Origin of the sequence: Streptomyces xanthochromogenes, from assembly GCF_014650455.1 — a bacterium.
Taxonomy (GTDB): Bacteria; Actinomycetota; Actinomycetes; order Streptomycetales; family Streptomycetaceae; genus Streptomyces; species Streptomyces xanthochromogenes.
The window spans coordinates 682248-728533 of record NZ_BMUZ01000003.1 but is presented as its reverse complement, the minus strand read 5'-3'; the positions used below and the strand labels follow the sequence as shown (position 1 = coordinate 728533).

Below are 46286 nucleotides of genomic sequence, written 5' to 3'. Positions count from 1 at the left end.
GACGTGCCGGACGAACTGCCGGTTGGTGTCGAAATCGGTGATGTTGCCGAAGGCGACGAGTGCCATGTACAGCGCGACGGTCGCGGTGAGCAACCCCGCCGCGAGCGGAAGGGCCGGAAGTCGCGCCCGGCTCCCCGGGCGGGCACCCCCTGCCGTTCGTGCCGTGAACCTGAACCTGGAGGTCATCGCGCTCCCTTGTCGGATGTGCTGAGCCATTCCCCTGGCCTGTGCCGAGCCGTCTCCTTCGCCGGACGCGCGGGCTCCGCGCTCGCGCCCGACGTCCAGCCCGCCCACCATCCTGCATTCCCTTGCACAACCCCAAGTCCCTTGTGCAACAACGACGTTGACGGCCGACGAGGCCTGGAGTTGACTCGGGACCGAAACAGCGCACCAGGGAAGGGAGCTTGACCATGATTCCCGAGCAGCCTGTTCCTCCCATGGCCCCACCGGGCCTGCTGTACTCGACCGTCCGCCCGGCGACCGCCCCGCCATCACGCGCGGCCAACTGCTCATGCGGCCCGAGCTGCCAGTGCGGCTGCCAGAGCGGTGGTCCCTGCCAGTGCGGGGGCGCGTTCCCCTGCTGATTCGTACAGCCGACCTCTGACAGCAGTGCGGCCCCGCCGAAATCGGCGGGGCCGCACTGGGGTCGAGTGGCTGCGGATGGCTGCCTTCCGGTCAGCCGATCCGGGTCAGCCTCGCGCCGAACGACGGCTCCGCCAAGTCGCCCTTGAGCGCGACGGGAACCTTCACCTCACCGATGCCGGTGCCCACGGTCAGGGTGCCGATCCGGGTGCCTGCCTTCGCCGTGTGGGGCAGCGTCCTGCCGCCATCGGTGAGGCTGATCCCGACCGAGGCCCCGGACCAGACGGGCACGCTCAGGTCCTTCGTCGCCACGACCGGGACCGTACCCCCGAGGCCGTCGTCCACATGACCGACCACATCGCCCTTCTTCACCACCGTCTCGCTCCGAAGTGCCTTGTCCGCGGCCAGTATCAGGCTCTTGCTCGCCGCAGTCGCGGTGTCGATGATGGGCGCCCGGTGCTGTCCGAACACGGCACCGATGACGAGCTGCTTGCTGTCGCCCACCGTGGTCTCGGCGGCGAACAGGAGGTTGCCGCCCGCCTTGGTCGTCGACCCCGTCTTGATGCCGACGACGCCGTTCAGCGGGACGAGCTTGTTGAAGTTGTTCTGCGTCCTGGCCGTGTCGATCGTGCCACCGCCGGACGTCGTCGTCGACGTGTACGACGGCGATTTGGCGATGGCCCGGAAGACCGGGTCCGCCATGGCCCGCTTGGCCAGCTTCACCTGGTCCTCGGCCGTGCTGACCGTGGACTCCATGAGGCCGCTCGCGTCGGTGTACGTCGTGTTGGTCATCCCGAGTTCCTTGGCGGTGTCGTTCATCTTCTTGATGAACGCCTCCTCCGTGGACGCGTCCCAACGGGCAAGCAGACGTGCCACGTTGTTCGCCGAGGGAAGCATGACCGCCTGCAGGGCCTCCAGTTCGGACACCTGCTGACCCGCCTTCACCTCGACGACGGACTCCTTCTCCTTGACGCCGTTGGTGTAGTCGTCCTGCGCCTTCTGGTCGACCGGGATCGAGGGCCCCTTGTCACCGGCCTTGAGCGGGTGGTCGCGCAGGACGAGATACGTGGTCATCACCTTGGCCACGCTGCCGATGGGGAGCGGCTTCATCTCCCCGTACGTGCCCATCCGGCCGAGGCCGTTGATGTCCACCACGGCCTGGCCCTCGCTCGGCCACGGCAACGACAGGGCTCCGCCGGCCGCGGTGTGGGTCGACTCGGCGGTGAGTTTGAGGGTGGGCGTGGGGAGCGGGCGCAACGCCTGAACCACGACCAGCACGACGGCGAGCAACGCGACGAGCGTGCCCCAGATCTTGATCCGGCGCCCGACCGTGCGGGCCACTGTCTCGGGCTTCGGCGGGGTGTTGGTGAGCTGCGCGAGCAGGTCGAGCGGGGGTGGCGGGCCGCCCGCGTCGCCGCCGCCTGCCGCGGTGGCCGGTGTCGGTGCCGGTGCGGCTGAGGGCGGTGCGGGGGAGGAGGCGGGCGGCCGGGTCAGCGCCATGGTGCGGTCATCGGTGCGCGGCGGCGCGCCGAACTCACGGGTGACGTCGGCCTCAGGGGACCCCTGGCCGGGCCCGTCGCCCACCGCCGGGGGAGCCGGGGTGGGCGCCACGCGACGGGGCGGGGCCGGATGCGGCAGGTCCGGCTTGAGCGCGACGAACTCACTGGTCCGCTCCGACTCCGACTCCGACTCCGCGCGGGCGGCCCAGGAGGGTTTCCTCGCCCATGCGGATGCCGATGCCGATGCCGAGGCGGAGGCAGACTCCGACGCGGGGTCGGGCTCCGACTTGGGTTCGGACTCGGGCTTGGACGCCGCGTCGCGCATGGGCACTGCGCGGTGGTCCGATACGGGCGGCGAGGTGGGCGGCGTGGGGGAGACGGAAGCCGACGCGGCCCCGGGGTCACTCTTGGCCGCCGCCACGCGGGCTTCAGCAGCCTTGGACACCTGGGGCTCCTCGGGCGCGCTTCCCTCTTCCTCGGAGGGCTGCGGGCCTGCGGCCTCTGCCGTTGCCTTCGGCTCGGGGGCCGATGTCTCGGGGGCCGCGGACCTCGGCAGGGAGGCTTCCGCCACGGGTGCACCCGTGGCCGGCGGCATCCCGGTGGACCGCCCGGGACTCCCTGCCTCGGGACTCCCTGCCTCGGGACTCGGCGTCCCGGGCTTCGGGGGCTTCCCGTCACGCCGCGGAGACTCGGAGGCGGGCGCGGCAGAGCCGGAGTTGGCGCCTGCCGCGGCGTCGACGGCGCTGCCCGTGCCGTCCGCAGCGCCCTCGTGGCCCTCGCTGCCCGCGTGGCCCTCGCCCGCCGTGGGGGGCGTGTCCTCGGCGCGGCGCGGCGAATTCCCTCGCGACGCCGGGGACGCGAAGACGAGGGTCTTGTCGCCGAGGTCGCCGAGGTCGCCGAGGTCGCCGAGGTCGCTGCGGTCGGCCGAATCGGCCGGGTCGGTTCGATCAGGACGTTCGGCCGATGGGGACGGGTCCTGAACCGGCTCGGCAGAACCGGAGTTGGAGCCCCCGGGGTCGGCCGGTGCCGGGTCCTTCCGGGGCGCGGTGTCCCGCTCCGCGCCGTCCCGCCGCTCAGCCGGTGTTTCGCCGGCCGCCTTCGCGGCGGCGGAGTCGTCCCCGCGCGCAGCCTCCGTGCCTGAAGGCCCGCCCGCTTTCGCGCTGTTCTTCTCGTTCATACGTGGTGCAGCCCGCCTTGCTGATCTCGCCCTGTGCTCTGCGCTGTCGGCCGCCTAGACGTCAGGAAGGCATGAAGCCGTTCCAGCCGGAAGTACTCATTTCCGAGCCGGTAGGTAACTGCCATGGCTCCGGAAGCCGATCAAGCACGACCACGATCGCATGCCCGTGTGACCAAATGATGACAAAGACGCCGCAGGATCTGTCATGGGCTCGGGCGGACCGTCGAGCCGGGCGCGTTGTCAGACCCCCTTCCTATGCTGGCAGGGCAAGATCGAACGGGGACCGTCGGGAGGCAGAGGTGCGGATCGAGCGCCATCGAATCGGTGAGCCGGCGTTGGCCGCGGCGGAGGCCGACTTCGCGGAGCGGATCGCCGCGGAGGTGCACCGCATGCAGGAGGATCCGCTCCCGGCCACGGGCTGGCGGCTGGTCGCCGACGACCTTCTGGACTACTTGGGTGCACGGTCCGTACGGGTGCCGGAGCTGAGCGGGAAGGACGCCGAGACGGCGCTCGGCTCCGCGGCCGCCGCCTTGGTGGGCGCCCTGGAGCTGGCCTCGTCACCCGGACGGCAGGCAGAGGTGTTCATCGATTACGCCGGGGCCGGGGTGTCGTACGGCGGAGAGTTCGAGTGCGGCGACGCCACCGCGACGCCGGGTGATCGGGTCCGGACCTGCGACTGGCTGGACGCCCTCCTGCTGGCCTTCCTCGCCGAGGTCTCGGACCGCAAGGCGGAGGTGTTCATCGAGGCCGCCCCGCCCTGGCGCGGCAACGAGGGGCGCGCGGACGTGGCCCTCGTCCACGCCCTGATGGCGTACGTCCTCGACCATGAGGAAGGGCCCGTCGACGTGCTGACGGCGGGGCCGGTTCAGGACGTCGAGAAGTGCGCCCTGATCGACATGGTGATCTCCACTCTGGGCGAGGGCGACGACCGGCCCGGCCATCGCGCGGCCCTCAGCACCCTGCGGGCCCTGGCCGCGGGGGACGAGGAGGGCTTCGCCCGCTGTCTGGCAACGCAGTTGGAGCAGTACCGGAGCCGTGCCGCGGGAGACAACGCCAGACCGCGCAGCCTGCTCCCGCTCGACGCCCTGGCCCTCATGGCGATGGCCCACCGGTGGCACGGCTGGGACATTCCGGTCGAGTCCGGTTACCTTCCCCGGGCCCTGGTGACCGGATTCGAAAAGGACGCGCCACGGGTGCGGGCCTACGGCCGGGACAAGCGTGCCGACGCCGTGGCCGCGCTCGCCGCCGGCCCCCTGGTGGTCGAGCGGCCGGGCCGTCCCTGCCCGGACCAGCCCCTGGATCCGTCCCTGTACGACGACGTTGCCGCGCAGGAGATGGCGCGCTTCCACGATCCGAAGACGGACCCGAAGGCGCTCGCGCGGGATCTGACATCGCTCATGGCGGACCAGCGCCAGCGTTTTCTGGTACGCGCCGCGATCGATCCCGACGGGACCGACCCGTGCCAGTACGAGGCCGCGCTGCTCGGTGCCGAGGCGGGGGCGGCCGCCCTTCGAGCGGCACGGGCCGAGCCGGGCACAGAGGTGCCGGTCACCATCGGGGGAACGACGAGGACGCTGCCTGCGTGGCGCGGCTCCTACCGCCCCAACCCGCACCAGTGGCAACAGGCCGTGGCGCTCGCACTGGTCGTCGGAGCACGCAAGCCGCTGGCCGACTGCGTGCTCATCGAGCCGGAGTTCTTCGCCGAGGGCGATCACCCGTCACCCGGCGGGGCCTACTGCGCGGCCCTGCACGACTATCTGCGCGGCGTCGACCCCGAGCCGGCGATGGACCATGCCCTGGCGACCGCCGACCGGATGGCCTCGGGCAGCTTCCTCATGCCGCCGCTCACCCTGCTGTCCCAGCTCGTCCAGTGCGATCAGGAGGGCTTCGCCCTCGCCCTGGCCGATGCCCTGGAAGAGCACCGCGAGCACTACACGGTGGGCGCCCGCGGCAAGGACATCGAAGCCGCCGTCAGCCTGGACGTGCTGGGCCTGGCCTGCCACGCCCGACGCATCGGCTGGCCCGTCCCCGTGAGGTCGCCCTACCTGCCCGAGGGCCTGCTGCACTAGCCCCGGCCGTCTCCACGGGCCGGGCGCCGTCTCCAGTAGCCCTGGTCGTCTCCGCCGGCCCCGCCCGTCAGCGCGGGCGTCCCCCGCCCGCCCCTGAGCCGCGCACGATGAGCCGGGTCAGGAGGACGACCGAGCGGGGAGCCGACCGGTCGCCGTCGATGCGCGAGAACAGGAGGTTCGCGGCCGTGGCGCCGAGCGCGACGGGGTCCTGGCTGACGACGCTGAGCGGGGGACTGAGCCGGTCGGCCAGCGGGAAGTCGTCGAACCCGACGAGGGCGATCGGGTCGGGGTGTCCGAGCCCGTCCATCACCCCGATGGTGATCAGGTCGTTGGTGGTGAACAGCGCCGTGGGGGGACAGGGCAGCGCCCGCAACTCGGCGAGGGCGGCGGCCGCATGGGGCTGGGACCGCAGTTCGTGGCGTACGAGAGCGGGGTCCTCGGGTATGCCGTGGGAGGCGAGCGCGTCCAGATAACCCGCGTGGCGTTCGCGCTGGGTCCAGATGTCGAACCGGTCGCCGAGATAGGCGATCCGGGTGTGCCCGTGGCCCAGCAGATGACTGACGGCCCGCTCGGCTCCCGCGCGATTGTCGACGGTGACGGTGTCCACGGCCAGGCCCTTCGCAGGCCGGTCGACGCAGACGACGCGTGTGCCGGCCTCCATCGGCTGCTTCAGGAAGCCGTGGCCGCCGTTGGTCGGGACGAGGATGAGGCCGTCCACCTGGCGCGCCGTGAAAGCGGCTATGACCTCACGTTCTCGGCGGGGTTCGTCGTTGGTGCTGCCGACCAGGACGAGGAAGCCGCGCCGGTGGGCCTCGTCCTCCACGGAGCGGGCCATCAGCGCGTAGAACGGGTTGGCCAGGTCGTCGACGACCAGGCCGATGGTCGACGTGCGCGGATCCTTCTGCCGCAGGCTGCGGGCGTTGTCGTTCCGCTGGTAGCCCAACTCCCGTACGGCCTGCTCCACCCGGGCCGCGGTGTCCGGCGAGACGCCGGGTTCGCCCGACACCGCCCGCGAGACGGTCATCGGGCTGACTCCCGCGGCGCGGGCCACGTCCTTCATCGTCGGGCGCTTCACGAGCCTCCTCATCGACCGGTCCGCGCCCGGATCCGGCACGGCGACGCGTCGATGATGGCAGACGGAGTCCCATGTCAGGGGCACGCACGGTGCTTGCGCCGATGGCCTCGGATCGTCTCCCGGATTGGTAACGTTCCCATGCGTGCCGAGCGTGGAATCCGTCAGGACTGACGAATCATCAAACTTGCTACGGTGAGAGGAAGTTGGTCCTCACGGCAGAGGCGTGGCGGAGATATGGCAGAGGCGTGGCGGAGGCGGGGCGGAGTGCCGCGGTGAACACGAGGCTGCAATTCGCCCCTCACCCTTGACGGGTAGTCAGGGACACCTCAACAATCCTGAGTTGATTGGTAACGTTCACATGCACATCGAGCATCCTCCGTCCCGAGGCCGCCCGCCGGACGGCGAGTGGTCCCTTGCGAGAAGGTGGTCCCCCCTCGTGCTCCGCTCCGTGCCCTCCTCCGGACCCGCGGTCCGGCCAAGACGTCCCTCCCGGGGCGTCAGCGCCTTCAGTGCGCTGGCGCTCTCCGCCCTCGGACTCGTCGGCCTCGCGGCCGCCGTGCCCGCCCACGCGGCGGCGCTTCCGCTGACCCAGTACGTCGACCCGTTCATCGGCACCGACGACAGCAACGCCCCCAACCCCGTGCCCGGCGGTGCCGGCGGCAGCACCTACCCCGGGGCCGTGGTGCCCTTCGGCGGCGTACAGGTCGGCCCGGACACGCCCACCGCCTCACCGTCCGGCTACCGCTACAAGGACACGTCCGTCGAGGACTTCAGCCTCACGCACTTCGACGGCGCCGGCTGCCCCAACAACGAGGACCTGCCGCTGCTGCCGGTCACCGGCGCGCTCGGCAGTTCACCCGGCACCAACTGGACGAGCTACGCCTCCGGTTACACCAAGGCGAACGAGGTGGCCAAGCCCGGCTATTACAAGACGCGCCTGGACCGCTACGCCACGGACGTAGAGCTGTCCGCCACCACCCGCACCGCCATGGGCAAGCTGACCTACCCCGCCTCGACCGCGTCCCGGTTGCTGATCAACACCGGCCGCAGCGCCACGGGCAACCGCGCCGGGTCGGTGCACATCAACGGCAATGAGCTGACCGGCAGCGTGACGGCCGGTGGATTCTGCGGCTCGTCCAAGACGTACCAGATCTACTTCGACGTGCGCTTCGACCGGACGCCGACCGGCTTCGGCACCTGGTCCGGCGGCAGCGTCAGCGACGGCTCGGCCACGGCCTCCGGCACCAACACCGGCGCCTACGTCACCTTCGACACGAGCACCAACGCGACGGTCCAGTTCAAGGTCGGCCTGTCGTACGTGAGCATCGCGGGCGCACAGGCCAACGTGGCTGCCGAGAACGCAGGTTGGGACTTCGGCGCGATCCGCACCGCGGCCGACACCGCCTGGAACCAGATGCTCAATCGGCTCCAGGTCACCGGCGGCAGCGCCACGGAGCGGCAGAAGTTCTACACCGCGCTGTACCACGTGCTGCAGAGCCCCAACATCTCCAGCGATGTCAACGGCGACTACCGGGGCTTCGACAGCGCCGTGCACAATGCGTCGCGCCCGGTGTACCAGAACTACTCGGGCTGGGACATCTACCGCTCGTGGGCCTCGCTCATCGCGCTCATGGCCCCCACCGAGGCGAGTGACATCGCCAAGTCGATGGTCCTGGACGGACAGCAGGGCGGTCTGCTGCCCAAGTGGTCGCAGCAGACCAACGAGGACTTCGTCATGACGGGCGACCCCGGCCCGATCATCGTCAGCAGTCTGTACGCCTTCGGGGCCCGCGACTTCGACACCTCGGCCGCGCTCTCCCTGATGGAGAAGGCTTCCAACGGCGGTACGGCGCAAGGCAGCGCGATCCGGGGCCGCCAGTCCACCTACACGAGCCTGCACTACCTCGACGACCCCTCCGACTCACTTGAGTACTCGGCGTCCGACTTCGCCGTCGCCCAGTTCGCCAAGGCACTTGGCAACACATCGAGCTACAACACTCATATGGGACGCGCCCAGTGGTGGCGCAACACCTTCAACTCCGAGTCGTCCTACGTGCAGCAGCACCAGAGCGACGGCTCCTGGAGCTGGCCGCTCGACCCGGCGAGCCAGTCCACGTTCACCGAGGGCAATGCCTCCCAGTACACCTGGATGGTGCCGTACGACTTCTCCGACCTGATCAACTCCATGGGTGGGGCCGGGACCGCCGTGCAGCGTCTCGACCACCACTTCACCGAGGTCAACGCCGGTCAGAGCAGGCCGTATTACTACATAGGGAACGAGCCGGAGCACGGGGTTCCGTGGGCCTACAACTACGCACGCCACCCGGCGGGCGCCACCGACGCCGTGCGCAAGGTGATGGACGAGTCGTTCACCACCGGCGCGGGCGGGCTGCCCGGCAACGACGACCTCGGTGCGACGTCGGCCTGGTACGTGTGGGCCGCACTCGGCATGTACCCCGCGACTCCGGGGGCGGACACGCTGGCCGTGCACGGGCCCCAGTTCCCGTCCATCCTGATCCAGCGGGCGGCCGGGAACATCACCATCAACAGTTCCGGCAGCGGGCCCTATGTGCAGGCGCTCGCCGTCAACGGCACTTCCACCAGCCACAGTTACCTGCGCTACCCGGACGTCGCGGGCGGCGCGACCCTGAACTACACGATGGGCGCCGCGCCGAGCGGCACCTGGGGCACCGGCGCTTCCGACGTGCCGCCGTCGTTCCAGGACGGCGCCACCCCGGTGCCCGCCGCGCCGGAGCTCGGCACCGACCTCGCGCTCGGCAAGCCGGTCACCGGATCGGCGAGTTGTGCCGCGGCGGAGTCGGCCGACAAGGCGGTGGACGGGTCGCTCACCAACAACAGCAAGTGGTGCTCGTCCGCGGCGAACCCCTCGCTCCAGGTCGACCTCGGGTCCGTGCGCAACGTGTCCTCGTTCGTGATCAAGCATGCCGGTCTGGGAGGTGAGAACACCGGCTGGAACACCGGTGCCTTCCAGATCCAGACCAGCACCGACGGCACGGCCTGGACCGCCGCGGCCACCGTCACCGGCTCGCGCTCCAGCCGGACCTACCATCCCGTGTCGGCCCGGTCGGCCCGTTACGTGCGCCTGGTCGTCACCAGCCCCTCCAACACCAGTGGCGGGGGCAGCGACGCGGCCCGGGTCTACGAGCTGGAGGTCTACGGGCCGAGCGGCGGCAGCCGGGACCTCGCGATAGGGCAGCCGGCCACCGGCTCGGCGTCGTGCAACGCCACGGAGACCCCGGAGAAGGCGGTCAACGGCAGCTTCACCGGCGGCACGGGTGACAAGTGGTGTTCGAAGGCGTCCGGCACCAAGACCCTCCAGGTCGATCTGGGCGCGTCCCATCCGCTGAGCTCGATCACCGTGCGCCATGCGGGCGCGGGCGGCGAGAGTGCGGACTGGAACACCAAGGACTACGACCTGAGCGTCTCCGGAGACGGCGCCACCTGGACCACGGCGGCGCAGGTGCGAGGCAACACCGCCGATTCCACGACGAGCACGGTCACCGGATCGGCCCGGTACGTGCGCCTCGGGGTCCTCGTCCCGGCCCAGAACACCGATCCGGCCGCCCGCATATACGAGCTGGAGGTCAACGGAAGCTGATCCTCGTCACGGCGGCCCGCCCAGCACCCGCTGGGCGGGCCGCCGTTGGCATGTTCACGTCGGGCATATGGTGATTCGTCCATCGATTCGAATCACGCGCATAAAGCACCCGAAGCTTGGGAATTCAACCACCAGAACAGGGAACAACTGTACGACGCAGGTGTGAAGGTGGGGATGGGCACATGAAGGCCATACGGTTCGCAGGCGCGGGACGGCCGCTCAACTTGGAGATCGTTCCGGACCCGGAGCCCGGGCCGGAGTGGGTGGTGGTCGACATCGAGGCGGCCGGGCTCTGCCACTCCGACCTGCACATCATGAGCGGTATGGACCTCGGAGATCTCACCGTCAAGTCGCCGGTGACCCTGGGTCACGAGGGCGCCGGGGTGATCTCCTCGGTGGGCGACGGCGTCAGGGACTTCGAGGTGGGCGACCGGGTGGGCATCGCCCTGGTCTCGCATCCGATAGAGGAAGCCCTCTTCGCACCCGGCGTCGGACACGACGGCGCGTTCGCGGAGCAGGAGCTCGCCCATGTCTCCACGCTGGTCCACATCCCCGACAACGTGACCTTCGCGGAGGCGGCGGTGGCCACCGACTCCGTGGCCACCGCCTACCACGCGGTGCGCACGGCCGGTGCGGTCCGCCCGGGTCGCACGGTCGGCGTGATAGGGCTGGGCGGGCTCGGCCTCAACGGCGTGCGCATCGCCAAGCTGCTCGGCGCGACCGTGTACGGGGTCGATGTCAACCCGTCCACCTTCGGCCCCGCGACGGAGGCCGGAGCCACGGCCTGCTTCCAGGACGTCCGGCAGCTCGCGGCCCAACAGCCCGATGTCATCGTGGACTTCGCGGGCGTGCCGTCGACGGCCGCCGCTGCTGTGGAGTGCGTTCGACCGGGTGGCTGCGTGGTGCTCGTGGGCCTCGGCGGCGCCGTCGCGCCCATACCGATCGCCTCGCTGGTCATGCGCAACGTCCAGCTCGTCGGTTCACTCGGGGCGAGCAAGGACGAACTGCGGGAGGTGTACGGCCTCATCGCGAGCGGCGCGCTCAAGCCGGCCGTGCAGGAGGTCCCCTTCTCCGAACTCCCGGCGGCGATGGACCGGTTGGCGCGGGGCGAGGTCCGGGGCCGTCTGTACACGCGGCCGCGCGCCGACCTCCGTGTGCCGGTGAAGATCGCCTGAATCGGGGCCGCCGGGGGAGCGCGCGGCGCAGGGCGCGCTCCTGGCGTGGACGGGCGAGGTGGCCCGGGCCCGGGTGCGTCGGGCCCGAGAAGCCCAGCTGGCCCGCTGGTGCGCCGCATTGCACGGTGGGGCCGGGGCGTCGGGTCCGGCCCGCGACCGTTCAGCCCGCCCGGGTCGGCGGCCTGGGGGTTTCGTCCACGTGCAGCGTGAAGAGGTCGGGACGGGCGTAGTGCCCGGTCGGGTCGAAGTCGAAGCGGCTGCGGGCGATGTCCCCGAGGTCGAGGTCGGCCACCAGGATGCCTTCGCCGTCCCTGAGCGGCCCGGCGAGTACCTCGCCGAGCGGCGAGGCGATGGTGCTGCCGCCGCCGATGAGGACGGTGTCCGGCGCGTCACCCTGTACCGGATGGACGTCGGGGGGCAGATCGGAGCGCAGCAGGTACTGGGCGGCGCTCAGGACGAAGCAGCGCCCCTCAAGGGCCACATGGCGCATCGTCACTTGCCAGGTCTCCCGGTCGTCCACCGTCGGCGCACACCAGATGTCGACGCCTTTGGCGTACATCGTGGTGCGGAACAGCGGCATGTAGTTCTCCCAGCAGATGGCTGCCCCCAGCAGGCCGCGGCCGCTGTCGATCACGGGCATGGTGGAGCCGTCCCCGAGCCCCCAGATCAGCCGCTCGGCGGCGGTCGGCATCAGCTTGCGGTGCTTGCCGAGATAACCCTGCGGGCCGAAGTACAGGGCGACGCAGTACAACGTGGAACCGGACCGCTCCACCGCACCGACCACCGCGTGGATGCTCAACTCCACTGTCAGTGCCGCGAGTTCGTCCGTCTCGGCGCCCGGGACCGCGATGGCCGACTCGAAGTAGCGCCGGAACGTATCGCGTCCCTCCGGGCTGCGGCTGCCGACCCGCACCCCGAAGTCGAACCCCTTGGGATAGCCGCCGAGGAACGCCTCGGGCAGCACGACGACCTGGGCACCTCGGGCGGCGGCGGCGCGGATCAGGTCGAGGGCCTTGGCCAGCGCGGCGGGGGTGTCGAACAAGGGCGAGCCCGCTTGGACGACAGCGGCGGTGAGGAGGGTCACGGCACTCACCCTAGGCGCCGGGATCGGACCGCGCCGATCGCCTGGAGCCACGCCAGAGGGAAATCCGGGATCTTTGCGACATATGCGCCGATAATCCGTCCCGTGAACGGGACAGCGGCAAGGCGGAAAAAGCTCGGACTTCGAGGCGCTTCGGCGGTGTGGGCCATGGCGGTTCTGGCTTGGGGGCAGATCGTCGTCCCCGTCGACTCGGCGGCGGCCGCGGCCCCGCCGTGCCGGAGCACCGTCCTCGCCGGGGTCGCGCACGAGGACGACGACCTCCTTTTCATGAGCCCGGACCTGGTCGCCGACCGGGACAAGGGGGCCTGCCTCGACATCGTCTACCTCACCGCGGGCGATGCGGGCAGCCCCGGCACCCGGTACGTGCAACAGCGCGAACAGGGCGTGGGCCAGGCCTACGCGTTGCTCGCGGGGGCGCCCAACGAGTGGCGGCGCGAGGACCGCAGGCACGCCGGGCGTACGGTCCGCGCCTTCGTGCTGCGGGTACCGGCGGGCCGTCCCGGTGTCCGGGTCACCTTCCTCCGTCTCCCGGACGGGATCCACGACGGCTCGGGCACCCGAGCCCAAGCGGGACAGAGCCTCCTCAAGCTCGAAAGGGGCAGCATCCGCCGGATGACGGCGATGGACCGCAGCGCGAGTTACGACAAGAAGGAACTCACCACCATGCTGGCCTGGCTCGTCGCGGACGCGCACGCCAGGACCGTACGCACCCTCGACTACCGCAACACCGACTACGGCACAGGTCCCAAGGGCGACCACAGCGACCACGAAGTCGCGGCGCGGTTCGTGCGAGCGGCAGCCGCCACCGTCCCGGGGTCGAAGCCCGTCGTGGTCGGGTACCACGGCTACTCGATCAGCGCGCTGCGCCCGAACGTCGCCGTTCAGCCGGCCCGGCGCAAGGAATCGGCCTTCCGGCGGTATCTGACCACGACCGAATGCCCCAAGGGCTGCACCGACTACAAGGGTCCGCTGTCGGCGCTCTACCGGAACTGGATGCTCCGCCAGTACCCGACGGCCTAGCACCCGAGGCCGTCTGGGCAGGCCCGGGCGTCACCGGGTACAACGGGGGAGTCGATGGCGGGGACCGGGTGGAGGCAGGCGTGCGACGGATCGCGATCATCGGGGCGGGGCAGGCCGGGCTGCAACTCGCGCTGGGGCTGCAGGGCGCGGACTACGACGTGACGCTCCATTCGGAACGGACATCGCAGGAGATCCGCGCCGGTCGGGTCACCTCGACACAGCTGATGTTCGGTCCCGCCCTGGCGCTTGAGCGGGCGGCCGGGCTGAACCTCTGGGACGACCGGGCGCCGGTGATGCGCGGCCTGGAGATGCGCCACTGGGACCCGGCCGAGGACGGTCGGCCGACACGCTTCACCGCCTCCTACGACGGGGAAGTCCGCTCGGTGGACCAGCGGTTGAAACTCGCCGCGTGGCTGGACCTCTTCGAGTCGCGGGGCGGCCGGGTGGCGTACGGCTCGGTCGAAGCAGGCGACGCACCGGCGATCGTCGCCTGCCACGACCTCACGGTCGTCGCCGCCGGCCGCGGCGCCCTCTCGTCGCTCTTCGGCCGTGACGCGGCACGCTCGGTCTACGACCGCCCGCAACGTACGCTCGCGGCCTTCTACGCCGACGGCGTCGCGGGCCGTGGCGACGAGACGGACGCGTATCTGCGGGTGTCCGGTGCCGCGGCGGCCGGGGACGCGATCGCCCTCCAGGCGCTGACCGTGCACGGGCCCTGCGAGATCCTCCTCGTGGAGGCCAAGTTCGGTGGCCCGTACGACTGTTGGGCGGACCGGCCGGAACCGCGCGAGGGCCTGCGCCGGGCGGTGGAGCTGCTGCGGCAGTACGCGCCATGGGAGTACGAGCGTTTCGCCCGGGCCGAACCGACCGATGACGGCGCCGCGTTGTACGGCGCGATCACGCCCACCGTCCGGCACGGGGTGGCCTCGCTGGGGGACGGCCAGTACGTCCTGGGGATGGCGGACGCGGTCGCGGTCAACGACCCCCTCACCGGCCAGGGCGCCAACAACGCCGCGCGTGCGGCCGCCGCCTACCTCGACGCGATCCTGAAGCGCGAGGAGCAGCCCTTCGACGAGCGCTGGATGCGGACGGTCTTCGACGACTACTGGGAACAGGCCCGCCACGTGCACGCCTTCACGGACCTGATGTTGCGTCAGCCCCCGGCCGGCCATGTGGTTCGCATCCTCCAGGCCGCCCATGAGCACCCCGAGGTCGCGCACCGCCTCGCCAACGGCTATGCGGATCCGGTCGGTTACCGCGACTGGCTGATGGAACCGGAGCGGGCCGAAGCCTACTTGGCGCGGTTCGACGGGTCCCGCTGAGGGCGGACGTCCTCGTCGGACGTACGACTTCAGATGTACGGCACACGGGCTCTGAGGCTGACTCCCGGCAGCCCGGTCGTCTCCTAGCTTCGTGATCAAAGGCGGAGCGCTGTGCTCCGCACGACGATGCGAAGCGAGACAACCATGTACGGCAAGGCATCCGCGCCCGAGTACCGGGGGCCCCTGGGCGAACTGTCGGTGAACACCTCACTGGAGGAGGTGCTGGCCAAGGCCGTCGAGGAAATGCGACTGGCCGAACAGGGCGGAAAATCCCTGGAGTTGGCCCATGCCGCCCTCGCCGCCGCCGAGGCGAGCAGGCGGCTCGGCCGCGTAGAGGAGGCCGAACAGGCCTGGCAGGACAGCTTCCGCGCGGCCGAGCGGGCGGGCGACCGGGGTGCGATGGCCTGGGCGGTGTGGAGCGGTGGCACTCTTGCCCGCCAGCGCGGCGACCTCGCACTGGCCCGGCGCCGACTGGCCGAAGCGGCCGAACTGGCCGAACAGGGCGGTGACATCGTGGCCCGCGGATACTCCCTGGCCGGGCTCGCCGAGACCGGACGCATCCAGGGCGACTACGAGGCCGTGGGCCGTCTTCACGAGCAGCTGCTCGCCGAGGCCCGGCGGCGGGGCGAGGCCCGGCACACGGTGTGGGCGCTCGAAGGCATCGCGCAGATGCACCGCAACACCGGCTCCTTCGACACCGCCCTCGAGATGTTCGAGGAGGCGGCCCGGATAGCCCGGGACGCCGGGGACGACCGCGGCCGGGCGTGGGCGCTGCGCGGGATGGCCGATGTGCGGTCCGCCCAGGGCGAACCGGAGCGGGCTCTCGCGCTGCTGACCGAAGCGGAACTGCTCTGCCGTGAGGTCCAGCTGGTCGGCGCGCTGGCGTACAACCACAAGATGCGGGGCAACGTGCTGTACCGCGCGGGGCGTTACGCGCAGGCCGAGGAGGTCTACCGCGGGGCGCTCGCGGAGTTCCGGGCGATGGGGGAGCCGCGCGGGGAAGCGCTGTCGCGCCTCGGCCTGGTGAAGGCCGAGGCCCGGCAGGGCCGTCCGGCGGCGAGCACCGCGGCCGATCTCGACGCCCTTGAGCGTGCGCTCGGCGACATCGGGTTGCAGCGCGCCGGAGACATGATCGCCCAGGCGCGAACCGAGCTGGGCGTCCCGGCGTCGGACGCCGTGCCGGCCCCTTGAGCGCGGCCCCCGCGATGTCCACGGCAACCTCCGCACGGCCCACGACAGGAGCAGCATCCATGTCCCCCCAGGCAGGTCTGCACACCCCCGACTCCCTGCGCTCCCCCCGCACAACGGCAGCATCCAGCACGACCACCACGCCCCGGGCGGTCGCCGCCCTCGCACGCTGCCGCGAGCTCGTGGAGCCGGCCCTGCGCAAGGCCGTACAGGGGCTGCACCCGGAGCCCGGCCGCATCGCGGCGCACGCCTTCGGCTGGTGCGACGCGGACGGAACGCCCGGTGTCGGCAGCGGAGGCAAAGGGGTGCGGCCGGCCCTGGCGGTTCTCGGGACCCAGGCAGTGGGAGCGAGCGCCGATGCGGCGGTGCCGGCGGCCGTGGCGATCGAGCTGATCCACACCTTCTCCCTGATGCACGACGACATCATGGACGGGGACGAGCGCAGAAGGGGTCGCGACAGCTCCTGGAAGGCCTTCGGTAGCGGGCCCGCGGTCCTGGCGGGCGACGCCCTGTTCGCCCTGGCCGTGCGCACGGTTGCCGAGGCGGACGACGCGTGCGGAGCCCGGGCGGTGCGTCAACTGGCAGTGATGCTGGGTGAGTTGGTGCACGGACAAGCGGACGACGTCCTGTTCGAGACCCGGCCGTGGACCGGCCCTCATGCCGTGGGCCTCGCCGAGTACCGAGCGATGGCGGCCCGCAAGACGGGCTCCCTGCTCGGCTGCGCCACCGCGCTCGGGCCGGTCCTCGCGGGCGCCCCGCCCCGGCTCGCGGACGCGCTCGCACAGGCCGGAAGGGAATGGGGCCTGGCGTTCCAGGCGGTCGACGACGTGCTCGGAATCTGGGGGGACCCCGAGGTCACCGGCAAGCCGGTGCACAGCGATCTGCGGCGCGGCAAGAAGACGCTGCCCGTCCTCGCCGCGATGGCCGCACAGCCCTCGCTCGGACCCCGTCTGGAGGGGCTCCTCGGCGGTGGGACCCCGCCGGACGAGGCGAGCGTCCGGTGTGCCGCCGACCTGGTCGAGGAGGCGGGCGGGCGCGCCTACGCGCTGCGGGACGCGCGCAGCCGGGTGGCCGCCGCGCGGGACCGGTTGCGCGCGGCGCCCCTGGTGACGCGGCGCGTGGACGACCTGGTCGCGCTCTCGGAGCTGTTCCTGGACCGCCGGGTGTGAGGGCCCGTCGCGGGCGTCACCGCCCCTCGGCCCTAGACCGGCAGCGCCGAACCGGCCAGCGGGCGCTCGGTGAGCAGCAGGTCGGCGTGGTGGCGGGCCGCGACCAGGGGATGGGCCCGCAGCTTGCCCTTGAGCTCGTTGCGTCCGTACTCGGCGAACAGCGGGTTCGCCGGGTCCGCGGTGGCGCCCGGCGCGTGCGCCGCGTACGGGAAGGTCAGCGGCTCGATGTGCGCGTCCAGGCGCGGGTTGTAGAAGAACGGCACCGAGAAGCGTTCGGTGGCTCCGGGCGGGCTCACCACGCGGTGGTTGGTGGCGAGCAGGTAGCCGTTGGTCGCGACTTCGAGGAGCTCTCCCAGGTTGACCACGAAGGCGCCGGGCAGGGGCGGCACGTCGTGGAAGCGGCCGTCCTCGCGCTGCACCTGGAGGCCGCCGACGGTGTCCTGGTGGAGCAGGGTGAGGAACCCGTAGTCCTTGTGCGCGCCGACGCCCTGCGCGGTGCCGTCCTCGGCGCTGCCCGGATAGCGGACCAGCTTCAGATGCAGGTGCGCCCGGTCCCCGAACGCGTCGTCGTAGAAGTCCTGGGGCGCGCCGATCGAGGCGAGCAGTTCGTGCAGCAGCTTTTCGGCGACCGCGCTGAGCCGGTCGATCCAGTTCAGCGCCGCGGTGCGCAGCTCGGGGAGCGCGGCGGGCCACTGGTTGGGGCCTTCGAGCCACCAGTAGGCGGGCTCGCCCGGTCCCGGAACACGGGCCGGGCGCTCGGCGCCTATGTCGAGCTGGTCGCGCCAGTCGCGGGAGCCGCCGGTGCGCTCGTCGCCGATCCGCGTATAGCCACGGAAATGGGGCGAGTTGACGTTGTCGATGGCGAGCCGGTCCGCCTCCGGCAGCCGGAAGAACGTCCGCATGGTGTCGTTGAGCGCGGCGGTCTCGGCGTCCGTGACGCCGTGCCCGACGAGCTGGAAGAAGCCGACGCCGTGCGCGGCGGAGTGGAGCTGGGCGTGCAGCTGCCGACGGGCCTCGGGGCCGCGGTCGGCGGCGGAGAGGTCGATGATCGGCAACTGCGACGAGGTCACGTACGACATGGAAGCCATCCGCTGGAAGATGCCCGGCCGGCGCGGGTGGGCGCGATCGCGGATCCGCCGGGGTGAGGCGGGCGCCGCAGGGGCACGGGGAGGAGAGAAGGGGGGCCTGGGTCAGCGGTAAGCGCGACAGGCCATGCTCGTGACGCGGACGAAGTCCACGTGGCGGCGTCGAACGAGCAGGGGCATGGCGCAAGGTTACGCCCGGGTGGCCCTCTGGGGCTGTGATCACCCTCACATGGCATCTGGGCTGCCCCCTCTCCCGCTCGCCGCCCTCGTTCCGCTGCCTTCGCGGAGGGCCAGGGGCATCTTCGTCCGGGGAGGGTGCCGGGGTGCAGGGGCGGCGGGGGAGTTGGCCGATACGCGGCCCGGCGGGAGGATCGCGTACGTGAACCTCTTCGAAGCGCAGGCCATCGCGACCGCGCGGCTCGACCTCGTGCCGCTGCGCGTCGACCATGCCGAGGAGATGGCCGGGGTCCTGTCCGACCCGGCGCTGCACGCCTTCATCGGGGGCGTCCCGGAAACCCCGGAGGCGCTCCGGACCCGCTACGAGCGTCTGGCCGGGGGCTGCCCCGACCCGGGGGCGTCCTGGCTCAACTGGGTGGTGCGGCTACGGGACGAGGGCCGCCTCACGGGCACGGTCCAGGCGACGGTCACCCCGGGCGGGCCGGGGGACACCGCCGAGATCGCCTGGGTGGTGGGAACCGCTTGGCAGGGCCGAGGCATCGCCACCGAAGCGGCCCGGGGGCTCGTCGCATGGCTCGACCGGCAGTCGGTGCGGACCGTGCTGGCCCACATCCACCCCGAGCACCGCGCGTCCGAGGCCGTGGCTGCCGCCGCCGGGCTCGCCGTCACCGATGCGTGGCAGGACGGCGAGCGCAGGTGGCTGCGCCGATCCGCTGCGCACGGCGACGACGCCCGCGCCAACTCCGGTTCACAGTCCGGGAGATGAGGCGCGGGCGCCGTACGGCTCCGCATGCCGGGGACGGCTGTGCCGGTCCGGCCCGACGGCGCGGCCTCGCGGAACCGCCGAGGCTTCACCGCCGGGACCGGCGACGGGACGTCAGGTGGACCTTCGGTTTCTCGACATCAGCATCCCGCCCGCGACGAGCGAGAACAGGCACACACATGCGCCGGTGATGACGTTGCTGAGGATGGCTCCGGTGCCGGCGCTGCGCGCGACGACCCACGGAGAGACGATCAGCCAGGCTCCGAGGAGCAGGACCACGAAGTTGAGGTCAGTGGACCTCTCCGGGGCCATGGACATGCACAGGCCCAGAACCGCGAGAGCTATGCCGACGACCAGGTTGCTGAGGGCCAAGGTGGGCTTGGCGGCCGAGAAGTGGACCGTCCAGCCGGAGATCGCTGCGTAAATGCCGGCGAGGATCACGAGTTCCTCGACCGCTGCTACTCCTCGGGTTTCCATCACCTTGGCGTAGCGGTCCCGCATCTCCGATACATCTGGGTGCCCGGAAATATCACCGGGGCGGTGTGAGACGTCGGCCATCCGACTCGCCTCCTTCTGAAGATCTGCACGTCTGGCCGCGCTGCGACACTATGTCGCGATCCCCATTGTGCGCTTACATCCCCTTTATGTGTAGTCGGGGGAATGGTCGATCTCGATGTCCCGCGAAATGACACCCTGCGCATCAAGTCCGCTACGGATTGTGGTCGAAGTGCGGCCTCGGGGCGGCGAATCCGCTGGCGAGTGCCGGTTTTCCCGGGCTGTACGGGGAGTTTCAGCCGGAGATGCCGGGGCCATGCCCCCCGGCCACCTTCCGGCCATCTGGCAGGAGTAGGACCGGGCCATGTCACAAACGACGAGTGCACCGGTGGCGTCCCCGGCCGGCTTCTCCGACGTCAAAGGCTGGTTCTGGCCGGCGGATCAACTCCTGTTCGACTGGTTCCTGAAGCGCCAGGACCGGGTCCCCGAACAGAACGGTGATCTGCTCGAACTCGGTGCCTATCTGGGAAAGAGCGCGATTTTCATCGGCGGATATCTCCGACCCGGCGAGAAGTTCACGGTCTGCGACCTCTTCGACTCGCCTGCTCCCGACGACCCCAACAGTGCCGAAATGGGAAGGTCGTACTCGACCCTGACCCGCCGCGGCTTCGAGGCGAACTACCTGGCATTCCATGAGCAGTTGCCCACCGTTGTCCAGGCTCCCACCTCCGTCATCGGCTCCCGCCTCGATGCGGGCAGCTGTCGCTTCATTCACATCGACGCCTCGCATCTGTACGAGCACGTCCACGGCGACATCGTGGCCGCCAGGGAACTCGCCGCCCCCGACGCGATCGTGGCGTTCGACGACTTCCGGGCGGAACACTGTCCCGGGGTCGCGGCGGCGGTGTGGGGCGCGGTCGCGACGATGGAGCTGAAGCTCATCTGCATCACCGGCACGAAGGCGTACGGGACTTGGGGCGATCCCGAGCCGGCGCGGGCGGAACTCCTCGACTGGCTGGCCCCGCGCACGGACCTGTGGCACGGAGTGGAGGAGGTGGCCGGCGCGCCGCTGATCCGGATCGACGGCAAGAAGGCCAAAGCGCCCACCCCGCCCCAGCCGCTGCGACCCGTATCCGAGACGCCGAAGACAGCGGAGTCACCGCGGACACCGGAGGCGGCGGGGGAGCCGGGAACCTCCGGTCCTGCGGCGCCCGGGCCTGCTGCCTCCGTCCCCGCGGCCGCGCCCCGGGGCCTGCTCGCCCGGGCCCTCGGCCGCCGTCGCTGAGCAGGGCACGGCCCCGGTCCCCTGTGCTCCGGGCGGCCCGCTCGTACGAGCCGCCCCGCGGCGGGGGCCGGGGCCGTAGCAACTGGCTTGCAGAACCTAGTGGTTGACCACCACGCCGACGCCTTGTTCCTGCCCGAAGAGATCCGTCCAGGAGCCGAAGAACAGGAAGGAGTTGTTCGTCGCGAGCCCCACGGCGGCGAACACCAGGAACTGCGTCGCGATCAGCAGCCCGAGCCGGCCGAGGACCGTCTTCCAGGTGTGACGTGACAGCCGCGGCCACATCCAGATGGTGACGGCGAACATGACCACCGCGCAGAGCACGGTCAGTGCCAGCACCTTGTTACTCGTGAGACCCATGGGTCGATAGAACTCTCTGCCAGACGTTCCCCCGGGCGCGCCCGAGTGGCACCGCTCGGGGGTGCTCAGAAGAGTAGACAGGGATGGAGCACGATCCGTTCCAGCGAGATCCCTTCGAGTACGGGGCATCGCCATCCTTTGCCGTTGGGCCGGCCAGTCATGTGGGCCGAGCACACCTTCGGGTCTTCGGTAGCGACGGCACTCTGCTGATCGTGGAGCCCACGCGTTGTCGCCCGGTACGCGGATCAGCCGGGACTGTTGGCGTGTCAGTGCGTGGCGGCGGTGGCCGCCGATGACGGCTCCTCGCGCCGCTTGCCGCTCACCGTGTCGAGATACTCCGACACCGCGTCGCGGTTGCGGATCAGGCACTCGATGCGCTGCGTCATGCGGTCGCGTTCGAGGGTGAGCGTGGCGAGCATCTCCGGTGTGGCGTCCGGGAAGTGGATCGCCCGTGGCTTGTTGAGGCAGGGCAGGATCTGCCTGATGATGCGTGTCGGCAGGCCCGCGTCGAGCAGCCCGCGGATCTGCAGGACCCGGTCCACCAGATTCTCGTCGTAGTTCCGGTACCCGTTGGCGGAGCGGGTGGAGATGATCAGGCCCTGCTCCTCGTAGTAGCGCAGCAGCCGACGCGATGTGTCGGTGCGCTCCGAGAGCTCGCCGATGCGCATGTGCCCCTCCTCGCGGACGTACTGGATCGAGGCCCGAGCCTCACACCGGTGTCAAGGTGGAGGCGAGTGTAGGGCAGCGCCCGGCCGGGCGGTGGCCCGCGGGCCGGGTGGCCACAGGCCCCATAACGTAGCGCGGGCCGGTGGTCACCGGCCCCATACGCAGCGGAGGTCGCGTGGTCACAGGACCCGTACGAAGCGGAGGCCGGGGCGGCCGTTCAGCTCGATGTCCGCGGTGGGAGTGAACCCGTTACGGGTCAGGACGGCCCGGGAACCGGGATTGTCCAGGGTCGACCTGGCCGTCAGTGACGTCAGCCCGTACGCCGCGCGGGCCAGGGCACAGACGTCGCGGACGGATGCCGTGGCGAGCCCCTGTCCCGTGGCCCGCTCGGCGATTCGGTACCCGAGCTCGGCCGAACCGCCGTCCAGGTCAAGCAGGTTGACGCGCCCGAGCACCGCGCCGTCGTCGCCCACCACCAAGTGGAAGCGGCACGTTCCCGCCTCCTGCTCGGCCAGCAGCGCCGCGTGGCGGGCGTCGAACTCGGCGAAGTAGTCGTCGCCGCGGTCGGGGATCGTCGCGGCGAAGTAACGGCGGTTCGCCCGCTCGAAGTCCAGCAGAGCGGGACCGTGATCGAGCCGGAGGAGCTGGAGCTGGGCCATGCCGCAAGGCTACGCACCCGGGTGCGGCCGCTGTTGCGGGGGGCGGGGCCCAGTCGTGGACCGGGGGCGCCGCGTCGGCTTGCCGCACCCCCGCGGTGCTGCTCTGATGGGTGCCCGTGACGGCAGCGAGTGCGACCGAGACGGTCGAGGCGGTATTCAGGATCGAGTCCGCGCGGATCATCGCGGGGGTGGCCCGCATCGTGCGGGACGTGGGTATCGCGGAGGAGCTCGCGCAGGACGCGTTGGTGGCCGCACTGGAGCAGTGGCCCGCCTCCGGCGTCCCCGACAATCCGGGCGCCTGGCTCATGGCCACCGCCAAGCACCGCGCCATCGACCTGGTGCGCCGCAAGGAGACGTACGCCCGCAAGCTGGCGGAGGTCGGGCGGGCGCTGGAGGACACCGCGCCGCCCGATCCGGCCGAGTCCGACGACCCGGACCGCATCGACGACGACCTGCTGCGGCTCATCTTCACCGCCTGCCATCCCGTGCTGTCCACCCAGGCCAGGATCGCGCTCACGCTGCGGCTGCTCGGCGGCCTGACCACGCAGGAGATCGCCCGCGCCTTCCTGGCCCCGGAGCCCACCGTCGCCCAGCGCATCGTCCGTGCCAAACGCTCGCTCGCCAAGGCCGGGGTCCCTTTCGAGGTGCCGTACGGGGCGGACCGCAACGCCCGGGTGGGCTCGGTCCTCGAAGTCATCTACCTCGTCTTCAACGAGGGGTACTCCGCGACGGCCGGCGACGACCTGGTGCGCCCGGCGCTCTGCGAGGACGCGCTGCGCCTGGTGCGGGTGCTGGGCGCACTCATGCCCAAGGAGCCGGAAGTCCACGGCCTGGCGGCCTTGTTGGAGTTCCAGGCCTCACGCATCGCGGCCCGGACCGGGCCCGGCGGCGAACCGGTACTGCTCGCCGACCAGAACCGCGCCAAGTGGAACCGCCTGCTCATCCGGCGGGGCGTCGAGGCCCTCCAGCGCGCCGGGGACGGTCCCTACTCCGTGCAGGCGGCCATCGCCGCCTGCCACGCACATGCCATCCGCTACGAGGACACCGACTGGGCGTCGATCGCCGTCCTGTACGGCCGCCTCCTGACGATGACCCGGTCCCCCGTGATCGAGCTGAACCGGGCGGTCGCCGTCGCTATGTCCGAGGGACCCGAGGCCGGGCTCCGTCTGGTCGACGCCCTCGGGGACGAACCGGCCCTGAAGGACTACCACTTGTTGCCGAGCGTACGAGGTGACCTCCTCGAACGCCTCGGCCGACGGGCGGAAGCCGGGGCGGAGTTCGAGCGCGCGGCCTCGCTGACCCGCAACGCCCAAGAGAGGGAGCTCCTCCTGAACCGTGCCGAGGTCAACGGGCGTCCGCAGCAGGGGATTTGAGGGCGCCGTTGTTAGGATCGGCCGATCATGGTCGTGGATGGGGCAGTGAGAGACACGATGGTCGACGTCCCCGCGGGGCGGGTGACGCTGTCGGACCGGCGTACGCAACGCAGTTGGCAGGTGGACCTCCGGCCGTACCGGCTCGCGGAGTTCTCGGTGACCCAGGTGGGCTACGCGGAGGTCACCGGCGGTCGGCCGAGTACCGCGCGGGGCGCGCGGCTGCCCGTGGAAGGCGTCTCCTGGCTGGACGCCGTCCGTTACTGCAACGCCCTCTCGCTGCGGGAGGGGCTGACCCCCGCCTATCGTGAAGTCGAGGGCGAGGGCGTCGAGTGGGACGACGCGAGTGACGGTTACCGGCTGCCGAGCGAGGGCGAGTGGGAGCACGCGTGCCGGGCCGGGACGACGCAGGCGCGCTACGGACCCCTCGACGAGATCGCCTGGCACCGCGGCAACTCGGGTGAGCGACCGCACGAGGTGGGCGGCAGGCGTCCCAACGCGTGGGGGCTGCACGACATGCTGGGCAACGTCTGGGAGTGGTGCTGGGACGTCTACGACGCCGAGGTCTACGGCAGCTACCGGGTGCTGCGGGGCGGGGGCTGGTTCGACGAGCCCTGGAGCTGCCGGGCCTCGGTGCGACGCCGCAGCCATCCGACCTTCCGCATCGACGACGTGGGGTTCCGGGTCGCGCGCTCCGGCTGAACGACATGCCGACGGGGTGCGGCGCAGCGGTACCGGCCGACGCACGACCTGGGTAGGGTCGGTGCCGACGTGGCGCCTTGAGGGGGACCGGTTGACCGACACGACCGAAGACTTCGACCCGGCTGTGCAGCGGATGATGTCGTCCAACGAAGCGAACTGGGACGCCCGTACCCCGGTCCACCTCGCCAGCCGTTTCTACGGTGTCGCCGACAAGAGCGCCGACCCCGAGCGGTGGTTCGCCGACTACGAGTGGCGCGACCTCGGAGACCTGGCGGGCCTCGACGTCCTCCATCTCCAATGCCATCTCGGCACCGAGACGATGGCGTTCGCCAACCGTGGAGCCCGCACCGTGGGCCTCGACCTCTCCGGTGCTTCGGTGTCCGCCGCCCGCACACTGGCCGCCGAGGCGGGCCTCGACGTGGCATACGTGCGGGGCAACGTCTACGACGCGGCCCGGCTCCTGCCGGACCGGCAGTTCGACGTCGTCTACACGGGCAAGGGCGCGCTCTGCTACCTCCCGGACCTGCCCCGGTGGGCCGAGACGGTCGCCTCCCTCCTTCGTCCCGGCGGGCGGCTCTACCTCGCCGAGTTCCACCCCCTGCTGAACTCCCTCGGGCCCTCGCCCGCCCCCGGCGCCGGGCCCGAGCTGCTGCTGCGCAACGACTATTTGGGCGGCAAGGGGCCCGTGCGCCGTGACGCCACGTACACCTACACGGACGGTCCTGCCGTGCAGGGCGCGACCGAGTGCTACGAGTGGATGCACGGTCTGGACGAGATCGTCGACGCCGTGCTCGGCGCGGACCTGCGGCTCGTCCGGCTGCGGGAGAGCGACGAGCTGCCCTGGCCGCGCTGGCCGCAGATGGTCCGGACCCCGCAGGGCTGGTGGCGGCTGCCCGACAGCGAGCCCCGCATCCCGCTGCTCTTCACCCTGACCGCGCAACGCTGAAGCCACCCGACACCGGAGCCTCCCGGTGTCCCAGTGTCTTGATCCTTCAACTCCCTTGCCCTCAGACCGATTTGGAGCATCGGCGGCGGGGGACACTGCCAACAAGTGCATCTCCGTGGGCGCCCGGCCCCTGTGCCGGCGCGGCGCGAGACGGCCAGTAGGAGGCCCCTGGCCCCCAGCGCTCCAGACGTACACCGACCGCCGTGATGGGAACGGTTGAACCGTGCCGGGCGCGCGGAAACCCGGTGCGGAGTGCCGCCCTCCTGTGGGGTGCGGCGGGCACCGGGGAAGGGCGGCCTGCGATGAGGAGAGGGCGGAGCCGATTATCCCGCGGTGTCGGCGAACTCCGCCCCGAACGGGCACTCCACACCGGCACCGCATTCCTCCGGTTCCTGACGTCCATTCATGACACTCGTGCGCGGGCCGGGTTGAAGGACGCCCGATTCAGTTCAGCAACTCGTCATGTGACACCACCACCGAGTTTCGCGCATCTTTCGCTCGTCGTGTGGTTCGTGCGCTTGAGTGGGACATGTTGGCGACCCGGATTTCGGCGCCCTTGGTCCGGCGGCGTGTCGAGGGTTCGGCCATCCTGCCGTGTTGTATTCCTTGTGCCCGCAATCGGCGGATTCGTGTCACGCAGTTCTTCGGGCCGCCAGGTGGGGAGCCGGAACACCGCTCCCGGCATGGCCGCATAGCTTTCGAATGAGGGAGTCGAAATGTGGGGCGTGGGTCGACGGAGCTTCATGACCGTGGCGGGATCACTCGCGACGATGGCGGCGACGGGCACCTCGGCGCTGGCCAGCGGACACGCGCGTGACGCCGAGACCGCCACCGAGTACGTGGACGTACAGCTGCTCAGCATCACCGACCTGCACGGATACCTGGCGGCCCCGCCCGCGAGCGACGCGGTCATCACGGGCGCGGGCGGCGAACAGTTCACCGTCGGCGGCGTGCCCTACATGGCCACGCACCTCAAGAACCTGCGGGCCGGCCGCACCAACACGCTGTTCTTCGGACAGGGCGACCTGTTCTCGGGCTGGGCGTTCCCGGCCGAGTCGCTGGCCGACGAGCCCACCATCGAGGCGCTCAACCGGATGCAGCTCGACTTCTCGACCGCCGGAAACCACGAGTTCGACCGCACTCCCGGATTCCTGATCAACCACATGGAACACGGCAGACCGTACGCCGGGGCGGGCTGGACGAACAGTTTCCCGGACTCCACCGGACGGACCTTTCCCGGCGCGAACTTCCGTTACTACTCGGCCAACATGCTGTGGGGGAATACGGGAAAGACCGTCCTTCCGCCGGTGAATGTCGAATGGGTGCAGGGGCCGAACGGCAAGCGCCTGCCGATCGGATTCATTCATCTGACGGTCACCGGCACCGACACCGGTTCCACGAGTTTCCAGACCGCACTGCGCATGACCGAGGAGCTGGAGACCGCGAACCGCTGTGCGGCCCAGCTCAAGGCGCAGGGCGTCAACGCGATCGTGCTCAGCATGCACGACGGGGCGGTCGCCGGAAGCGACTTCAACAGCGGGAGCAACCCGTCGGGGCCCGCCTACGACCTGGCGCTCGCCGTGTCGTCCGACATCGACGCGATCGTCACCGGGCACTGGCACTACGCGTTCAACATGATGGTCCCCGACCCCTCCGGAAAGCCCCGGCCGTTCGTCGAGGCGGGCTGTCACGCGCAGATCATCAACGAGATCAACCTGCGCCTCGATCCGGTGACGGGAGAGGTCGTCCGGGAGCTGACCACCTCGACCAACCACCCCAACACCCATGATGTGACGCCCGACCCGGACCTCAAGGAGACGTCCGACTACTGGACCGGGTACGCCAACAACCGCGGCAACACCCGCATCGGGCGCCAGACCGCCTCGTTCACGCGGAGTCTGAACAGCGCCGGCGAGAGCACGATGGGCAACCTCACGGCCGACTGGGCGCTGTGGGCCGGACGCCAGCCGCTCGACCCCTTCGACACGGGCAACATCTACCCGAACGTGCCCGCCCAGCTCGCGCTGATCGCGATCGCCCCGCGCCAGGGCTCCTGCGTCATCAACAGCGACCTCACCCTCGACGCGACCGTGCAGGGCGCGGTCTCCTACCGCAAGGCGTTCAACGCGGTGGGCTACGGGGACCCGATCGTCACGACCACCGTCACCGGTCAGGTCATCCACGACACGCTGGAACAGCAGTGGAAGATGAAGGGGACCGTGCTCACCTACGCGCCCCTGGCCGTGTCGCAGAACGTGCGCTACACCTTCGACGCCGCCGGGGCGGTGGGCAACCGGGTGGCTCCGGCCGACGTCCTCATCGACGGCGCCCCGCTCGACCTGAAAGCCACGTACCGGATCGCCGTCACGGCGTACACCCTGATCGGCGCGGACGACTACCCCGCCCTGCTCACCCACTCCCAAGCGGTCCGCCACACGCGGGACTTCGAGAGCTTCATCGCCTACGTCCAGAGTCAGGCCGTCCTCACCCCCGCGCCCCTCGGCCGCGTCACCGCACGCAACACCAAGGCGCTGCGCGGGGAGACCGGTCAGCTGCTGCCGGTGCCGCGGACGCGCAGCGCCGACAGCGGACCCCGAGTGGCGTCGGCCGGCACGGACGGCGGCGAGGGCCGCTGCTGACCGACGCCCTCCTCGCTCCCTCGTGCCCACGTCGTGCGCGGGAGCACCGGCGACTCACCCCGCCGGGGACCACGGAGCGCTGACCGGCGCGTAGGGTCGTCGCGGTGGTGTGGCAAGGGGCCCACCACCGTGATCGCCCGTTGCCCGGAGGCCGACCCTGAGTACCGTCACCGCCGAGATCGTGTCGGCCGTCCTCCTGATCGGCGTGCTCGCCTTCGCCGTCGTACGCCCCCGCAACTGGCCGGAAGCCGTGGCGGCGCTGCCCGCCGCGGGGCTCGTGGTCGGTCTCGGCGCGGTCGCGCCCACCGAGGCCTGGCAGCAGACCCGCGATCTGCTCCCGGTGGTCGGCTTCCTCGCCGCTGTCCTCGTCCTGGCCCAACTCTGCGACGACGACGGCCTGTTCGCGGCCACCGGCGACTTCGTCGCCCGGGTCTGCGGAAGCAGCGCCCAGCGTCTGCTCGGCGGGGTCTTCGCGGTCGCCGCCGTCATCACCGCCGTCCTCAGCCTGGACGCGACCGTCGTGCTGCTCACCCCCGTGGTGTTCGCGACGGCCGCCCGCGCCGGTGTCCGGGCCCGCCCGCACGTGTACGCCACCGCGCACCTGGCGAACTCGGCCTCCCTCCTGCTGCCCGTCTCCAACCTCACCAACCTCCTCGCCCTGGCCGCCAGCGGCCTCACCTTCACCCGGTTCGCGGCACTGATGGCACTGCCGTGGCTGGCGGCCATCGCGGTGGAGTACGGGATCTTCCGGGTCTTCTTCCGCAGCGATCTGGCCGCCCGGCCGAGCGGCGGGCGCGAACGGGAGGGCACCCCGATGCCCGTGTTCACGCTGGTGGTCCTGGCGCTGACGCTCGCCGGGTTCGTCGTGACCTCCTTCGCGGGCCTGAGCCCGGCCTGGGCCGCACTCGCCGGTGCGCTCGTCCTCGCCGGACGCGGCCTGGCCCGGCGCCGCACCACGCCCCGCAAACTCGTGGGCTCGGCCGGCATTCCGTTCTGCCTGTTCGTGCTCGGGCTCGGCATCGTCGTCAAGGCCGTCGTGGACAACGGCCTCGGCACCGCCATCAGCCATCTGCTGCCCGACGGCGATTCCCTGCCCGCTCTGCTCGCCGTCGTCGCGGTCGCCGCGGTCCTGTCGAACCTCATCAACAACCTGCCCGCGGTGCTCGCCCTGCTCCCCGTCGCCGCGTCCGGCGGCCCGGGCCCGGTCCTGGCCGTCCTCATCGGCGTCAACCTCGGCCCGAACCTCACCTACGTCGGCTCGCTCGCCACCCTGCTGTGGCGGCGCATCCTGCACGAACACGACGACGCGCCGGAACTCGGTCAGTTCACGCGTCTCGGACTGCTCACCGTTCCCGCCACACTTGTCGCGTCGACCGCCGCGCTGTGGGCGGCGCTGCACACGATCGGAGGCTGACCGCATTCCATGAGCGTCATCATCTGGGTCACCGAAGGCACCTGGCCCGCCTGCGTGGACGCCGCCCGCGAGCACACCGCCGCGGACGACGACCTCGTACTCCTGCACGTGACCGACGACACCGTGGCCGAGGCCGCGCACGGCGCGTTCGCCGGGCTCCTGGGCCGCGGCCACCGCGAACGCGACCCCGGCACCCGCCTCGAAGACCTCTCCCGGGCCGCCGTCGACGACCTCTTCGCCGACGCCGAGCAGCGCTTGGGCCGTCCGGCGCGCCGCCTCGAACTGACCGGCCGCGCCGAACAGCAGGTCGTCCGCGCGGCGGAAGGCGCCGACCTCCTGGTCTGCGCCCGCGACGGCGACCGCGGCCATCTCGGGCCGCGCAGCCTCGGGCCGGCCACCCGGTTCGTCGTGGATCACGCGCCCTGCCCGATCCTGCTGGTCTGGCCCGACGCGGCCCCCGGTCTCGGCTCGCTGCCGCCGCCACCGCCCGACCATCCGCGCCCCTGACCCCCGCCCGGCGCGGGGCCGGTTGGCGGGCCGCCGAAATCGGGCGCTAGCCTGGGGGAAGCGGTGACCCCCTGCGGCGCGAAGCCAACCGGGTCGCCGCGCGGCGGTGGGGCCCGCCGTACCCGAACCGCGGCATCCGCGCCGCCAACGGTCCCTACTTGCGAGCGCGTGCGCCCGGGTCGGGTGCCCTGCAGGTAGGAGACGCATGTCCGAGCGAGCCAACGAGGCAGGGCGGGCCACCGAGCCCACCGATCCCGACATCGACCTTGCGGTGCCGGCCCAGCGCCGCGAGGTCGCACGCGGCATCGGTCCGGTCGTCGCGGTGGTGGCGCTCGGCGGGGCGATCGGAGCCTGCGCCCGCTATGGGGCCTCGCTCCTGTGGACCACCGCGCCCGGCTCCTTCCCCTGGACGACCCTGCTGGTGAACGCGCTGGGCTGTGCGGTCATCGGCGTGTTCATGGTGGTGCTCACCGAGGTGCGAGCCGCGCATCGGCTGGTGCGCCCCTTCTTCGGAACCGGTGTACTCGGCGGGTTCACCACCTTCTCGACGTACGCCGTCGACATCCAGAAGCTCCTGTCCGCCGGACGGCCCCTCACCGCCTGCGCCTATCTGGCCCTCACGCTGGTCGCGGCGCTCGCGGCCGTGACGAGCGCGGTCCGGCTGACCCGACGCGTCCTCGTCCGGAGGCAGCGATGACCAGAACGACCGGGCGCGCCCTCGACGCATTGGTCACCGAAGGCCTGGTGATGCTCGGCGACTGCGAGGTCATCCGGCACGCCGGCCGGGAGGCCGCCAAGTGAGCTGGATCTACGTGGTGTTGGGGGCGGCGATCGGCGCACCCCTGCGCTTCCTCACCGACCTGGCCGTGCAGAAGCGGCACGACAGCGTCTTTCCCTGGGGCACCTTCACCGTCAACGTCGTCGGCTGTCTGATCCTCGGTACGCTCACCGGCGCGGTCACCGCGGGCGCGGCCTCCTCATCGGTACAACTGTTCGTCGGCACGGGCCTGTGCGGGGCGCTGACCACGTACTCGACGTTCTCGTACGAGACGCTCCGGCTCGCCGAGGACGGGGCGAAGTTCTACGCGGCGGCGAACGTCGTCGCCAGCGTGGTGGCGGGGCTCGGCGCGGTCTTCGCCGGCGTGGGGCTGGCCGGGGCGCTCTGGGGCTGAGGCCCCTGGGGGCGGTGGAGGCGCGGCGGGCCGTTCGTCGCCCGTGAGGGGTCCGGCGGCGGACACGCGCAACCAATCCAGATCTTCTGGCGTCTACATGCCTGTAGTCGTCAATGTTCCGCTCACCCGGCCGTCACCCAGAGGGCCATGGCACGCCCCGCCGCGTTCGAACCACCGGAGAACCGCATCCCATGACCAGTTCCACCCCCACGACCCAGGCACTGGACGGCGCGTCCATCGACGGCGGCCTGTACGGCGACATCACGGACTTCGCCCGGCACACGCACTGGCTGAACGGGCCGGTGTTCGCCTACACCAGTTACGGCGTCGCCCTGTTCGCGGTGTTCATGCTGGCCGGCTGGTGGATCGCCCGGCGCAAGGACGCCTCCGTAATGGCGGCAGCCCTGTCCGCGCCGATCGCGGTGGTCCTCGCGTACGTGGTGAACGACGCGGTCAAGTCGGTGTTCACGGAACCGCGGCCCTGCCGCGCGCTGCCGCACGACTTCCTGATCGAGAAGTGCCCGCCCGTGAACGACTACGCCTTCCCCAGCAACCACACCACCGTGGCCGCCGCCGCGGCCGTCGCCCTGTTCCTGGTCGACCGACGCCTCGGCGCGATCGCCGCCCTCGCCGCCGTCCTGATGGGCGCGTCCCGGGTGTACGTCGGCGCGCACTACCCGCACGACGTGCTGGTCGCCCTCGTGGCCGGCGGGGTCGTGGCCTGCGCGGTGACGTGGTCCGCCAGGCGGTACGCGGCCCCGTTGGTGGCCCGTCTGCGCGGGGGCGCCCTGAAGCCGCTGCTCGCCTGAGCCCCGGGCGGGGCGGCCGTCGGCGTTTCTCCCGCGCACGGGCGTGGACCGGTGTCCACGGCGGCCATGAAGGCCTAGGGTCGGCGGCATGCTGCGAATCGTCGATGAACTCGCCGGCCCCGGCCCCCTGCGCATCTGTGCCCACGCACCCGCCGACGGGGACCCCGGCACCGCACTGCGGGTGCTCCTGGTCGCGGACGTGCTGGCGCGTGTCGTCGAGCAGCGCGGCCGGGCGGCCCTCATCGGCTGGACCGGACCCGCGCAGCAGGTGGCCGCCGCCGGAATCCGCCCGCCCGACGCCGAGGGGGACCCGGAGAGCATCGCCGAGGGGCTCGGCGGGCCGCCCGGTGTCCAGCTCAGCAGCGGAACGTACGAAGGGGCGGGCGTAGCCGGGCTTCAGGTCGGCGTGGCCACCCTGCCCCCGCTCGACGGCCTCGACCTGCTGGCCGTACGCCTGCTGCTGCTCAGCCGGCCGTACGAGGAACCGGTCACGGTGACGGTCGAACAGATCGACGAGGCAGCGCGTGCGATGGCCCGCTGGCGGCGGGCCGTGGCGAACTGGGCCACGCAGCCCTCGAAGCCGATCCCCGCCGATCTCAAGAGCACGGCCCGCAGCGCCCTGGACAACCGGCTCGACACCGCGGCCGTGCTGCGTCTCCTGCACGATCTGGCGACGGACGACGACGTGCCGCCGGGCGCCAAGTTCGAGACCATGTCCCACCTGGACCGCGTGCTCGGCCTCGAACTCGTCCGCGAGGTCGGCACGGTGTGAACCCGACGGCAGTGCGCCTTCCCAACTCCGCCTCGTTGCGAGGCTGTTGACCGGGCTCAGCCCTCGAAGCCGCCCTCGGCGAGGGCCTTCTCGATGCGGCTGCGGTGTGCCGCCTCCCAGGCGTCCAGGGATTCGGCGGTCTCCTTGGCCAGCTTCCGGCGGGCATCGACGAGCACCTGCCCCGCCCGGGCCCGCGGGGTGACCACGATGCCCTCCTCGTCCGCCACCACCACATCGCCCGCGTTCACGAGCACCCCGCCGCAGCGCACCGGCTCGTTGAGCGGCGCCACGGCCTTTTTGGTGCCGGGGATGGGGAGGACGCCCCGGGCGAAGACGGGGAAGCCCGCCTCGCGCACCTCGGCGAGGTCGCGAATGACCCCGTCGACCACGAAGGCCGCGATGCCCCGGCGTTGGGCCACGGCGCACACGTTGCCGCCGGCCAGCGCGTAGTCGAGGTCGCCCGACTCCACGACGACGACGGAACCGGGTTCGGCGCGGTAAATGGCCGCGTGCAGCATGAGGTTGTCACCGGCGGGACAGCGCACGGTGAATGCGGGCCCGGCGACACGTGGCATCGGGGACCACAGAGGACGAATTCCGATATCCATGACCTGTGCGCGTCCCACAATGTCGGCGAGTGTGGTCGGCGGAATGTTCTTGAATTCGCTGATGTCGTTCATGCTCTTCCTGACGGTTGGGGTTCGAAGGCTGACAGTTGACGGCCTATTAAAGTTTTCCCTGGCCCGGCCCGTGTCGACCGTCAAGGGCTTGACGCGGCGTGACGGCGCTTGCGCCGGAGGCCAGTTGGCCGGAACGCGGGTGGGTTCGATGCCATCAAGGGCGCGGGAGTCCGCGGCGAGCCATGCGTGATCCGCTGTCGCAGGAATCGGACTCACCACTTCCCCCTCTGCCACGAGCTGAGCGGTCACGGCTGCCATGAGTCGCCGGGGACCTCTGCCGGTCCCGTGGAGAGTGGCCAGTGATCATGATCGCCGACAAGGGCGTAGGGAGAGTGTGCGCTGCCCCACACGCGAGAGGGGGGAACTTTTATTCTGTAATGTCCGAAATCTAGGGCAATGGGTGGTGGGTGCCTCGCCGCGACTATGTCCTAATTGGGGCTAATGAGTAAGACGCGCCTCTTTTATCTTCGGGGTCCGCGGTTGCGTCATGGGCGAGTGAATTGGGTCACGTGCGGCCCGCCGGGCCCGCAGCGCCCGTGCGGGGCATTTCGGTTCAGCCGAAAGCGAGTTGAGGTTCCCCGGCGGGGCGCCCGACTCATGGGAATTCGAGTTGATCTATATCCGTGATCATGGCTCGTGAATTCCGGCCTTGTTTCCGTCGGGCGTATTCGTCTACGTTCACCGTCAATCCGGAAGGAACGCCGAATCCTGCCGCCGTCCGGAGCCGCCCATACACGTACGGCAGGAGCGGGGGACCCAGGTAAGCCGCCGATCCGGATTCCGGAACGGCTGGGGTGAAGTCGCGTGCACCGCGACCGGACATCTCCCGTCCGAACCCGACAGCTCACCTCGTAGGCGACGGAGAGGAATACACCATGCCTGCAAAGGGCAAGCACCGCCGGCCCAAGTCCCGCTCGTTCTCCCGCGGCCTGGCCGTCGCGGGCACCGGTGGCGCCGTCCTGGCCATGCCGGTGATCGGCGCGACCACGGCCTCCGCCGCCCCGGCTGCGGTCCACTCCGCCGTGGCCAAGCCGGTCGCGGCCGTGAAGGCGGCCCCCACGAGCTACGCCGTCGTCGACGGGGACTCGCTGGCCAAGATCGCCGACGCGCTCAACGTGAGCGGTGGCTGGAAGCAGCTCTACCAGGACAACCAGAGCGTGATCGGCGGCAACCCCGCGCTGATCCGCCCCGGCATGAAGCTCACCCTCGGCGCCCCCGCGGCGAGCACCGCCCGGGACGCCTCGGCCGACCGGGCCGACCGCTCGGCCCGGACGACCGACCTCACCGCGACGGCCACCGTTGCCAGCACCACCACGTACGCGAACAACCTGGACGGCTGGATCAAGCAGTCGCTGGCCATCATGGCCCAGCACGGCATCCCGGGCAGCTACGACGGCATCTACCGCAATGTGATGCGGGAGTCCTCGGGCAACCCGATGGCGATCAACAACTGGGACTCCAACGCCGTGGCGGGAACGCCCTCCAAGGGGCTCCTCCAGGTGATCCAGCCCACCTTCTCCGCCTTCCACGTGCCGGGCACCTCCACGGACCTGTACGACCCGATCGCCAACATCACGGCGGCCTGCAACTACGCGGCCAAGACCTACGGGTCGATCGACAACGTCTTCGGGGCCTACTGACGGTCCTCGCGGCCGGGCACTCTCGCGGTGAAGGGAGTGCCGGGCCGTGCCGCACCGCATGCGGCCCCCAGCGCGCGCCCGGCCTTCTCGACTGGCCGGGCGCCGCGCCGTTCCGAGCCCGGGGCGGCGGTCGAGAGGTGGCCGAACCGGGGGCAGCGCAAATTTCGTTCACCCCCCGGGGTGAACAATTCGAAGGCTGCACGTTTCTGCATACGCGCCTGTTCCTAGGGTGCTAATGCGTCACCCCGGACGACGGTGACTGCCCGACCACCCAGTACCCCCGCGCCGCGAGGGTCAGTTCAGGACCGGGAGCGCCCATGGGTTCCACCGCTCGGCCATCCGTCTCGGCGCCCGTGCCCCTTCCGCCGGGGCTGCTGCCGGACCGGTGCTGCAACGCCCGTACGTATCTGATGCACGGCTTCACCGTCGTGGAGGTCCACGGCACCGTCGACCTGGCGACCGCTCCAGGTGTGCAGCTCCACTTGGACGCGGCCACCCAGCCGCCCGGCGCCCGGGTGATCGTGGACCTGCGGCCCGTGGACTTCTTCGACTGTGCGGTCCTCACCCAGCTCTGCCGAGCCCACCGCAGGATTCGGGAGCGGGACGGCCATCTCGGCGTGGTCTGTTTACGGCCGTGGCATCTGCGCATCCTCCAGGCGGCCCGCCTGGACACGGTCCTGCAGCCCGCGGGGTCCGTCGAGGAGGCGGCCCTCGCCGCCCTGGCCCGGTCCGGCCCGGTCGCCAACCCGCGCTGAATCAGGGTCCGTTGCCAGGGCTGCCCTCGCGCTTGCCCTTTCGTACCTTCACCTCGGTGGCCACAGCTGATATGCACGTACAGCCCGGCATCACGCTTCACCACCGAAGGGGTTCACGTGCACGCGCAGGACAGGCAGCAGGACCAGGCTGTCACGCCCGGCGGGCCCGTTTCACGGGCTGGTGACCGGCGTGGCGGCGAGCGCGGTGGATCGGCGCCCACCGGCGCAGGCCTTGGCGCGGCCCGATTGCTGGCGCTCCAGCGGTCCGCGGGGAACGCCGCCGTGGCCGGTCTCATGGCGCAGGGCGACGCGACCGTACAGCGCTCGGCCGTGCACGAGGTATTGCGCGGGTCCGGGCAGCCGCTGGACTCCGAGGTGCGCGCCGACATGGAGTCCAGGCTCGGTGCCGACTTCGGCGACGTCCGCCTGCACAGCGATGCCGTGGCCCAGCGCTCCGCCGCCGAGATCGGAGCCCGTGCCTACACCTCGGGGAGCCACATCGTGGTCGGGCAGGGCGGCGCCGACCGGCACACCCTCGCCCATGAACTCACCCACGTCATCCAGCAGCGCCGGGGGCCCGTCGCCGGCACCGACACCGGTGACGGGCTGCGCGTGTCCGACCCCTCGGACTCCTTCGAGCGGGCCGCGGAGGCCAATGCCACCCGTGCCCTCTCCGGGCCCGCGCCCGATACGGGCGCCGAGCCGGAGGCCGTCCAGCGCGACTGCGGCACGGCGGGCCACGCGCATCCGCAGGGTGCCCCGGTCGTGCAGCGGGCCGTCGGCTTCGAGTTCGAGGCGCAGTGGAACGTCCGCCGGGTCGCCGACCCCGTCGCCGCCAAGGCCATACAGGAGCAACGGGCCGCGGAGCGGGAGCGGTTGCTCGACGCCAAGCTCCTCGACCGGGTCCTGAATCCGCACAGCCCCTACTCGAAGGAGCTGAGCGCGTCGGAGCGGAGCGAGCCGCAGGACGCGCTGAGGGCCCGCTGGTTCGACGGCGAGTTCCTCACCCAGGAGGGCGAACTCCGGCTCAAGAAAACGCAGTTGGGCCCGGACGGCGCGCAACGGGCCGCGGCCGAGATGAGCCTGATGATCTCCAGCGAGATCTCCGAGGTCCCCCTGGTCGGCGAGAACCTCGGCAAGGGCCGCGGGCCCGACGGCGTGGTGGTGAAGGGCGACAAGTTCGACCTCACCGCGGATGCCAGCCCCTCGGGAGGCTCGAACCTGGAATGGGTGACCGACCCGCTGAACGACGTCGCCGAGGTCGGTGGCGTCCTCGACCGCATCTCGCGCATGGCCGGCTACCTCAACGGCCGCCAGCGGGACGCCTACATCCCCTCCGAGGACGTCACGGCGGGAGGCGGCACGCCCGAACGGCAGCTGCGCATCTACCCGTTCGGCGGGGCGCTCAAGTTCGCCCCGCAGACCACCGCCGGTGTGCGGCTCGACCGCCTGCCGGATCTGATCGGCTATCTCTCCGACACCCAGGAGCCCGAGGAGAAGTCCCTCGGCGGTGCCGTGCGTGGGGTGTACGGGAAGCTCACCCACACCAAGGAGCGGCGGGCGCAGGCGCAGCGCGACCTCTTCGGCGGAGGCCTCGGTACGCTGCCGGCGGCCAAGGCCGGTGCGGAGCGTGCCGTGGGGGAGTTCGGGGACGCGGCTCCCGAGGGCATCTCCCTGTCGAAGACCGACACCGGCGCTCTCACCGGCCTGGTCATGCACCTCGCCTCCTACGTGCTCGCGGGGGAGGAGCTGCAGGCGGGTGCCAACGCCAAATCCATCGCGGGCGGGCTCATGGCCCGCACGGACTTCGGCCGCCACTTCGGGCTGCTCGCGGCCGGGGTGCGGGAGTACTTCACCGCGCACCCGGACGAGTTCGTCGGCCTGGTCCTTTCGGCCGCCAACCGGCCGGGCAGCGGGGGCTCGAAGCTGTTCGGGGCCCCGGTGGAGCGCGGTCTCGCGAACGACCGAACCCAGACCGACATCGCGCTGACCCGGGCCCAGTGGCTGCGGGCGATTCCCCAGGGTCACGACCTGCTGAAGAACGCACAGCACCTGACGGCAGAACAGCGGTCCATGGTCGACGACGAGCCGGGCGCCGAGGCGGTCCACAAGTCCCTGGGCGCGTTGGGCGACCAGGACAACCGCACCACCATCAAGAGCGGCGAGCTGAACCTGATGGTCGCCGAGCTGCGCCGGATGCGGGACGGTGTCCCCGCGGAGGGGCTCAAGCCGCTCGCCCTCGCCGCCTTCAAGCTCATCGAGCAGCTGAACGAGGGCAAGAAGCTGAAATACGCGAAGCGGGCCTGACGATCCGGGGAAGGCGGCCGGCGCGGGCGTAGGGTCGCGCCCATGGAAGACCAACTGGCCCGGCAGTGGCTCGCGACGGCTCTGGAGGAGGCCCGGGCGGGCCTCGCGGAGGGCGGCATCCCGATCGGCGCCGCCCTCTACGGCGCGGACGGCACGCTCCTCGGTCGCGGACACAACCTCCGCGTACAGGAGGACGATCCCTCCCTGCACGCGGAGACCGCGGCCTTCCGCAATGCGGGCCGGCAGCGCTCCTACCGGGGCACCACCATGGTGACCACGCTGTCGCCCTGCTGGTACTGCAGTGGACTGGTCCGGCAGTTCGGCATCTCACGCGTCGTGGTGGGGGAGGACGAGACGTTCCGGGGCGGACAGGAGTGGCTGGCCGCGCACGGGGTGGAGGTCGTGGTGCTCGGCGATCCCCGGTGCGTGACCCTGATGGACAACTTCATCGCGGCGAACCCCGTGCTGTGGAACGAGGACATCGGGCAGTGAGCCGGTTCAACTCGCCTGGAATGCGGCCCTGTTGAGGTGGCGGGCCAGATGGCTGAGATGCGGGATGGTGGCGATGCTGCCGGGCAGCGCGTCCGGCCGGGGCCCCGGTGTGACGAGTACCGCCGACATCCCGTACGCGTGCGGGCCGAGCGCGTCGGTCTCCGCGTTGTCCCCCACGAACAGGATGTCCCCGGCGGGGCACCCCGCCGCCCGCGTCACCTCGGCATAGAAACGCCGGTCCGGCTTGCGGATGCCCAGCGTGCCGGAAAGCACCAGGGCGTCGAAGCAGTCCGCGATCCCGGCATCCCGCAGGGTGCGCCGGCGCACGGGCTCGGGCCGGTCGGTATTGGCGGCCAGTACACAGGTCAGCCCGCTCGCGCGCAGGTCCCGCAGGGCTGCGGCCGCCCGCGGATCGACGGTGGCGTCGGGCAGTGCGGTGAACACCGCCTCCGTCGCCCGCCGCAGATCGGGCACCGTGGCCCCGCTGTCCTGCACGGCTCGGCCGAGCCGGGTGGCGAACGGGGTGCGCACGCGTCGGGAGCGGTCGGCCGCGCGCAGCTGACGGGTCACGGCGTCGAAGCGGGCCGGGAACTCCTCCGGGACCGCCGCACCGGGCAGGCCCCGGAGGACGTCCGCGACGAACCGGCCGTCGGGGGCCGGGCCGTGGCCCGCGAGGGTGCCGACGAAATCGAGTGCGAGCACGCGCATGCGCGCCATGGGGCCGCCCCTTTCCCGGGATCGGCCTCACCTTACTGAGCGGCCGTACGAAATTCGCCCCGTGTTCCGTGTGCCGCTCCTGCGGTCACCGGATTCGCCGCATGCACAATGAGGAATCCGACGGATGCTCAGAAGGGTGCTCAGTGCCCGGGAACGGCTGTCCGCTTTCCGTTCGGGGCGAGCGGAATGGGAATCGTGCGGGATTCGAGAGCGCGGGAACGATTGCCGTCGAGCGGCTTCTGATCGGCATTCACATTCAAGGACACGCCTTGGCCGCCGCTGAAGGTACCGCTCGCGAAGGCGTGCACCCCGTCCGCGATGACCTCGTATCCGGGGGTGTCGACGATCTCGTGGTCCCGGCAGTCCCGGAGCACCTGCTCGATGGGCACGAACCACAGCCAGTGGCGGTCCCCGTCCTGATTGAGGTCGACCTTCTCGTTGAACCAGATCGCGACGTTTCCCCGCAGGATGACGGTGGCCGTCCAGTCGATGTCGTATTTCTGGGTGCCGACCACCAGTGTCGCCTCCACCACCGACTTGGGGGGAATGCGCAGCGGAAGGTCGACGCTCCAGGTCTGGGTCTCCTTGTGCGTGTACTCCTGGGTCGAGGACAGGCTCGCCTCGATCGACGTCGTCTCACTGACCTTGGCGACCGCCGGGATCTCCGCCGAGACCTCCACCGTCACGCCGATCTTCAGCGACTCCGTGACGGAGATCCGCAGATCCTGCTCGGTGGTTTTGCTCTGCTTGTAGGTGACCGTCTGTTCCACCGCCGTTCCGTTGCGGTAGTTCGTGGCCACCGAGCTGACCTGTCCCGGAACGGGGGACGGGGCATTCGCGTCGTAAATGATGTCCTGGTACTTCGCCGCCACTTGGTGGCGATGGTAGTCGTTGAGAAAGCTCTGCTTCCCGTAGTCGGTGGACGCGGTGAAGCGGCAGCCGTTCGAGGCGGGAAAGCGTTGGCGGGCCATCCAGTTGCCCCACGCGTCCGTTATCTCCTGAAGCGGCCGGGCCGATGTTTTCGAGCCACCTCTGCGAGGCGCCGCTTGCGCCGCCGTGCCGACGGAGAGAGGAATGGCCGAGGCGAGGGTGACGGCGGGAGCGACAGTGAGCAGACGTCGTCTGGATACATGGCTCATCGGCGGAGGGGCCTTTCGTTCGATCTTGTACGAAACGGTCAACTTCCTTGACAGGCAATGCAATCCACTCATGGCCCCGCGGTATAGGGACTTTGGTCCTGAGCCCGTATCGATGAATGATGGGACGCCGGAAGTGAACGAGGAGAGGGAACGGAACATGCGCAAGAGGTACGCGACCCGGTGGCCGGTGCTCGCCGGTTCCACGGCATTGGGCATGGCCCTGGGGGTGCTGCCGGCGGCGGCCGCGGTCCCGTCGGAGGGGCAGGGCGCTCCGGTCGGCCAACAGGCCGCCGTGCAGGCCTACTTGGGACGCATCTCCCATTCGCCGAGCGAACTCAGGCGGTTCCTGGCGGATGTGCCCAAGGGCGGCGATCTGCACCACCACCTGTCCGGCGCGGTGCGGGCCGAGTCGTTGATCGGGTATGCGGCGCACGACGGCAAGTGCATCGACACCTCGACCTACGTCGTCACGCCTGCCACCGGCACCGGCACCTGCGCGGAGGGGCAGCGCCCGGCGCGTGACGCGGTGGCCCCCGGGCCGTTCCGGCGCGGCGTCGTCGAGGCGTGGTCGATGCAGGGCTTCGTGCTGCCGCCCGACGGCGATCCCCAGCCCGGCCACGACCACTTCTTCGACACGTTCGGGAAGTTCCAGGAGGCCACCAGCGGGCACGACGCGGACATGCTCGCCGAGGCGGCCGATGCCTCCGCGAAGGAGCACAGCGGCTATCTGGAGACGCTGGTCACTCCCGGTGCGGGCCCGCTGAACCAGCTCGTCGACCGCATTCTGCCGAAGGACCCCGGCCCGGCCGACCTCGCCACGTTCCATGCCGCCCTGACCGCGAACCCGCGGTTCCAGGCCCTGGTCCGGCAGGTGGCCGACGACACCGACCGCAGCGTCCGCGACTCCCGCAAGCTCCTCGGCTGCGACGCCCACACGGCCTCCGAGGCCTGCCGGGTCGCGATCCGCTTCGACTACCAGGTCCTGCGCGCCCAGGACCCCCGTTACGTCTTCGCCCAGCAGATCCTCGGCTTCGAGCTGGTGCGCCAGCACCTCGGCGGATTCGTCGGAGTGAACATGGTGCAGCCGGAGGACGCGCCCATCGCGCTGCGCGACTACACCCTGCACATGAAGATGGTCCGCTACCTCAAGTCCGTTTCGCCCGAGGTGCGGGTGAGCCTGCACGCCGGAGAACTGGTCGCGGGCCTGAACGGTGTGGCCGGGCGCGATCTGACCTTCCACATCAACGAGGCCGTGGATGTGGCCGGGGCCGACCGGATCGGTCACGGAGTCGACCTCGCCCAGGAGAAGGACCCGCGGGCCCTGGCCGCGCGGATGCGCCGACAGCACGTGCTCGTCGAGGCGCCGCTCGTCAGCAACGCCCAGATCCTGCGCGTCAGCGGCGACCGGCACCCGCTGCGCACCTACCTCGACGCGGGCGTCCCGGTCGCGCTGGCCACCGACGACCCGGGCGTCAGCCGCAGCGACCTGACCGCGGTCTTCCAACAGGCCGTCACCGACCAGGGGTTGACCGTCGCCCAGCTGCGCACCCTGGTGCGCGCCTCCCTCGACCACGCCTTCATCGAGGGCCGCGACCTGTGGCAGGAGCAGGACCGCTACGACGCGTTCGTGAAGCCCTGCGCCCACGACACCCCCGACACGCACCGGCTCCCCAGCGCCGCCTGCCGCGGCTTCCTCAAGGCCAGCGCCAAGGCGACGGTCCAGTGGAAACTGGAGGCCGACTGGCGCGACTTCGAGAACCGCTACGCCCACCGCTGACCCGCACCGGGGGCGTGCCCCGGCCGGTGCCACGGCGGTCGGCTCGACACCGGCTCAGGCGCCCGCGACCTCGACCGAGTGCCGGCCCGCCGCCCCGTCGGGGACGGTCGGGGTGCGCTGCTCGGGCCGGGTCGCACCCTCACCACACCCCTGCTCAACGCAGGGTGACCGTGAGCAGCGAGTACTGAATGACCGTCAGATCCACGCTCACCGTCGCACCGCTCACCTTCCACCCCACCGGCACCGGTGCCGGCGAGGCGCCGTCCGGCGAGCTCACCGCGGCGGCCGTCACCTGCTTGCCCGCCGGGACGGACAGCGACACCGTGCAGGCGGCCGGAGTCGTGGTGAAGGGCGCCGGGCTCTCCCCGAACTGGGTGAAGTTGACGAGCTGCACCACGATGTCGTCCCCGAACCGGCTCAGCTCCAGATGAATCCGCCGGTCACCGGCCAGGGACACGGCGGGAGGCGCGACGGCGCGTACGGGTTCGAGCAGCCGCTCGGCGCTCTGCGCGTCCGTGTGCGCCAGATAGGAGAGCCCGGGCAGATCCTTGAAGTACCAGCACGTGCCCGCCCCGTACGCGTTCCGGCCGGCGGCCGGCAGCGGGTCGGCCCTGCGGAAGCCGAGCACATCGGCGAGGGCGTACTCGGCCCGCGCGGTGCCGAAGGCGTCGAGGGCCGTGGGTGCGGGACCCGTCACGACGACCGTGCCGCCGCCGTGCACGAAGGCGCGCAGCACCTCGGCCTCCGGGTCCGAGACCGCCTGGAGGTTGGGGAGGTACAGGACGCGGAAGCGGGACAGGTCGGCGGCGTCGAGGCCGGGGCTCGGCACGGTGTCGAACGGGATGTGCGCGTACACCAGGGCCTTGACCGTGCCGCGGAACTCGCCGAGCCACTTCTGCTGGGTGCAGCTCTCCTCGGAGCTCTCGAAGCTCCACCAGTCACTGACGCCGGCCGGCGGCTTGGTGTTCACGTACATGCCGCTGCCCTGCACCGGGCTCACGAAGTCGCGGCTCCCGGAGGAGTGGTAAACCCCGACCGACGCCCCCGGAACGGCGTCGAACAGCCGCTCCTGATGCGCCGCGACGAACCCGAACATGCGGGTCCGCATCGCGGTGTCGGTGCTCTGGTCCTTGAACGGGCTCTTCACCTCGTACGGGTTGCAGCCCGCTGCCAGGAGCTCGGCCATCACCAGGGAGGCGTCGTCGGCCTTCCAGCCGTAGGAGAAGGCCCAGGCGGGTTTGCCGCCGCTGGCGGCCCGCGCGTACTTGTACATCGAGATCAGGCAGATCCAGTCACTGGCCGTGGCGTGGCGCATGCCGTCGTAGTTGCCGAGGATGTCCACCTCCCACACCTGGCTGACGCCCTCGGCCCGGCGCAACTGCGCGCCGTCCAGGCCGATGAGGGACGCGTACTGGTAGTCCATGGTGACGGTCTCGACGAAGGTGACCAGGTCCGGGTTGACGGCGCGTCCCGCTGCCGCGATGTCGAGCTGGAAGCCCGCCAGGTTGCGGTGGCGCCACTCGACGTAACGGCGGAAGACGGGGTTCGTGAAGTCGGCCGTACGGGGCAGCTCCAGGCCGCTGTCCGCGCGGAACGCGGCGGCCGCCCAGGCGGAGGCGTCGCACCAGCTGAGCGCCCCGTCGAAGTAGATCGGCACATCGGGCCAGATGGCGTCGACGCCCGTCGCGGCGAGCCCCCGAATGCGCCCCAAGTAGTAGTCGCGCCAAGGGGAGTTGGGGCTCAGCCAACAGCTCTCGTCGCCCGGGTCCACCCAGACGACGAGGCTGCCGTAGAACACGTTGGGCTGCCCGTCGAGCCCGCGCTGCACCCAGTCCTTGCCGCCGCCGTTCTTGTAGAACGACGGCCCCTTCTCGCCGCCTGGGCTGATGAGTTCGAGCGAGGGGTAGTACATGACCACCCGCATCCCGGCCGTGTGGGCCAGCGCGACGAAGCTCTTCACCTTCGCCATGTGCGCGGCGAACTCCTGGTCGGTCAGCCAGTTCGACAGGACGGTGTCCAGCTCGATCACGCTCACGTTCTGCGCCTTGAGCTTGTTGATGACCGGCAGCATGTCGCGCTGGGGATCGGCGTCGTCGTCGAACGTGCCGTCCGCGAGCCGGGCGTACCGGGCCCAGTCCGGGAAGGAAACCCCGGCGACGCCGCGGGTGTCCAGCCCCTCGGCCCAGGCGGGGCGGGGCCCGCCGCCGGGCAGGAACGGCAGCAGCTGTGACACTGCCGCGAGCCCCCCGGCGCCGAGCCCCGTCCGTAACACGCTGCGCCGGCTCAGTCTTCGTCTCGATTCCATGGCCCGGGTCTCCCTGTGACGGCGCCGGTACGGTTCCGGCTCGGGCGAGGCATCCTGTCGCCGTATGCCGGGACAGGCCAGAGTGCCCTTTCGGCCAGCCGGGCCGGGGAGCGCCGGGCGCCCGCGTTACGCGACCACGTCGGCCGGGCACAGCCGCTGCGGTTTGCCGCCCTTGAGGGCCGCGTCGACACAGCCGCCCGGAAGGCCGTCATGGGCGGCGCTGCCGAAGTTGGCCGTGACGGTGAGCGTGCCGTTGCCGAAGACGGTCCGCTGAACCGTGCGGTCGGACGTGAGCCAGTCGAACGAGGTCAGCTCCTTGGTCCCCGCCGCCTGGTGCAGCGGCGCGAAGTACCTTTGCAGGGAGGCGAGTTCACGTACGTTCTGCTCGTCGTTCCGGTCCTTGTCGCTGAGCACGAAGTTCAGCGGGGTGTTGTAGAGCATCGCGAGGAGCGCCCGGGTCGTCTTCTCCTCGGGCAGCTTGCCGAACGGCAGCTCCCAGCGCTCCACGTTGATCAGCGAGCCGTGCAGTGCGGTCTCGTACAGCGGCACACGATAGGCCGGGTCGTACATCGCCTTGAGCGCGTCCGCGACCGCCGCCCGATGCTCCGCCTTGAAGTCGCTCACCCGCACCGGCTTGAAGAAGGTGTCGGGTGCGCCCTGCGGCATGTAGCCGCCCCACGCCGGGTCGTCCTTGGGCTGGTCGGGCGCGCTGTCGAAGTGGCCGTTCTCCATCGGCCACAGCCGCCCGTCGACCGGGGTGCCCGAGCCGTGGTCGAAGGCGAGCACCTGGTTGGCCCAGGCTCCGGCGGACTCCGAGCCGAGCACCAGCGGCCTGCTCCTCGTGCCGTCGTACGTGCCGTCGGTCAGCCGCCCCATCCGGGCGAGCCGGTTGGCCCGGTCCTGGGCCATGGTCATCGGGTGCCCGGCGTCGTGGTCGCGGAAGAGCTCGCCCGCCGCGTCCACGTCCAGGAAGTAACTGCTCGCGCCGGCCGCGACCAGCGAGCGGGTGCGGTCCGCGAGCAAGTGCCGCTGCTGCTCGGCCTGTTCGAAGGCCTGGGAGCTGAGGTAGCAGCCCTGCTGGTGGAAGCCGGGCTGAGGGGAGCCGTCGGCCCGCCGCACGCAGAAGGACGGGTAGACGCCGTCGGGCCAGGCCGAGTTCGGGGGAGTGTCGGGGCCCTTGTCGCGGCCGTTGGCGAACGAGTCGTAGGGGCCGACCAGATACCCGGCCTTCGTGGCGGCGGCGACGTCCTCGCTCTTCATCGGGGCGTCGTCGGCGTCGTAACCGAGCCAAAGCCGGTCAATGCCGAGCGACTTGAGGTGCTCGATCCCCGCCGCCGTGCGGTCGCCGCCCCAGGTGTAGGCGTGGAAGGCGCCGAGCAGCTTGCCCGTCTCCGGGTTCCTGCGGATCTTGTCGCTCAGGCTGCCGAGCTGCCCGTGCTCGGCGAGCCAGTGGCGGTAGTCGACGGCCGGCGCCACCGGAGAGCCGTCCGTCAGGGCGAAGGCGACGGTGTAGACGCGGGTGGCGTTGCCGCCGGAGAAGGTGTGCTTGGCCGTGGTGCGGAGGCGGCCGCTCCGTGAGGCGTAACCGAGCGAGGTGTCGATGTCGGTGGGCGCGAGATAGCTGACGCCCCGGCCGCCACCGAGCGTGTAGCCCCAGGC

37 protein-coding genes, 1 pseudogene and 1 riboswitch (1 of these 39 only partly in view) are annotated in these 46286 nt (G+C 71.1%); of the genes and pseudogenes, 24 read left to right on the top strand and 14 right to left on the bottom strand.

Translation table 11 applies throughout. The features are described 5' to 3' along the window. The coding region (locus tag IE267_RS39530; protein ID WP_229860943.1) for a DUF2165 family protein at positions 1-186 on the bottom strand (186 nt) is incomplete at its 3' end. Between the two features lie 489 nt (positions 187-675). Further along, complete coding sequence (locus IE267_RS10595) at positions 676-3258, bottom strand: D-alanyl-D-alanine carboxypeptidase (RefSeq protein ID WP_229860941.1); 2583 nt, start codon at positions 3256-3258, stop codon at positions 676-678. 299 nt (positions 3259-3557) lie between these two features. Here IE267_RS10595 and IE267_RS10590 point away from each other — a divergent pair, with 299 nt between their 5' ends. After that, positions 3558-5327: an immunity 49 family protein gene (locus IE267_RS10590; protein ID WP_189762942.1), complete on the top strand. Its 1770-nt coding sequence runs from the start codon at positions 3558-3560 to the stop codon at positions 5325-5327. Positions 5328-5394: 67 nt separating this feature from the next. On the opposite strand, the gene IE267_RS10585 is transcribed toward IE267_RS10590, so the two are convergent. After that, positions 5395-6402 (bottom strand): LacI family DNA-binding transcriptional regulator, encoded by a 1008-nt coding sequence (locus IE267_RS10585; RefSeq protein WP_229860939.1) that lies wholly within the window; start codon positions 6400-6402, stop codon positions 5395-5397. Between the two features lie 436 nt (positions 6403-6838). Here IE267_RS10585 and IE267_RS10580 point away from each other — a divergent pair, with 436 nt between their 5' ends. Next, positions 6839-10021: a GH92 family glycosyl hydrolase gene (locus IE267_RS10580; RefSeq protein ID WP_229860937.1), complete on the top strand. Its 3183-nt coding sequence runs from the start codon at positions 6839-6841 to the stop codon at positions 10019-10021. Positions 10022-10203: 182 nt separating this feature from the next. Next, positions 10204-11196, top strand: a complete 993-nt coding sequence (locus IE267_RS10575; protein WP_189762940.1) for a zinc-binding dehydrogenase — start codon at positions 10204-10206, stop codon at positions 11194-11196. A gap of 160 nt (positions 11197-11356) precedes the next feature. Here the strand turns inward: IE267_RS10575 and IE267_RS10570 are convergent, their stop codons facing one another. Next, positions 11357-12280, bottom strand: a complete 924-nt coding sequence (locus IE267_RS10570; RefSeq protein WP_308428760.1) for a nitrilase-related carbon-nitrogen hydrolase — start codon at positions 12278-12280, stop codon at positions 11357-11359. Positions 12281-12445: 165 nt separating this feature from the next. Here IE267_RS10570 and IE267_RS10565 point away from each other — a divergent pair, with 165 nt between their 5' ends. The 4 genes from IE267_RS10565 to IE267_RS10550 all read left to right on the top strand — a co-directional run bounded on the left by IE267_RS10565 (position 12446) and on the right by IE267_RS10550 (position 16997). Beyond that, complete coding sequence (locus tag IE267_RS10565) at positions 12446-13318, top strand: PIG-L family deacetylase (protein WP_189762938.1); 873 nt, start codon at positions 12446-12448, stop codon at positions 13316-13318. Positions 13319-13398: 80 nt separating this feature from the next. Next, on the top strand, positions 13399-14640 hold the full coding sequence (locus tag IE267_RS10560) for a styrene monooxygenase/indole monooxygenase family protein (protein ID WP_189762937.1): 1242 nt from the start codon (positions 13399-13401) through the stop codon (positions 14638-14640). Between the two features lie 144 nt (positions 14641-14784). Beyond that, complete coding sequence (locus tag IE267_RS10555) at positions 14785-15831, top strand: tetratricopeptide repeat protein (RefSeq protein WP_189763037.1); 1047 nt, start codon at positions 14785-14787, stop codon at positions 15829-15831. Positions 15832-15890: 59 nt separating this feature from the next. After that, complete coding sequence (locus IE267_RS10550; RefSeq protein ID WP_189762936.1) at positions 15891-16997, top strand: polyprenyl synthetase family protein; 1107 nt, start codon at positions 15891-15893, stop codon at positions 16995-16997. A gap of 32 nt (positions 16998-17029) precedes the next feature. Here IE267_RS10550 and IE267_RS10545 read toward each other — a convergent pair whose 3' ends face one another. Next, positions 17030-18085, bottom strand: coding sequence for an isopenicillin N synthase family dioxygenase (locus IE267_RS10545; RefSeq protein ID WP_189762935.1), 1056 nt, complete (start codon positions 18083-18085; stop codon positions 17030-17032). A gap of 376 nt (positions 18086-18461) precedes the next feature. Between IE267_RS10545 and IE267_RS10540 the strand changes: the two genes are divergently transcribed. Next, positions 18462-19025, top strand: a complete 564-nt coding sequence (locus tag IE267_RS10540; protein WP_229860935.1) for a GNAT family N-acetyltransferase — start codon at positions 18462-18464, stop codon at positions 19023-19025. A gap of 111 nt (positions 19026-19136) precedes the next feature. Here the strand turns inward: IE267_RS10540 and IE267_RS10535 are convergent, their stop codons facing one another. Beyond that, positions 19137-19499, bottom strand: a complete 363-nt coding sequence (locus IE267_RS10535; protein ID WP_229860934.1) for an SPW repeat protein — start codon at positions 19497-19499, stop codon at positions 19137-19139. 382 nt (positions 19500-19881) lie between these two features. On the opposite strand from IE267_RS10535, the gene IE267_RS10530 reads away from it, so the two are divergent. After that, a complete protein-coding gene (locus IE267_RS10530; protein ID WP_189762933.1) occupies positions 19882-20802 on the top strand; it encodes a class I SAM-dependent methyltransferase in 921 nt (306 codons plus the stop codon). Between the two features lie 99 nt (positions 20803-20901). Here IE267_RS10530 and IE267_RS10525 read toward each other — a convergent pair. From IE267_RS10525 to IE267_RS10515, 3 genes and pseudogenes are all read right to left on the bottom strand, one after another. Further along, positions 20902-21159, bottom strand: a pseudogene (locus IE267_RS10525) (esterase); the annotation flags it as partial. A gap of 266 nt (positions 21160-21425) precedes the next feature. Beyond that, positions 21426-21827: a MerR family transcriptional regulator gene (locus tag IE267_RS10520; RefSeq protein WP_167160522.1), complete on the bottom strand. Its 402-nt coding sequence runs from the start codon at positions 21825-21827 to the stop codon at positions 21426-21428. Between the two features lie 177 nt (positions 21828-22004). Then, positions 22005-22484, bottom strand: coding sequence for a GNAT family N-acetyltransferase (locus IE267_RS10515; protein ID WP_189762932.1), 480 nt, complete (start codon positions 22482-22484; stop codon positions 22005-22007). 116 nt (positions 22485-22600) lie between these two features. Between IE267_RS10515 and IE267_RS10510 the strand changes: the two genes are divergently transcribed. The 10 genes from IE267_RS10510 (at position 22601) to IE267_RS10465 (ending at position 32815) form a co-directional block, all read left to right on the top strand. Further along, a complete protein-coding gene (locus tag IE267_RS10510) occupies positions 22601-23857 on the top strand; it encodes an RNA polymerase sigma factor (protein WP_189762931.1) in 1257 nt (418 codons plus the stop codon). Between the two features lie 57 nt (positions 23858-23914). After that, the gene (locus IE267_RS10505) at positions 23915-24556 is read left to right on the top strand and encodes a formylglycine-generating enzyme family protein (RefSeq protein ID WP_229860999.1); all 642 of its coding nucleotides are present in this window, start codon (positions 23915-23917) and stop codon (positions 24554-24556) included. Between the two features lie 133 nt (positions 24557-24689). Beyond that, on the top strand, positions 24690-25502 hold the full coding sequence (locus IE267_RS10500) for a class I SAM-dependent methyltransferase (RefSeq protein ID WP_167161725.1): 813 nt from the start codon (positions 24690-24692) through the stop codon (positions 25500-25502). Between the two features lie 743 nt (positions 25503-26245). Further along, positions 26246-28141 (top strand): bifunctional metallophosphatase/5'-nucleotidase, encoded by a 1896-nt coding sequence (locus tag IE267_RS10495; protein ID WP_373304516.1) that lies wholly within the window; start codon positions 26246-26248, stop codon positions 28139-28141. Between the two features lie 178 nt (positions 28142-28319). Continuing rightward, positions 28320-29555, top strand: coding sequence for an arsenic transporter (locus tag IE267_RS10490; protein ID WP_229860997.1), 1236 nt, complete (start codon positions 28320-28322; stop codon positions 29553-29555). 9 nt (positions 29556-29564) lie between these two features. Beyond that, on the top strand, positions 29565-30062 hold the full coding sequence (locus tag IE267_RS10485) for a universal stress protein (RefSeq protein WP_189762930.1): 498 nt from the start codon (positions 29565-29567) through the stop codon (positions 30060-30062). A 205-nt stretch (positions 30063-30267) separates the two neighbouring features. Further along, positions 30268-30759 (top strand): fluoride efflux transporter CrcB, encoded by a 492-nt coding sequence (gene crcB / locus IE267_RS10480; RefSeq protein WP_189762929.1) that lies wholly within the window; start codon positions 30268-30270, stop codon positions 30757-30759. A gap of 100 nt (positions 30760-30859) precedes the next feature. Then, positions 30860-31234, top strand: coding sequence for a fluoride efflux transporter CrcB (gene crcB / locus IE267_RS10475; RefSeq protein ID WP_167160534.1), 375 nt, complete (start codon positions 30860-30862; stop codon positions 31232-31234). A gap of 191 nt (positions 31235-31425) precedes the next feature. Then, on the top strand, positions 31426-32043 hold the full coding sequence (locus IE267_RS10470) for a phosphatase PAP2 family protein (protein WP_189762928.1): 618 nt from the start codon (positions 31426-31428) through the stop codon (positions 32041-32043). 88 nt (positions 32044-32131) lie between these two features. Beyond that, entirely contained in the window at positions 32132-32815 is a 684-nt protein-coding gene (locus IE267_RS10465; protein WP_167160538.1) for a hypothetical protein, read from the top strand. Between the two features lie 56 nt (positions 32816-32871). On the opposite strand, the gene IE267_RS10460 is transcribed toward IE267_RS10465, so the two are convergent. Beyond that, positions 32872-33495 (bottom strand): RraA family protein, encoded by a 624-nt coding sequence (locus IE267_RS10460; RefSeq protein ID WP_189762927.1) that lies wholly within the window; start codon positions 33493-33495, stop codon positions 32872-32874. A 689-nt stretch (positions 33496-34184) separates the two neighbouring features. Further along, a riboswitch (cyclic di-AMP (ydaO/yuaA leader) is annotated at positions 34185-34368 on the top strand. Positions 34369-34370: 2 nt separating this feature from the next. Here IE267_RS10460 and IE267_RS10455 point away from each other — a divergent pair. From IE267_RS10455 to IE267_RS10440, 4 genes are all read left to right on the top strand, one after another. Continuing rightward, on the top strand, positions 34371-35135 hold the full coding sequence (locus tag IE267_RS10455) for a LysM peptidoglycan-binding domain-containing protein (protein ID WP_161253244.1): 765 nt from the start codon (positions 34371-34373) through the stop codon (positions 35133-35135). A gap of 317 nt (positions 35136-35452) precedes the next feature. After that, on the top strand, positions 35453-35890 hold the full coding sequence (locus IE267_RS10450) for an STAS domain-containing protein (protein WP_189762926.1): 438 nt from the start codon (positions 35453-35455) through the stop codon (positions 35888-35890). 294 nt (positions 35891-36184) lie between these two features. Next, entirely contained in the window at positions 36185-38197 is a 2013-nt protein-coding gene (locus IE267_RS10445) for an eCIS core domain-containing protein (RefSeq protein ID WP_189763034.1), read from the top strand. 42 nt (positions 38198-38239) lie between these two features. After that, complete coding sequence (locus IE267_RS10440; protein ID WP_167160545.1) at positions 38240-38689, top strand: nucleoside deaminase; 450 nt, start codon at positions 38240-38242, stop codon at positions 38687-38689. 6 nt (positions 38690-38695) lie between these two features. Here the strand turns inward: IE267_RS10440 and IE267_RS10435 are convergent, their stop codons facing one another. Both IE267_RS10435 and IE267_RS10430 read right to left on the bottom strand, forming a co-directional pair. Continuing rightward, positions 38696-39406 carry an HAD family hydrolase gene (locus IE267_RS10435; protein ID WP_189762925.1) on the bottom strand — a complete coding sequence of 237 codons (711 nt, stop codon included), beginning with the start codon at positions 39404-39406 and terminating at the stop codon, positions 38696-38698. Between the two features lie 140 nt (positions 39407-39546). Then, positions 39547-40377 (bottom strand): ETX/MTX2 family pore-forming toxin, encoded by an 831-nt coding sequence (locus IE267_RS10430; RefSeq protein WP_229860932.1) that lies wholly within the window; start codon positions 40375-40377, stop codon positions 39547-39549. 325 nt (positions 40378-40702) lie between these two features. Between IE267_RS10430 and IE267_RS10425 the strand changes: the two genes are divergently transcribed. Next, positions 40703-42322 (top strand): amidohydrolase family protein, encoded by a 1620-nt coding sequence (locus IE267_RS10425; protein WP_189762923.1) that lies wholly within the window; start codon positions 40703-40705, stop codon positions 42320-42322. A 154-nt stretch (positions 42323-42476) separates the two neighbouring features. Here IE267_RS10425 and IE267_RS10420 read toward each other — a convergent pair whose 3' ends face one another. Further along, positions 42477-44555, bottom strand: a complete 2079-nt coding sequence (locus IE267_RS10420; RefSeq protein WP_229860931.1) for a type 1 glutamine amidotransferase family protein — start codon at positions 44553-44555, stop codon at positions 42477-42479. 198 nt (positions 44556-44753) lie between these two features. Then, positions 44754-46286, bottom strand: partial view of a glycoside hydrolase gene (locus tag IE267_RS10415; RefSeq protein ID WP_189762921.1) — the 3' portion only. 573 nt of this gene lie beyond the right edge of the window; 1533 of the gene's 2106 nt are visible here — the last part of the coding sequence; the start codon falls outside the window, past its right edge; its stop codon occupies positions 44754-44756.

What these genes read in the sequence shown, in the direction of transcription:
- IE267_RS10595 (WP_229860941.1), bottom strand. Translation starts at nt 3,258, where the DNA reads ATGAACGAGAAGAACAGCGCGAAAGCGGGCGGGCCTTCAGGCACGGAG.
- IE267_RS10575 (WP_189762940.1), top strand. Translation starts at nt 10,204, where the DNA reads ATGAAGGCCATACGGTTCGCAGGCGCGGGACGGCCGCTCAACTTGGAG.
- IE267_RS10565 (WP_189762938.1), top strand. Translation starts at nt 12,446, where the DNA reads ATGGCGGTTCTGGCTTGGGGGCAGATCGTCGTCCCCGTCGACTCGGCG.
- IE267_RS10555 (WP_189763037.1), top strand. Translation starts at nt 14,785, where the DNA reads ATGTACGGCAAGGCATCCGCGCCCGAGTACCGGGGGCCCCTGGGCGAA.
- IE267_RS10550 (WP_189762936.1), top strand. Translation starts at nt 15,891, where the DNA reads ATGTCCCCCCAGGCAGGTCTGCACACCCCCGACTCCCTGCGCTCCCCC.
- IE267_RS10545 (WP_189762935.1), bottom strand. Translation starts at nt 18,085, where the DNA reads ATGGCTTCCATGTCGTACGTGACCTCGTCGCAGTTGCCGATCATCGAC.
- IE267_RS10535 (WP_229860934.1), bottom strand. Translation starts at nt 19,499, where the DNA reads ATGGAAACCCGAGGAGTAGCAGCGGTCGAGGAACTCGTGATCCTCGCC.
- IE267_RS10530 (WP_189762933.1), top strand. Translation starts at nt 19,882, where the DNA reads ATGTCACAAACGACGAGTGCACCGGTGGCGTCCCCGGCCGGCTTCTCC.
- IE267_RS10520 (WP_167160522.1), bottom strand. Translation starts at nt 21,827, where the DNA reads ATGCGCATCGGCGAGCTCTCGGAGCGCACCGACACATCGCGTCGGCTG.
- IE267_RS10515 (WP_189762932.1), bottom strand. Translation starts at nt 22,484, where the DNA reads ATGGCCCAGCTCCAGCTCCTCCGGCTCGATCACGGTCCCGCTCTGCTG.
- IE267_RS10505 (WP_229860999.1), top strand. Translation starts at nt 23,915, where the DNA reads ATGGTCGACGTCCCCGCGGGGCGGGTGACGCTGTCGGACCGGCGTACG.
- IE267_RS10500 (WP_167161725.1), top strand. Translation starts at nt 24,690, where the DNA reads ATGATGTCGTCCAACGAAGCGAACTGGGACGCCCGTACCCCGGTCCAC.
- IE267_RS10495 (WP_373304516.1), top strand. Translation starts at nt 26,246, where the DNA reads ATGACCGTGGCGGGATCACTCGCGACGATGGCGGCGACGGGCACCTCG.
- IE267_RS10485 (WP_189762930.1), top strand. Translation starts at nt 29,565, where the DNA reads ATGAGCGTCATCATCTGGGTCACCGAAGGCACCTGGCCCGCCTGCGTG.
- crcB (WP_189762929.1), top strand. Translation starts at nt 30,268, where the DNA reads ATGTCCGAGCGAGCCAACGAGGCAGGGCGGGCCACCGAGCCCACCGAT.
- IE267_RS10470 (WP_189762928.1), top strand. Translation starts at nt 31,426, where the DNA reads ATGACCAGTTCCACCCCCACGACCCAGGCACTGGACGGCGCGTCCATC.
- IE267_RS10465 (WP_167160538.1), top strand. Translation starts at nt 32,132, where the DNA reads ATGCTGCGAATCGTCGATGAACTCGCCGGCCCCGGCCCCCTGCGCATC.
- IE267_RS10460 (WP_189762927.1), bottom strand. Translation starts at nt 33,495, where the DNA reads ATGAACGACATCAGCGAATTCAAGAACATTCCGCCGACCACACTCGCC.
- IE267_RS10455 (WP_161253244.1), top strand. Translation starts at nt 34,371, where the DNA reads ATGCCTGCAAAGGGCAAGCACCGCCGGCCCAAGTCCCGCTCGTTCTCC.
- IE267_RS10450 (WP_189762926.1), top strand. Translation starts at nt 35,453, where the DNA reads ATGGGTTCCACCGCTCGGCCATCCGTCTCGGCGCCCGTGCCCCTTCCG.
- IE267_RS10445 (WP_189763034.1), top strand. Translation starts at nt 36,185, where the DNA reads ATGGCGCAGGGCGACGCGACCGTACAGCGCTCGGCCGTGCACGAGGTA.
- IE267_RS10440 (WP_167160545.1), top strand. Translation starts at nt 38,240, where the DNA reads ATGGAAGACCAACTGGCCCGGCAGTGGCTCGCGACGGCTCTGGAGGAG.
- IE267_RS10435 (WP_189762925.1), bottom strand. Translation starts at nt 39,406, where the DNA reads ATGGCGCGCATGCGCGTGCTCGCACTCGATTTCGTCGGCACCCTCGCG.
- IE267_RS10430 (WP_229860932.1), bottom strand. Translation starts at nt 40,377, where the DNA reads ATGGCCCGCCAACGCTTTCCCGCCTCGAACGGCTGCCGCTTCACCGCG.
- IE267_RS10425 (WP_189762923.1), top strand. Translation starts at nt 40,703, where the DNA reads ATGCGCAAGAGGTACGCGACCCGGTGGCCGGTGCTCGCCGGTTCCACG.